General features: G+C 67.7%; 41 protein-coding genes and 4 tRNA genes. 14 read left to right on the top strand and 31 right to left on the bottom strand.

The genetic code is table 11. The features are described from left to right. Positions 1 to 177: 177 nt before the first annotated feature. Positions 178 to 819, top strand: coding sequence for a Yip1 family protein (locus tag AC1RVW_RS21205; RefSeq protein WP_493202303.1), 642 nt, complete (start codon positions 178 to 180; stop codon positions 817 to 819). A 31-nt stretch (positions 820 to 850) separates the two neighbouring features. Next, complete coding sequence (locus tag AC1RVW_RS21210; protein ID WP_081269997.1) at positions 851 to 1,549, top strand: histidine phosphatase family protein; 699 nt, start codon at positions 851 to 853, stop codon at positions 1,547 to 1,549. Positions 1,550 to 1,565: 16 nt separating this feature from the next. On the opposite strand, the gene AC1RVW_RS21215 is transcribed toward AC1RVW_RS21210, so the two are convergent. Both AC1RVW_RS21215 and AC1RVW_RS21220 read right to left on the bottom strand, forming a co-directional pair. Then, on the bottom strand, positions 1,566 to 2,921 hold the full coding sequence (locus tag AC1RVW_RS21215) for a tetratricopeptide repeat protein (protein WP_493202305.1): 1,356 nt from the start codon (positions 2,919 to 2,921) through the stop codon (positions 1,566 to 1,568). A gap of 39 nt (positions 2,922 to 2,960) precedes the next feature. Next, on the bottom strand, positions 2,961 to 3,359 hold the full coding sequence (locus AC1RVW_RS21220; RefSeq protein WP_493202307.1) for a tautomerase family protein: 399 nt from the start codon (positions 3,357 to 3,359) through the stop codon (positions 2,961 to 2,963). Between the two features lie 111 nt (positions 3,360 to 3,470). Between AC1RVW_RS21220 and AC1RVW_RS21225 the strand changes: the two genes are divergently transcribed. Both AC1RVW_RS21225 and AC1RVW_RS21230 read left to right on the top strand, forming a co-directional pair. Then, positions 3,471 to 4,331, top strand: a complete 861-nt coding sequence (locus AC1RVW_RS21225; RefSeq protein ID WP_493202309.1) for a LysR family transcriptional regulator — start codon at positions 3,471 to 3,473, stop codon at positions 4,329 to 4,331. A 35-nt stretch (positions 4,332 to 4,366) separates the two neighbouring features. Next, positions 4,367 to 4,777 carry an ester cyclase gene (locus AC1RVW_RS21230; protein ID WP_081269899.1) on the top strand — a complete coding sequence of 137 codons (411 nt, stop codon included), beginning with the start codon at positions 4,367 to 4,369 and terminating at the stop codon, positions 4,775 to 4,777. A gap of 41 nt (positions 4,778 to 4,818) precedes the next feature. On the opposite strand, the gene AC1RVW_RS21235 is transcribed toward AC1RVW_RS21230, so the two are convergent. From AC1RVW_RS21235 to AC1RVW_RS21285, 11 genes are all read right to left on the bottom strand, one after another. After that, entirely contained in the window at positions 4,819 to 6,006 is a 1,188-nt protein-coding gene (locus AC1RVW_RS21235) for a serine hydrolase domain-containing protein (protein WP_493202311.1), read from the bottom strand. An 11-nt stretch (positions 6,007 to 6,017) separates the two neighbouring features. Further along, positions 6,018 to 6,434 carry a VOC family protein gene (locus tag AC1RVW_RS21240; RefSeq protein ID WP_106936908.1) on the bottom strand — a complete coding sequence of 139 codons (417 nt, stop codon included), beginning with the start codon at positions 6,432 to 6,434 and terminating at the stop codon, positions 6,018 to 6,020. Further along, a complete protein-coding gene (locus AC1RVW_RS21245) occupies positions 6,431 to 6,961 on the bottom strand; it encodes a helix-turn-helix domain-containing protein (protein ID WP_493202314.1) in 531 nt (176 codons plus the stop codon). The genes AC1RVW_RS21240 and AC1RVW_RS21245 overlap by 4 nt, the downstream gene beginning before the upstream one ends. Positions 6,962 to 7,045: 84 nt before the next feature. Continuing rightward, complete coding sequence (locus AC1RVW_RS21250; RefSeq protein WP_493202316.1) at positions 7,046 to 8,641, bottom strand: hypothetical protein; 1,596 nt, start codon at positions 8,639 to 8,641, stop codon at positions 7,046 to 7,048. 80 nt (positions 8,642 to 8,721) lie between these two features. Next, positions 8,722 to 10,128: an amidase gene (locus AC1RVW_RS21255; RefSeq protein WP_493202318.1), complete on the bottom strand. Its 1,407-nt coding sequence runs from the start codon at positions 10,126 to 10,128 to the stop codon at positions 8,722 to 8,724. Next, the gene (locus AC1RVW_RS21260) at positions 10,119 to 11,606 is read right to left on the bottom strand and encodes an ABC transporter substrate-binding protein (RefSeq protein WP_081269893.1); all 1,488 of its coding nucleotides are present in this window, start codon (positions 11,604 to 11,606) and stop codon (positions 10,119 to 10,121) included. Before AC1RVW_RS21260 ends, AC1RVW_RS21255 begins: the two co-directional genes overlap by 10 nt. Positions 11,607 to 11,818: 212 nt before the next feature. Beyond that, complete coding sequence (locus AC1RVW_RS21265; protein WP_493202320.1) at positions 11,819 to 13,312, bottom strand: ABC transporter substrate-binding protein; 1,494 nt, start codon at positions 13,310 to 13,312, stop codon at positions 11,819 to 11,821. 120 nt (positions 13,313 to 13,432) lie between these two features. Then, positions 13,433 to 14,263: an ATP-binding cassette domain-containing protein gene (locus AC1RVW_RS21270; protein ID WP_493202322.1), complete on the bottom strand. Its 831-nt coding sequence runs from the start codon at positions 14,261 to 14,263 to the stop codon at positions 13,433 to 13,435. Beyond that, positions 14,260 to 15,249, bottom strand: a complete 990-nt coding sequence (locus AC1RVW_RS21275; protein WP_081269890.1) for an ABC transporter ATP-binding protein — start codon at positions 15,247 to 15,249, stop codon at positions 14,260 to 14,262. Before AC1RVW_RS21275 ends, AC1RVW_RS21270 begins: the two co-directional genes overlap by 4 nt. Before the next feature lie 5 nt (positions 15,250 to 15,254). Next, positions 15,255 to 16,133 carry an ABC transporter permease gene (locus AC1RVW_RS21280; protein ID WP_493202325.1) on the bottom strand — a complete coding sequence of 293 codons (879 nt, stop codon included), beginning with the start codon at positions 16,131 to 16,133 and terminating at the stop codon, positions 15,255 to 15,257. Next, positions 16,130 to 17,080 carry an ABC transporter permease gene (locus AC1RVW_RS21285; RefSeq protein ID WP_106936914.1) on the bottom strand — a complete coding sequence of 317 codons (951 nt, stop codon included), beginning with the start codon at positions 17,078 to 17,080 and terminating at the stop codon, positions 16,130 to 16,132. The genes AC1RVW_RS21280 and AC1RVW_RS21285 overlap by 4 nt, the downstream gene beginning before the upstream one ends. Before the next feature lie 103 nt (positions 17,081 to 17,183). Between AC1RVW_RS21285 and AC1RVW_RS21290 the strand changes: the two genes are divergently transcribed. Beyond that, positions 17,184 to 17,462, top strand: a complete 279-nt coding sequence (locus tag AC1RVW_RS21290; RefSeq protein WP_081269887.1) for a YfhL family 4Fe-4S dicluster ferredoxin — start codon at positions 17,184 to 17,186, stop codon at positions 17,460 to 17,462. Here the strand turns inward: AC1RVW_RS21290 and AC1RVW_RS21295 are convergent. From AC1RVW_RS21295 to AC1RVW_RS21330, 8 genes are all read right to left on the bottom strand, one after another. After that, positions 17,448 to 17,963, bottom strand: a complete 516-nt coding sequence (locus AC1RVW_RS21295) for a hypothetical protein (RefSeq protein WP_493202328.1) — start codon at positions 17,961 to 17,963, stop codon at positions 17,448 to 17,450. The genes AC1RVW_RS21290 and AC1RVW_RS21295 overlap by 15 nt on opposite strands. Before the next feature lie 36 nt (positions 17,964 to 17,999). After that, positions 18,000 to 18,632 carry an aminoacyl-tRNA hydrolase gene (gene pth / locus AC1RVW_RS21300; protein ID WP_106936916.1) on the bottom strand — a complete coding sequence of 211 codons (633 nt, stop codon included), beginning with the start codon at positions 18,630 to 18,632 and terminating at the stop codon, positions 18,000 to 18,002. A 78-nt stretch (positions 18,633 to 18,710) separates the two neighbouring features. After that, the gene (locus AC1RVW_RS21305) at positions 18,711 to 19,391 is read right to left on the bottom strand and encodes a 50S ribosomal protein L25/general stress protein Ctc (protein WP_081269884.1); all 681 of its coding nucleotides are present in this window, start codon (positions 19,389 to 19,391) and stop codon (positions 18,711 to 18,713) included. Positions 19,392 to 19,477: 86 nt separating this feature from the next. Further along, positions 19,478 to 20,452 carry a ribose-phosphate pyrophosphokinase gene (locus AC1RVW_RS21310; protein ID WP_081269883.1) on the bottom strand — a complete coding sequence of 325 codons (975 nt, stop codon included), beginning with the start codon at positions 20,450 to 20,452 and terminating at the stop codon, positions 19,478 to 19,480. Between the two features lie 140 nt (positions 20,453 to 20,592). After that, positions 20,593 to 20,669: transfer RNA gene (locus AC1RVW_RS21315), tRNA-Gln, on the bottom strand. A 72-nt stretch (positions 20,670 to 20,741) separates the two neighbouring features. Then, positions 20,742 to 21,638, bottom strand: a complete 897-nt coding sequence (gene ispE / locus AC1RVW_RS21320) for a 4-(cytidine 5'-diphospho)-2-C-methyl-D-erythritol kinase (RefSeq protein ID WP_493202331.1) — start codon at positions 21,636 to 21,638, stop codon at positions 20,742 to 20,744. After that, entirely contained in the window at positions 21,635 to 22,171 is a 537-nt protein-coding gene (locus tag AC1RVW_RS21325) for a lipoprotein insertase outer membrane protein LolB (RefSeq protein ID WP_493202333.1), read from the bottom strand. The genes ispE and AC1RVW_RS21325 overlap by 4 nt, the downstream gene beginning before the upstream one ends. Positions 22,172 to 22,173: 2 nt before the next feature. Beyond that, positions 22,174 to 24,030 (bottom strand): tetratricopeptide repeat protein, encoded by a 1,857-nt coding sequence (locus tag AC1RVW_RS21330; RefSeq protein ID WP_285412945.1) that lies wholly within the window; start codon positions 24,028 to 24,030, stop codon positions 22,174 to 22,176. 81 nt (positions 24,031 to 24,111) lie between these two features. Here AC1RVW_RS21330 and mutM point away from each other — a divergent pair, with 81 nt between their 5' ends. The 3 genes from mutM to mutY all read left to right on the top strand — a co-directional run bounded on the left by mutM (position 24,112) and on the right by mutY (position 28,011). After that, positions 24,112 to 24,924 carry a bifunctional DNA-formamidopyrimidine glycosylase/DNA-(apurinic or apyrimidinic site) lyase gene (mutM, locus tag AC1RVW_RS21335; protein WP_081269879.1) on the top strand — a complete coding sequence of 271 codons (813 nt, stop codon included), beginning with the start codon at positions 24,112 to 24,114 and terminating at the stop codon, positions 24,922 to 24,924. An 89-nt stretch (positions 24,925 to 25,013) separates the two neighbouring features. After that, entirely contained in the window at positions 25,014 to 26,975 is a 1,962-nt protein-coding gene (locus tag AC1RVW_RS21340) for a dynamin family protein (protein WP_493202336.1), read from the top strand. Beyond that, a complete protein-coding gene (mutY, locus tag AC1RVW_RS21345) occupies positions 26,965 to 28,011 on the top strand; it encodes an A/G-specific adenine glycosylase (protein WP_106936921.1) in 1,047 nt (348 codons plus the stop codon). The genes AC1RVW_RS21340 and mutY overlap by 11 nt, the downstream gene beginning before the upstream one ends. A gap of 10 nt (positions 28,012 to 28,021) precedes the next feature. Here the strand turns inward: mutY and rapZ are convergent, their stop codons facing one another. From rapZ to AC1RVW_RS21360, 3 genes are read right to left on the bottom strand one after another with little or no spacing between them, the layout of a single operon-like run. Then, positions 28,022 to 28,900, bottom strand: coding sequence for an RNase adapter RapZ (rapZ, locus tag AC1RVW_RS21350; protein WP_106936922.1), 879 nt, complete (start codon positions 28,898 to 28,900; stop codon positions 28,022 to 28,024). After that, positions 28,897 to 30,579 carry a DNA repair protein RecN gene (recN, locus tag AC1RVW_RS21355; protein ID WP_493202339.1) on the bottom strand — a complete coding sequence of 561 codons (1,683 nt, stop codon included), beginning with the start codon at positions 30,577 to 30,579 and terminating at the stop codon, positions 28,897 to 28,899. Before recN ends, rapZ begins: the two co-directional genes overlap by 4 nt. Then, complete coding sequence (locus AC1RVW_RS21360; RefSeq protein ID WP_106936924.1) at positions 30,580 to 31,491, bottom strand: NAD kinase; 912 nt, start codon at positions 31,489 to 31,491, stop codon at positions 30,580 to 30,582. A 31-nt stretch (positions 31,492 to 31,522) separates the two neighbouring features. On the opposite strand from AC1RVW_RS21360, the gene hrcA reads away from it, so the two are divergent. Then, positions 31,523 to 32,530 (top strand): heat-inducible transcriptional repressor HrcA, encoded by a 1,008-nt coding sequence (gene hrcA, locus AC1RVW_RS21365; RefSeq protein ID WP_081269874.1) that lies wholly within the window; start codon positions 31,523 to 31,525, stop codon positions 32,528 to 32,530. 31 nt (positions 32,531 to 32,561) lie between these two features. Beyond that, a tRNA-Ile gene (locus AC1RVW_RS21370) sits at positions 32,562 to 32,638 on the top strand. A 211-nt stretch (positions 32,639 to 32,849) separates the two neighbouring features. Here AC1RVW_RS21370 and AC1RVW_RS21375 read toward each other — a convergent pair. Next, complete coding sequence (locus AC1RVW_RS21375) at positions 32,850 to 33,089, bottom strand: hypothetical protein (protein ID WP_493202342.1); 240 nt, start codon at positions 33,087 to 33,089, stop codon at positions 32,850 to 32,852. Between the two features lie 156 nt (positions 33,090 to 33,245). Between AC1RVW_RS21375 and AC1RVW_RS21380 the strand changes: the two genes are divergently transcribed. Beyond that, positions 33,246 to 33,464 (top strand): hypothetical protein, encoded by a 219-nt coding sequence (locus tag AC1RVW_RS21380; RefSeq protein WP_493202344.1) that lies wholly within the window; start codon positions 33,246 to 33,248, stop codon positions 33,462 to 33,464. A 39-nt stretch (positions 33,465 to 33,503) separates the two neighbouring features. Here the strand turns inward: AC1RVW_RS21380 and AC1RVW_RS21385 are convergent, their stop codons facing one another. The 6 genes from AC1RVW_RS21385 to AC1RVW_RS21410 all read right to left on the bottom strand — a co-directional run bounded on the left by AC1RVW_RS21385 (position 33,504) and on the right by AC1RVW_RS21410 (position 40,509). Then, positions 33,504 to 35,351 carry a diguanylate cyclase domain-containing protein gene (locus AC1RVW_RS21385; RefSeq protein WP_493202346.1) on the bottom strand — a complete coding sequence of 616 codons (1,848 nt, stop codon included), beginning with the start codon at positions 35,349 to 35,351 and terminating at the stop codon, positions 33,504 to 33,506. A gap of 141 nt (positions 35,352 to 35,492) precedes the next feature. After that, a complete protein-coding gene (locus tag AC1RVW_RS21390; RefSeq protein WP_493202348.1) occupies positions 35,493 to 36,458 on the bottom strand; it encodes a Bug family tripartite tricarboxylate transporter substrate binding protein in 966 nt (321 codons plus the stop codon). A 23-nt stretch (positions 36,459 to 36,481) separates the two neighbouring features. Then, complete coding sequence (locus AC1RVW_RS21395) at positions 36,482 to 37,357, bottom strand: amidohydrolase family protein (RefSeq protein ID WP_493202350.1); 876 nt, start codon at positions 37,355 to 37,357, stop codon at positions 36,482 to 36,484. A gap of 3 nt (positions 37,358 to 37,360) precedes the next feature. After that, a complete protein-coding gene (locus tag AC1RVW_RS21400) occupies positions 37,361 to 38,563 on the bottom strand; it encodes a CaiB/BaiF CoA transferase family protein (RefSeq protein ID WP_493202352.1) in 1,203 nt (400 codons plus the stop codon). Positions 38,564 to 38,578: 15 nt separating this feature from the next. Then, positions 38,579 to 39,571 carry a tripartite tricarboxylate transporter substrate binding protein gene (locus AC1RVW_RS21405; protein ID WP_493202354.1) on the bottom strand — a complete coding sequence of 331 codons (993 nt, stop codon included), beginning with the start codon at positions 39,569 to 39,571 and terminating at the stop codon, positions 38,579 to 38,581. A 68-nt stretch (positions 39,572 to 39,639) separates the two neighbouring features. After that, positions 39,640 to 40,509: an HpcH/HpaI aldolase/citrate lyase family protein gene (locus AC1RVW_RS21410; RefSeq protein WP_493202356.1), complete on the bottom strand. Its 870-nt coding sequence runs from the start codon at positions 40,507 to 40,509 to the stop codon at positions 39,640 to 39,642. A gap of 75 nt (positions 40,510 to 40,584) precedes the next feature. Between AC1RVW_RS21410 and AC1RVW_RS21415 the strand changes: the two genes are divergently transcribed. From AC1RVW_RS21415 to AC1RVW_RS21425, 3 genes are all read left to right on the top strand, one after another. Further along, on the top strand, positions 40,585 to 41,511 hold the full coding sequence (locus AC1RVW_RS21415) for a LysR family transcriptional regulator (RefSeq protein WP_493202358.1): 927 nt from the start codon (positions 40,585 to 40,587) through the stop codon (positions 41,509 to 41,511). An 11-nt stretch (positions 41,512 to 41,522) separates the two neighbouring features. Beyond that, a tRNA-Arg gene (locus AC1RVW_RS21420) sits at positions 41,523 to 41,599 on the top strand. A 116-nt stretch (positions 41,600 to 41,715) separates the two neighbouring features. Beyond that, a tRNA-Arg gene (locus AC1RVW_RS21425) sits at positions 41,716 to 41,792 on the top strand. Position 41,793 lies beyond the last annotated feature (1 nt).

The following is a 41,793-nucleotide window of genomic DNA, read 5'->3' on the forward strand; positions in this document are numbered from 1 at the left end:
GATCTGGGCTTCCCAGATGCGCTCGTCGCAGGCGAGGCCGGGCAGCAGGACTAGATTTGGCATGCATGGATTCTGCGCGATCGCGGCCACCGGCGTAACGTCATAGGCTTCATGGCCAGCAGCCACGGCAGCCTCCGGTCGACATACTTTGCGGCACATGTCGAAGGACTCCGAAAAATGAATCTGGTCGAACGCGTGCAGTCCATCCTGCTCAAGCCCAAGGCGACCTGGCCGGTGATCGATGCCGAGCCGGCCGACCCCGCGTCGCTCTACAGGAACTACGTGATGATCCTCGCGCTGATACCGGCGGTGGCGAGCTTCATCGGCCTTTCGCTCATCGGCGTCGGCGCCTTCGGCATCAGCTTCCGCGTGCCGATCATCTCGGGGCTCGCGCACATGGTCGTGGGCTATGTGCTGTCGCTGGTGATGGTGTTCGTGCTCGCGCTCATCATCGACGCGATGGCGCCGACCTTCGAGGGCACGCGGAGCCAGATCGGCGCGCTCAAGCTGTCGGCCTATGCCAGCACCGCGGCCTTCGTGGGCGGGGTCTTCAGCCTGCTGCCTTCGCTGTCGATCATCGGCGCGCTCGCGGCGCTCTACGGCATCTACCTGCTCTACACCGGCCTGCCGGTGCTCATGCGCTGCCCGCCGGACAAGGCGGTGCCGTACACGGCCGTGGTGGTGGTTTGCGCCATCGTCGGCGGCTGCATCATCGGCTGGGTGCTGGCGCTGCTCACGCCGTCGCCCATGCGACTGGGCGCGGCCGCGCCCGCCGCTGCGGTGGCGGCCTTGCAACAGCTGGTTGCGGCAAACGCCTGAGCCGTCACGCCCAGCGTGGAAAATGGGCGCAATGCCCACGCCCAAACCCGACTCCACCACCGACCTGATCCTCATCCGCCACGGCGAGACCGCCTGGAACCGCGAACTGCGCTTCCAGGGCCATGCCGACGTTCCGCTCAACGACATCGGCCATGAGCAGGCCCGCCGCCTCGGCCTGCGGCTGGCCAGCGAAACCGCGGTGCAGCACATCCTGAGCAGCGACCTGATGCGCGCGCAGCAGACCGCGGCACCGGGCGCGCAGCAGCTGTCGCTGCCGGTGGTCACTTCGGCGGCCTTGCGCGAGCAGTTCTTCGGCGTGGCCGAGGGCATGCGTTCCGACGAGATCCAGAGCCAGCATCCGCGTGCCTGGGAGGAGTGGCTGGAGTTCCGCGAGGACCACGCCATGCCCGAGGGCGAGACGCCGCGCGAGTTCCACACGCGCATCATCGCGGCGCTGGGCAACATCGCCGCCGAGCACAAGGGCCAGTACCTGATCGTCGTCACCCACGGCGGCGTGCTCGACATGGTGTGGCGCACCGCGCGCGGCCTGAGCCTGAGCGGACCGCGCCGCAGCGAGATCCCCAACGCGGGCTTCAACCGCATCCGCATTGCCGACCCCGCAAGGCCCGAAGAGATCGAGATCGTCGACTGGGCCGACACGCGGCATCTGGCCGACCTGCCGCCGCAGCCGACCTACGACCAGACGCGGCACCTGAAGAACAAGGACTGAGCGTCCCCCCGCCCGCTCAGCCCCGCAAGAGCTGGCCCAGCCCCAGCCGCTCGTAGACAGCGGCCGTCTGCCGGCGCAGGCGCAGCGACTCGGGCTGGCCGTTGAGCTGCTGCTGCAGGATGCCCTGCGCCCCCGTCAGCGAAGCCTCCGTGCCGGTGCGCACCAGCGCGGCAAGGTAGAGCTGCTCGAACAGGTCGCGCTGCGCGTGGCTGCCGCCGATCTCGATCATGCGCGGCAACGCCGTGCCCAGCCCTTCGATGGCGCCCGCGAGATCGCCGCGCGCATGCGCCACCAGCCCGTGCGCGGCCGGCACGCACACGCGCTGCCAGGCGGCGCGCGTCGAGAGCGGCGCGCTGGGCGCGAAGGCCTCGATGTTGCGCAGCAGCGCATCGGCCTCGGGCCTGCCGTCACGCGCCAGGCCGTAGAGGTACTGCAGGTCGAGAAAAGGCAGCACATGGTCGGCCTGCCGCTGCAGCAGGTAGCCCGCCACGTCGTTCCATCGCGTGCCGACATCGATGCCCGCAAGCTCCAGCCGGGCCAGCAGCGAGACCGCACCGATCTGGTCCTGCGAGTAGTCCTTGACCACGCCCCAGGCGTGTTCGTCGTACACCGCGAGCGCCTCGGCGTCATGGCCCAGGTCGATCAGGAACAGCGCCACGTGCCACCAGTTGTGCGTGACCATGAACGAGTTGAGCCCGGTCCATGTGTCGCTCACGCTCTTCATGAAGGTCAGCCCCTCGGCGAGCCGGCCTTCGGTGAGCATCACGTGCGCCAGCGCGTGGTGCGCCCACGGCTCCTTGCGGCACATGCCGATGGCCTGGCGCGCACTGGCTTCGGCCTCGCGCATCAAATGGCACTGCTCGTAGCCGAAGGCGGCCATGCCGTGCACATAGGGCACGTCCGCCGCATGCGGCAGCACGGCCAGCGCCAGCCGCAGCATGCCGGGACAGTCGCCGGTGTTGAAGCAGTGGTACTGGCCGAGCTTGACCGACACCAGGTCGCGCGGATGCTCGCGCGCCTGCTCTGCATGAAGCGCGATGGCGCGGGCGATGTCGCCCTGCGCCCATGCCTCGATGGCCGCGATGTAGCGCCGCTCGCGCGGCGTGGCGCGCGCGGCGCTGGCCAGCGCCTTGTCGAGGAAGGGCCGCGCGTTGGCCACAGCCTCGCGCGATTCCGCGAACAGGTGCAGCGTGGCGCAGTAGGCCTGCACGATGGGGCTCGGGTCGGCGTCGGCTGCCGCCAGCAGGTTGACGGCGCGGGCCTCGGTCGAAATGAAGCCCATGACGAAGTCATCGACCAGCGGCAGGCTGGCCGCGTCGTCGAGGGTGAGCGGGTTGCCGAGGCTGTCGGCGAGGGATTTTCCGGAGGGCATGGCGGCATGGTGCCATGCCCCCGGGGATGCTTCAACGACTCAGACGCCGGCCTGCTGGTGCCGGTACTCCTGCGTCCGCCCGCCATAGCCGTAGGCCGCGGCGCGCGCGTCGATCACGTGGATGTACGACACCTCGTGCAGGTCGGGCCGGAGCTTCGCCATGGCCGCATGCACCTCGCGCAGGTAGCGCGCCTTCTCGGCCTTGGTGTTGGTCTCGTCGGTGACGCTGATGTCCAGGTGAAAGGCCGACTTGCCCAGCGAAGCCAGCGACTGGCCGCCGATGAACCAGGCCTCGGCGGCGATGTACTGCACCGTGATGGCGATGACCGGCAACTGCTTGCCGAGCACGCTCTGCGTCAGTTCGGCGACCGTGTCGACGGTCTTGCGGGTGAGGGCGGCGTCGGGTTCGCCGGAGAGGTGGACGACGATGTGGGGCATGGCTGGCTCCTTGGTGAATGGTGGCTCGATGGGTTGATTGTGGGTGCCCTCTAATCATCGGAAAAGCGGGAAGATATGATGTCTTCAATCGGATAAACGGATGGATTGACCATGCAAGGCTTCGACCTCGAGCAGCTCCGCACCTTCGCCGCAGTGATCGACGCGGGCAGTCTCACCGCGGCCGCGCCGCGCGTGTTTCTTTCCCAGTCGTCGGTCAGCGAGCAGGTGCGAAAGCTGGAAGAACGGGCGGGGCAATCGCTGCTCACGCGCAGCAAGGCCGGCGTGTCGCCCACGGAGGCAGGCACCCGGCTGCTGGCCCACGCGCGGCGCATCCTGGCGCTGAGCGACGAGGCGTTCCGCGACCTGCATGGCGAAGTGCTGCAGGGCGAACTTCGACTGGCCGTCACCGACTACTTCCGCCCCGCGGACCTCACGCGGCTGCTGGGGCGGCTCGGCGAAAGCTACCCGCGCGTGCGGCTGCACGTGAGCATCCTGAAGAGTGACGACCTGCGTGCGGCCTATGCACGAGGAGATTTCGACGTGGGCCTCGGGATGAACATCGCCGGCGTGTCCGCTGCGCAGACGCGCGCGCCGGTGCTGCGGCGCGAGTCGCTGGCGTGGCTCGGCGCATCGGGCATGCGGCTCGTGCGCGGCGAGCCGGTGCGGCTGCTGGTGCTGCCCGACACCTGCTCGCTGCACCAGTTCACCGTCGCGCTGCTGCGTCGGCGGCGCGTGGCTTACTCGCTCGCGCACGTGGCTTCGGGCGTGGCCGGGCTGCAGTCGGCGCTGGCCGCGGGGCTGGGCGTGGCCTGCCTCAACGAATCCGCGATCATCGAGGGCGTGGCGCGTCTGCCGACGCCGCACGGGCTGCCGGCACTGCCGAAGGTGGCGTTCCAGTTCCTGCCGGCGCGGCGGGGAGAGACCGCGTTCGTCAGCAAGGCCCGCGAGCTGCTGGCTTCCCACCTCGTGTGAGACGCTATTGTTCACGCCAAGGAGCAGCCGCAGCCATGACCACTACCGACCTTTCCAGTGTCTACCGCAGCTACATCGCCTGCCTCAATGCAAAGGACTGGCCGAGCCTGGGCCGCTTCGTTCACGACGAGGTGAAGCACAACGGCCGGCTGCTCGGACTGTCGGGCTACCGCGAAATGCTGGAGCAGGACTACGCAGCGATTCCGGATCTCTTCTTTCGCATCGAGCTGCTCGTTGCCGAGCCGCCCCGCGTGGCCAGCCGGCTGCAGTTCGACTGCGCGCCGAAGGGCAGTTTTCTCGGCTTGCCGGTGAACGGAAGAACCGTCTCGTTTGCCGAGAACGTGTTCTACGAATTCAAGGACGCGAAGATCGTGGAGGTGCGGTCGATCCTCGACAAGGGCGCCATCGAGAGGCAGCTCCAGAAGGGCGGCAGCGCGGCGGTCTGAGGCCGACCCCACACCGGGCTTGCACCGGGCTTGCACCGGGCTCAGCGGCAATCTTCTGCCACGGCGCGAAACACGTCGATCGTTTCCGCCTCGTCCTGCTGCGAGCCGTAGTCGCTGAGTTTCACCACGACGGTGTAGCGTGCGGGGTTGACGTAGACGTATTGGCCGTAGACGCCGATCGCGCTGTAGTCGCCATTCTTTTCGTGGCCGGGCGGGTGCCACCACAGCGCCGCGTACATCCAGCCGGGCTCCGCCTCGGCCACGGGTGTGGTGATGCGGGCCATCCATGCGGGAGAGACCAACGTGCGCCCGCCGACCTTGCCGCCCGCGAGCGCCAGCAGGCCGAGCTTGGCGAAATCGCGCGGCGTGGCGTTCAGGTTGCCGAAGCCGCGCTCGATGCCGCCTGCGTGATCGAGGTTCCAGCTCGCCTCGTCCTGCGCGCCGAGGGGGCCCCACAGCCGGCGCTCTAGCACCTTCGCCAGCGGCTCGCCTTCGATCCGCGCCACCATCATCGACAGGTACTGCGCGTCGATGCTGCGGTACGCCGATCGGCTTCCCGGCGCGAAGGCGAGCGTGCGGTGCTTCATCAAATAGGCGCGAAGGTCGGTGGTGATCTGCATGCCGGCGACACCGGTGAATGGCTTGTATTCGGCGTAGTCCTCGGTCACGTCGATGCCGCTCTTCATGTCGAGCAGGTCGCGCACGGTGATCTCATCGAACTTGCCGCCGGCGGCGAACTCGGGCAGCACCGCCACCAGCTTCGTGTCTTCGGACAGCTTGCCCTCGGCGATCAACTGCCCGACGAGAAGGCTCAAGACGGACTTGGCGATGGACCATGAAGACTCGCGCGCCGTCTTCTTGCCGGGCTCGCTGTACCACTCGTTCACCAGGGTTCCGCGGCACATGACCAGGAATGCATTGGTCCGGGTCTCCCGCAGCACGCTCAAGATGTCGGCCTTGTTGCCTTTCCAGGGGACTGTCGCGGCAAGGGGCCGCAGCTGCTCGGGAATCGGCCTTGGCTTTGTCGACGCGGCGATCATGCGGGTGTCGTACAGCGCCTCTATTTCCGATCTTGGCGTGAACAGAAACCGGACGAGGAACACCGGATTCTTCATGTCGATCACGGCCGTGAATACGAAGCCGGCGGCGATCACGAGCAGGACGGCTGCTGCGGCGACGAGCCCGGGCTTGCGGCGCCGAGGCCTGGATGCCGCAGTCGACATGCCCATGCGCGTGTCCCCTAAGCCGAGTTCACTCGCGCCTGGATCATCTTCCAGCCGTTGCCCGCGGGGTCGCGAAAGCCCGCGTCCACGCTGCCGTAGCGTTCCATGGGCTCCTGCGTGAACTCCACACCCAGCTTGCGCATCCGCTCGCAGGCCGCGCGGCAGTCGGCCACGTTCAGCACCAGCGGCGGCATCGCGCCCTTGGCCACCATGGCGCGCAACGTCTGGGCGGTCGCCTCGTCGTGTACCGGCGGCCCGGGAGTGAACAGGCCCAGCTCGAACGACGGCTGCTCCGGATGCTTCACCGTGAGCCAGCGATAGGCGCCGTTGCGCACGTCCGCGTGGACGCGGAATCCGAGCTTCTCCACATAGAACGCCAGCGCTTCGTCCTGATCGTCCACATACAAACCCACCACACCGATACCTTGGCTCATCGCGTCTCCTTGGTTGAAAGCCGTTTTGTACCGGCTGCCGTGCGGCGGCGCTTCTCCGAAACTGCTTCGGTCAGATCGGGCCGCTGCGCGGCCTTGAGCACACAGGCCGGCATATGCTCGAGCTGCCGCGCCGCGGCCTGCAGGCGTGGGCGAAGCGTGCCGGGGCTTTCGCCCGCGACGTCGCGGAAGGTGCGCCCGAAGGTGCCCAGGCTTTCCCAGCCGGTGGCGAAGGCGATCTCGGTGATCGACAGATCGGTGTCGCGCAGCATCGCCGTCGCCCGCTCGATGCGGCGCGTCAGCAGGTAGCGGTGCGGCGGCATGCCGAAGGCCAGCTTGAACGAACGCGCGAAATGGGCTTCGGAAACACCGCTCACCGCGGCCAGCCGCAGCACCGGCCAGGGTTCGTGCGAAGCGGCATCCATGCGGTCCTTCGCGCGCAGCAGGCGGCGCAGCAGCTGTGGGTCCTGCATGGGGGCGCCCTCAGGCGGTGCGGGGGCCGGGGCGCTGGAGTCTTTGCGGGAGGGCATGGCAAGAGCGCCAAGGATGGGTGGCATACGGCGAGCTTATCCGGCTTCGCCTCTCGCCGATCCGTACTGCCCCGCCGCCGGAGTTCAGCGCGCCGGCTGCGGGCGATACACGGTCTCGCCGTAGCCTCGCGGCAGCGCCCCCGGCCTGTCCGGCAGGACGGCCAGCGACGCAGCCACCGCGAGCGCCTGGTCGCGGCGGCGCGCATCCTCGGGCTCGTGCGACCTTTCCGCCTTCTCGACGCTCGACAGCAACAGGCGCACGTCCGAGACACGCTTGCGCTCGAGCGGGGTCGTGGTGTCGGACGCCAGCTTGCCCATGAGGTAGCGCTGGACGCGGATCGACTCGCTCGCGGACTGCTCGACCGTCGCGCCGATGCGCTTGCCATCCTCGTAGGTGATGTCTGCTGACGCCTTGGCCTGGTCGTCGATCCGCACGTATTCGTAGAACTGCGATTCCTTCGAAGCCGTGAGCAGGAGCGACACCTCCGGCGTCAACGGCCGGTGGAAGCTTGCGCTCAGTTGCGCCTGCTGGTCCTGGTGGATGTTGCGATTGCGCGGGTCCTTGCCCGTCACGCTGGTGCTTTGCGAGAGCTTGTACGAGAAGGTGTCGACTTCTTCCGGCCGCATCGGATTCGATGAAACCGGGGGCTGCACCATCGACGCATTGAAGTCGGCCAAGCCGCTGAGCAGGCTGTGGTCGCCCGCGTTCAGCGCGATCACGCCCGGCGCCTCGCGGCCCGCGACGGGTGCCGTCACGCCGTAGTCGCTGTTCATCTGCGAGAACGCGTCCTTGAACATCGACACGAGCGCCTTGTCGCCCCGGCCCCGGCTGCCGGCGGCATCGACCTGTTGCAGGTAGCGCGCCATGGCCTGCGCCTGCTGGGTGGCGTCTCCGAGGATGGCCGGATTCGAGAGGTCGACGTCGATCTTCACCGCGCCCGACGGACCGGAGGCGTTCACCGACCGCGACTTCGCGTCGGCATGGAACTCGAGGGTGTTGATGGCGCCCTTGCCATCGGCCTTGATGCCGGCCTTGAAGTCGATCGACGACAGAACCGCCGGGTCGAACTTCATGAGGCCGCCGAGCGCCATGCGCGGCGGAAAGGCGCTCAGGCCGTCGATGGCTTCCTGGAAGGCATCCGAGAGCTGCACCAGCGCCTTGCGCTCGGCCTCGGTGAGTTCGCCGCCGGAGACCTTGATCTGCACCGCCATGCCGTCGTCCTGGCTGCCCAGGCCCAGCTCGACGGTGGCACCGCTGGCCGTGCGGATCGACAGCTTGATCTGGTTGTCGGCGTCGGTATGCAGCGCCGAGGCGCTCGTGCCTTGCGCCGCCAGCGTCACCGACTGGGAGAAGTCGCCGGCGTCCGCGCCGAAGCGCTTGAGCATCGCGGCGCCCAATCCGTTGAACCGCGTGCCGCTCGGGCCATAAACGAGGTTGCCCGCCATCAGCGAGGAGATCGCGTCGTCGGGCTGCCGCTCCCAGGCGGGTGCGGCGACCGTTCGGCCCGATATTGCATAGGTCCGCGCATCGGCCGGCGTGGCCGACTGCCCGAGGCTCACCGAAACGGCGGGCGTGGCGGTTGCAGCGGTGTCGACGGGGACCGGCTGGCTGTTGGTGCGCCATGCGGTGTTGGCGCCTGACGTGACCAGGGGGCTGACAGCGGTCGGGGTGACGATCAATCCAGGCTCCTGTCGAAAAAGAAGACGCCCGGTATCCGGGCACTCTTCCTTATCGGCAGGTTCGCCAGTTTCTGAAGGCTTCAGCTGCCTGCCCGCGGCACCTCGGGCCAGGGCCGCTGCAATTCACGGATCTGCTCGAAGGCGCGCGAAACGCGAAGCACGCCGAGATCGTCGAAGCGCTGCCCCGCGATCTGCAGGCCGATCGGCAAGCCCGAGGCCGAGTAGCCGCAGTTCACCGACGAAGCCGGCTGCTCCGACATGTTGAACGGCACCGTGAAGCCGATGTGCTCCAGGGCACGCAGCGGATCGTTGGTGGGCGAGGGCGCTTCCGCGGCCGCCGGCATGTTCGGCGACACCGGGGAGATCACGTAGTCGAAGCGCGCGCATGCGCTGACGGCGGCCACGCGCGTTGCGTGGAACTGGCTGAAGCTGCGGAACACATGCTCACCGCTGAACTCCGCCGCGCTCTCGGCCCATTCGCGGATGTAGGGCAGCACCTTCGCGCGCTGGTCGGCGCGCAGCCCTTTCATGTCCACCAGCGAGCGCATGCGCCACAGGTGGTCCATGCCATCGAGCATCGCCTGCGACATGAAAGGCTGCATCGGTTCGATGATGGCGCCTGCCTTTTCCAGCAGGCGTGCGGCCTGCTCGACCGCTGCCTGGATCTCGGGCTCCACCGCCAGTCCGCAGCCCGCGTCGAGCAGCAGCCCGATGCGCAGTCCGCGCAGATGGTCGGGCGACACGTCGAAGGCGGCCCAGTCGATGTCCTGCGCCGGCAGGCTCATGCTGTCGCGCGCGTCGGGCCTGGCCAGCGCCTGCATCATCAGCGCGGCGTCGCCCACGGTGCGCGTCATCGGGCCCGCCGCGCGGCCCATGTAGGGTGGGTCGATCGGAATGCGGCCCAGGCTGGGCTTGAGCGTGAAGATGCCGCACCAGCTCGCGGGCAGGCGCAGCGAGCCGCCGATGTCGGTGCCCAGGTGCAGAGGGCCGTAGCCGGCAGCCGCCGCGGCACCCGCGCCCGCGCTGGAGCCGCCCGGCGTGAGCCGCAGGTCCCACGGATTGCGCGCCAGCGTGTGGAAGCTCGAGAGGCCCGAAGACAGCATGCCGTAGTCCGGCATGGTGGTCTTGCTCACGATCACCGCGCCCGCTTCCTTCAGGCGCGCGGCCGGAGGCGCGTCTGCTGTGGCGGGCCTGAGGTCGACGGCCGCGGTGCCGGCCGGCATCGGGTCGCCGCGCGTGGCGATGTTCTCCTTGATGGTCGCCGGCACGCCGTCGAGCGGGCCGCGTGCGTCGCCGCGCTGCCAGCGCGTCTCCGATGCGCGCGCCTGCTCGAGCGCGGCCTCGGGCCTGAAGAGCCAGGTGGCCTGCAGGTGCGGCTCCCAGCGCTCGATGTGCGCAATGACGGCCTGCGTGACCTCCACCGGCGAGAGCTTGCGGTCGCGGTAGGCCGCGGCAAGCTCCTGCGCGGTCAGGTCGCTCAGCCCCACGACAGCGCCGACAGGTCGTTCACGAAGATCGGGTTTTCCTTCCAGATGCCCTTGACGTTCTTCTTCGCCACGGTCGGGAACTGCGGCTGGTAGAGGAAGCCGTTGGCCGCGTCGGTGGCCAGCATCTTCTGCGCGTCGCCGAGCAGCTTGTTGCGCTCCGCGGTGTTGGCGGTGGTCTTGATCTTGTCGAACAGCGTGTCGAAGGCCTTCGACTGGTAGCCCCAGTAGTAGTCCGACTTGGCGTAGTTGCCGAGGTCGAAGGGCTCCACGTGCGACACGATCGACAGGTCGTAGTCCTTGTTGCCGTAGGTGCCGCTGAGCCACTGCGCCCACTCGACGTTCTGCACCTTCACCACGATGCCGATCTTGGCCAGCTGGGCCACGATCACCTCGCCGCCCTGGCGCGCGTAGGGCGGGGGTGGCAGCGTCATCTTGAGTTCGAGCGGCGTCTTCACGCCGGCTTCGGCCAGCAGCTTCTTGGCCTTCTCGATGTCGAAGGGGTTGATGGCGGTGGTGTCGACATAGCCCGCCGCGCCCGGCACGTAGTGGCTGCCGATGGGCACGCCGAAGCCGTCCGCGGCGCCTTCGATCACGGCCTTGCGGTCGATGGCCGCGAGGATGGCGCGGCGCACGCGCACGTCGTCCAGCGGCTTCTTGCGGTTGTTGATCGACAGGATGGTCTTGGCGCGCGAGCCGGCCAGGATCACCTGGAACTGCGGGTTCATCTTGAATTGCGGCACCACGCGCGTGCCGATGCGCGGGAACACGTCGATGTCGCCCGACAGCACCGCCGCGGCCTGCGCCGCGGTGTCGGAGATGAAGCGGAAGGTGACCTTGTTGATCTTGGCGGTGGCGGGGCTGCGGAAGCCCTCCCACTTGCTCAGCGTGATCGACGAGCCCTTGGCCCAGTTGTCGAGCTTGTAGGGGCCGGTGCCGACCGGCTTGGTGGCATTGCCCTCGGCGCTCTTGGGCTCCACGATCACGGCCGTGGCCTGGCCCAGCACGAAGGGCAGGTCGGGGTCGATTTCCTTGTTGATGACCACCACGGTGTAGTCGTCGACCACCTGGGTGCTCAGGTTGGCGAAGGTGCGCTTGTCCTTGTTGGTGCTTTTCTCGCTGCCGGCGCGGTCGAACGAGAACTTGACGGCGGCCGCGTTGAAGGGCTCGCCGTTCTGGTACTTGACGCCGCGCTTGAGCTTGAAGGTGTAGGTCTTCAGGTCGGGCGAGACTTCCCAGCTGTCGGCCAGCAGCGGCGTGACGCTGCCGTCGGCGTTGATCTTGGTGAGCGTTTCCAGGATGTTGTACTGCACAACTTCCGCGATGGCGGCGGCGGCGCCGCTGGTGGGGTCCAGGCCCGGCGGCTCGAGCGCCATGCCGATCACGATGGCGTCCTTCCTGCCCTGCGCCATGCCGGCGAGCGGGGTGGCCAGCGCAACGGTGGCGCCGGCGGTGGTGAGGAGGGTGCGGCGGTTCAACATACGTGTGATCTCCGGAAAAACAGGCCAGGTTCGAATGACTGCTTCGGCGTGCGCCGTGCCCCGAAGGGAGGCGCGACGCCGCAAAGACACGACACGCAGCACGAAAGATGCCACGTGCGCAACCGATCATTCTCTCGCAGCGGGAGCGCCGCCGAGCGGCCCGCGGGGCGGTTTTTCCTCGGGACGTTCCCGTAGGCCGCGGACCGCCTGGCTCAGGCCCAGGACATTGCCGCGATGTCGTTCACGAAGATCGGCGCGTCCTTCCACAGCCCGCGCAGGTTGCGCCCGGCGATGGTGATGAACTGAGGCTGGAACAGGAACACGTTGGCCGCGTCTTCCGCCAGCAGCCGCTGCGCGTCGCCGAGGTAGCGCAGGCGGTCGGCGGGGCGCGCCGCATTGCGGGCCTTGTCGAACACCTCGTTGAACTTTGCCGACTGGTAGCCCCAGTAGTACTCCGGCTTGGTGTAGTTCACCAGGTCGAAGGGCTCGACGTGCAGGATCAGGGAGAGGTCGTAGTTCTTGTTGCCGTAGGTGCCGCTGATCCACTGCGCCCACTCGACGTTCTGGATCTTCGCGACGATGCCGATCTTGGCCAGCTGCGCGGCGATCAGCTCGCCGCCCTGGCGCGCATAGGGCGGGGGCGGCAGCACCAGTTCGAGCTCCAGCGGCGTCTTCACGCCGGCCTCGGCCAGCAGCTTTTTTGCCTTCTCGATGTCGTACGGGTTCACGCCGGTGGTGTCCACATAGCCGGGCAGGCCCGGCACGTAGTGGCTGCCGATGGGAATGCCGCGGCCGTCCGCCGCCGCGTCGATCACGGCTTTGCGGTCGATGGCCGCCGAGATGGCGCGGCGCACGCGCACGTCGTCCAGCGGCTTGCGCTTGTTGTTGATGGCCAGGATGGTCTTGCCGAGCGAAGCGTTGAACACGATCTGGAAGCGCTTGTCGTTCTGGAACTGCGACAGGCTGCGCGACACCGAGGCGTGCGGGAACAGGTCGACGTCGTTCGACAGCAGCGCGGCTGTCTGCGCCGCCGGCTCGGAGATGAACCGGAAGGTCGCCTTGCGGATCTGCACCGTCTCGGCGCCGCGCCAGCCGTCCCACTTGGCCAGCACGATGCTCGAGCCCTTGGCCCAGTTGTCGAGCCTGTAGGGGCCGGTGCCGACGGGTTTGGTGGCGTTGGTCTCCACGCTCTTGGGTTCGACCAGGATGGCGGAAGCCTGGCCCAGCAGGAACAGCAGGTCGGGCTCGATCTCCTTGCTGATCAGCACCACCGTGTGCTCGTCGACCACCTGCGTCGCGATGTTGGTGAAGGTGCGCTTGTCCTTGTTGGTGCTGTTGGCCGCGGCCGCGCGGTCGAACGAGAACTTCACGCTCTGCGCGTTGAAGGGCTCGCCGTTCTGGTACTTCACGCCGCGCTTGAGCTTGAAGGTGTAGGTCTTCAGGTCGGGCGAGACTTCCCAGCTGTCGGCCAGCAGCGGCGTGACGCTGCCGTCGGAGTTGATCTTGGTGAGCGTTTCGAACACCGTGTAGAGCACCACTTCCGCGATTTCGGCGCCGGCCTTGGCCGTGGGGTCCAGCCCCGTGGGCTCGAGCGTGAGACCGATCACCAGCGCGTCTTTTTTTCTTTGCGCCAGCGCGATGGTCGGCAGGGCCAGCGGTGTCAGGGCTGCGGCGCCGGTGGCGAGCAGGGTGCGTCGTTTGAGCATGAAGCGGTGTCCTCGGAACAGGGGGCAAGCATCATCCGCGAGGTGGCGGCCTTCGCGCAACCAGATGCTTATGACCCACTCATCCTAAGAACGGCCGGCGACACGCCGGTGTCAGCTCCCTCAGGCCGGCAGCAGCGTGCCGCCGGTGGGCGTGCGCGGCACGGCTTCGAGCAGCGTGCGCGTGTAGGGGTGCTGCGCATGCCGGAACAGCTCGGCGGGCGGGCCTTGCTCCACGATCTTGCCTTTCCACACCACGCACACGTCATCGCACAGGTGGTTGACCACCGCGAGGTCGTGGCTGATGAGCAGGTAGCTGATGCCGAACTGCTGCTGCAGGTCCTGCATGAGGTTGAGCACTTGGGCCTGCACCGACACGTCGAGCGCGCTCACCGGCTCGTCGGCCACGATGAGCTTGGGGCGTGTGATGAGCGCGCGTGCAATGGCGATGCGCTGGCGCTGTCCGCCCGAGAACTCGTGCGGGTACTTGTCCATGTCGGTGGTGCGCAGGCCGACGGCGGCAAGCGCTTCCGATGCGCGCTCGCGCTGCTCGGCGCGGCTGGTCTCGGCCAGCGCCTCCAGCGGCTCGGCCACGATGCGCGCCACGGTCTGGCGCGGGTCGAGCGAGCCGTAGGGGTCCTGGAACACCATCTGGAAATCGCGCCGCGCCGTGCGCAGCTCGGCCCTGGGCAGCGTGTGCAGGTCGCGGCCTTCGAGGCGCACGCTGCCGGAGGTCGGCGTATCAAGCGCCATCACCAGGCGCGCGATGGTCGACTTGCCCGAGCCCGATTCACCGACGATGCCCACGCTCTTGCCGGCGTGCACGTCGAAGCTCACGCCGTTGAGCGCCTTCACTGTCGGCGGCGGGCCGAAGAGTTTTTCACGCGGCAGCGCGTAGTGGCGCACGAGGTCGGTGACCTGCAGCAGCGGTGGAACGGCGGTCTTCTGGCTCATGGTGCGGCGGCGACTTCGGTCGCGATCTCTTCGAGCCGGATGCAACGCACCGCATGGTCGTGCGGCAGCATCGTCGCGGGCGGCCGCGTGGTGTGGCAGGCGTCGACCGTGTAGCTGCAGCGGCCGGCGAACGGGCAGCCCTTCGGCAGGTCGACCAGCTCGGGCACGCTGCCCTTGATGGTGGCAAGGCGCAGCCCGCGCGGCGCGCCGATGGCGGGGCGCGCGGCGAACAGGCCCTGCGTGTAGGGGTGGGCGCGGCGGGCGAATACGGCCTCGGTCGGCCCGCTCTCGACCACGCTGCCGCCGTACATCACGAGCATCTTCGACACCGTCTGCGCGATCACGCCGAGGTCGTGCGAGATCAGTATCAGCGCCATGCCGCGCTCGGCCACGAGGCTCTGGATCAGCTCCAGGATCTGCTTCTGGATGGTCACGTCGAGCGCCGTGGTGGGCTCGTCGGCAATCAGCAGGTCGGGCCCGCAGGCCAATGCCATCGCGATGCCGATGCGCTGGCGTTGGCCGCCCGAGAACTGGTGCGGGTACGCATCGAGGCGCGAAGCCGCATCGGGAATGCCCACGCGTTCGAGCAGCGCGAGCACTTCCTTGCGCGCATCGGCCTTCGAGAGGCCGCGGTGCAGCCGCAGCGGCTCGCCGACCTGGCGTGCGATGGTGTGCACCGGGTTCAGTGCCGTCATCGGCTCCTGGAAGATCATGCCGATGCGGTTGCCGCGGATCTGGCACATGTCTTTCTCGGCGCGGCCCACCAGTTCGGTGCCGTCGAAGCGGATGCTGCCCGTGACCCTGGCGGTCGACGGCAGCAGGCCCATGAGCGACATCACCGTGATCGACTTGCCGCAGCCCGACTCGCCGACGATGCCCAGCGTCTCGCCGCGCTCCAGCGTGAAGTCGATGCCGCGCACGGCCTCGGCGGGGCCGCGCTGCGTCTGCAGTTCGATGTGCAGGTCCTTGACTTGAAGCAGTGGCATCTTGCTTACCTCGCCCGTGCCAGCCGTGGATCGAGCAGGTCGCGCAGGCCGTCGCCCAGCAGGTTCAGGCCGAGCACCGCGAATGCGATGGCCATGCCGGGGAACACCGCGAGCAGGGGCGACTGGAACATCATCGTCTGGGCCTCGCTGAGCATGCGGCCCCATGACGGCTGCGGCGGCTGCGTGCCGAGGCCGAGGTACGAGAGCGCGGCTTCCGCCAGGATGGCGATGGCGAAGCGGATGGTGATCTGCACGATCAGCACGGCCGAGATGTTCGGCAGCACGTGCTGCATGGTGATGGCAAAGGAGCCCTTGCCGCAGGCGCGCGCCGCGGCCACGTATTCGCGCGACCAGATGGCGTTGGCCGATGCGCGCGTGATGCGCGCGAAGGTCGGGATGTTGTAGATGCCGATGGCCACGATGGCATTCACGATGCCCGCGCCGAACACGGCGGTCAGCATGATGGCCGACAGGATCGCCGGGAAGGCGAGCGAGAAGTCGGTGAGCCGCATGATGGCTTCCTCGACCCATCCCCGCCTGGCGGCCGCGAGCAGGCCCAGCGCGGTACCCACCACCAGGCCGATGCCCACCGCGATCATGCCCACCAGGATGGATGCGCGCGCGCCCACCAGCAGCAGCGAGGCCACGTCGCGCCCGTAGGTGTCGGTGCCCAGCCAGTGCGAGGCCATCGGCGGCTTGAGCTTGTTGGCCATGTCCATGTCGTAGGGCGACCAGGGCGTCCACACCAGCGAGACGGCGGCGGCCAGCAGCAACAGCAGCGTCAGGACGCCGCCGAACACGAAGCTGCGGTGATGCAGCGCGCGGCGCCAGAAGCCCGGCACCTTGAGCGCGGCGGCACTGGGGGCGGTGATGCTGCTGCTCATATGTCGCTGGCCTTGATGCGCGGGTCGATGACGGCGTAGAGCACGTCGACCACGAAATTCACGATGACCACCATGGCCGCGAGCAGCATCACGCAGTTGCGCACCACGATCAGGTCGCGGTTGCTGATGGCCTGGAAGATCAGCCGGCCCAAGCCGGGAAGGTAGAACACGTTCTCCACCACGATGGTGCCGGCCAGCAGTTCGGAGAACTGCATGCCCATCACCGTGATGACCGGGATCATGGCGTTGCGCAGCACATGCGTCCAGAGCACCATGCGCTGCGAAACGCCCTTGGCCCGCGCGGTGCGCACGAAGTCTTCGCGCATCACTTCCAGCACCGCCGAGCGTGTGATGCGCGCGAGGATCGCGGCCTGCACCACCGCAAGCGACAGGGCAGGCAGCAGCAGCGACTTGATGCCCGAGAAGAAGCCGTCGCCCCAGCCCTCGAAGCCGCCTGCCGAGAACCACTGCAGCTTCACCGAGAACACGAGGATCAGAAGAATCGCGAACCAGAAATTGGGAATCGCAATGCCGACCTGGGCCATGCCCATCAGGCCGACGTCGCCGAGCTTGTTGTGGCGCGCCGCGGCCGTCACGCCCACCAGCAGCGCGATGACCGTGGTGAAGAACATCGCCAGCAGCGCCAGCGGCATGGTGAGCGCCAGCCGCTCGAGGATCAGGTCGAGCACCGGCGAGCTGTAGGCGTAGCTGTCGCCGAGGTTGCCGGTGAGCAGGCCGCCGATCCAGTGCCAGTAGCGCGTCCATGCGGGCTGGTCGAGGCCGAGCTTGGTGGCCAGCGCCGCCACCGCTTCGGGCGAGGCGTCGGGGCCCATGAGCATCTGCGCGGCATTGCCGGGCAGTATCTCGAGGACGAGGAAAACGATGACCGAGGCACCGATCAGCGTGCCGATCAGCGTGGCAAGGCGCTTGAATAGAAACAGACTCATGGGGCGGGGCGCAGCATAACTGACTCCTGCAACAAATGTGCCGTGAATGTGGCCTTTGTCATTCAGGGGCGGCCGGCCCGCGCGGCCCCGCGATAATCGGGGGATGGCCCTCATGATCACCGACGAATGCATCAACTGCGATGTCTGCGAGCCCGAGTGCCCGAACGACGCGATCTACATGGGCGAGGCGTTCTACGAAATCGACCCGCACAAGTGCACCGAGTGCGTCGGCCACTTCGACGAGCCGCAATGCGTGCAGATCTGCCCGGTGGCGTGCATTCCCGTCAATCCAGAGCATGTGGAAAGCCGCGAGACGCTGCTTCAGAAGTACGAGCGTCTCACGGCGATCAAGGTGACGACGGCCGCGTCAGGCGGCGTCTGAGCCGGCGGATTTCCGCTTCCTTTTCTTCTTTGGCGCGTCGCCAGCCGTATTCAGGTCGCTCGCCGCGCCCTTGAAGCTCGCGCTGGCCTTGCGCGGTTCGGCCGCCAGGGTGCGGGCACGGTCCCGCTCCTTTTGCTCTGCCAGGGCGAGCCGCCGTTCCGCGAGAGCCGCGCTGCGGGCCTCGCGCGCGGCCCGCTGGTCGCGGTCGTAGGCTGCCTTTTCGAGCGACAGCCTGCTGCGCTCCATCTGGTCGGCCTGCGTTCTGGCGCTGCGAGTGCCCGTGTCGGCGTCGCGGCGGTCCTGCGCATTGCGGCTGTCGTTCACCCGCACCGCCTTGCCGCCTTCGCAGGGCTGGTCCGAGTAAGCGTTGCCGCAGCGCCATGCGGTGGTTCCACCTTGCGCCGAAGCGCCGGTGGAATGGATGCAGGCTGCTATGGAAAACATAGCGATGCCGATCCTTGCGGCGCCTGCTGTCGTTTCTCTTCTGCTTTTCTCTCTCATTTTTTATTTCTCTCCCTCCTGCGCTCCGATGGCCGGCTAGGTGGCGGCAGGCGTGCCCCCGTCGCCGGGCTCCCTCCGCGGCGGTTTGGGCCGCGGTGGCTTGCTCGTGTGAATCAGCAGCGTCGCCTTTTCCATCTCGCCCGCCACCAGCGCGGGCGTGGCGTGCAGCGTGCGGACGATGGCGTCTTCGATCGCCTCGCGTTGTTCCTTCAGTGGCTTCTTGAGCACCCAGTTGACCACCTCCGACTTCACGCCGGGGTGGCCGATGCCCAGGCGCAGCCGCCAGTAATCGCCGGTGCCGAGCTGCGCGTGAATGTCGCGCAGGCCGTTGTGGCCGGCATGGCTGCCGCCGAACTTGAGCTTGGCCTGGCCGGGCACCACGTCGAGCTCGTCGTGCACCACCAGGATTTCCTCGGGCGCGATCTTGAAGAAGCGCGCCAGCGCCGCCACCGACTTGCCCGACAGGTTCATGAAGGTCTGCGGCTCCAGCAGCCAGATGCTCTGGCCGCCGATGTTGGCGCGCGCCGCGAGGCCGTGGTAGCCGCGTTCGGGCACGAGGTTGAGTTTCCAGTCGCGCGCCAGGGCGTCGATCCACCAGAAGCCCGCGTTGTGCCGCGTGGCTTCGTACTCAGGGCCCGGATTTCCGAGGCCGACGAACAACTTGATCATGGTCTTGATTATCCCGCCGCCAAAAAGCAGAAGGCCCGCACGAGGCGGGCCTTCTGCAGCAACGGATGCGAAAGAAGATTACTTCTTGGCAGTCTTAGCGGCGGGGGTCTTGGCGGCCGGAGCCTTGCCACCCTTGCCGGCCGGTGCGGCGGCGGCTGCTGCATCGGCAGCGCCTTCGGCGGGAGCGTCGACTTCTTCAGCCGCCGGCGACACGGCCGAAGCCAGCACCGGGTTGACCTTGCCGTGGCTGACCCACTTCACGCCCTTGGGCAGCTTGATGTCTTTCAGCGTGACGGTGCCGTTCTTCTTCAGGCCCGACAGGTCGACTTCGATGAACTCGGGCAGATCGCTCGGCAGGCAGTTCAGTTCGAGTTCGGTCGTCACGTGGTTGACCAGGTTCAGGTCGATCTTGACGGCTTCGGATTCTTCTTCACCCTTGAAGTGCACGGGCACCTTCATGGTCATGCGGGTCTTGGCGTCGACGCGCTGGAAGTCGATGTGCTGCACCAGCTGGCGGAAGGGGTGGTACTGCACGTCGCGCAGCAGGACCTTGCTGGTCGTGCCGCCGAGTTCCATCTCGAGCACGCTCGAGTGGAAAGCTTCCTTCTTCAGGGCGTGCCACAGCGCGTTGTGATCGATCTCGATCAGTTGCGGCTGGGTGTCGCCACCGTAGACGATGCCGGGGGTCTTGCCCGTGATGCGGAGACGGCGGCTCGCACCCGTGCCCTGCTTTGCGCGCTCAAAAGCGACGAATTTCATAACTAGCTCCTGTGAGAGTCCACCGCGACCAGTGCGACTCCGGTTCAAAAAGGCCTCCTGCGAAGGAGGCCAGCTTCATGCCCCGGTCAGAACAGGTTGTCCTGATCCGAGAACAAACTCATCACCGACTCGCCCTTGGCAATGCGCTGGATCGTTTCGGCGATCAGCGGTGCCACGGAGAGCTGGCGGATCTTTCCGCAGGCATTGGCGCCGTCGGAAAGCGGGATGGTGTTGGTCACGACCACTTCGTCGAGGGCCGAGCCCTGCGTGATGCGCTCGATGGCCGGGCCCGAGAAGATCGGGTGCGTGCAGTAGGCGTAGACGCTCTTGGCGCCGCGCTCTTTCAGCACTTCGGCTGCTTTGACCAGCGTGCCGGCGGTGTCGATCATGTCGTCCATGATCACGCAGTTGCGGCCGTCGATCTCGCCGATCACGTTCATGACTTCGCTGACGTTGGCCTTCGGGCGGCGCTTGTCGATGATGGCGAGGTCGCAGTTCAGTTGCTTGGCCAGCGCGCGGGCACGGACCACGCCGCCGACGTCGGGCGAAACCACGATCAGGTCTTCGTAGTTCTTGGCGCGCAGATCGCCCAGCAGCACCGGCGAGGCGTAGATGTTGTCGACCGGAATGTCGAAGAAGCCCTGGATCTGGTCGGCGTGCAGATCCATCGTGAGCACGCGCTCGACACCGACGGTTTCCAGCAGGTTGGCCACAACCTTGGCCGAGATGGGCACACGGCTCGAGCGCGGACGGCGGTCCTGGCGGGCGTAGCCGAAGTAGGGAATGACGGCGCTGATCCGCTCGGCCGAAGCGCGCTTGAGCGCGTCGACCATGATCAGCAGTTCCATCAGGTTTTCGTTGGTAGGAGCGCAGGTCGACTGGACCACGAACACGTCGCGGGCGCGGACGTTCTGGTTGATCTCGACGGTGACTTCACCGTCCGAGAAGCGGCCCACGCGGGCGGCGCCCAGCGAAGTACCGAGGTTGTGCGCGATTTCCGCAGCAAGGCCAGGATTGGCGTTACCGGTGAAAACCATGAAATCAGGGTGATTAGCCTGCATGAGCGCGTCCCGGCAGTGCAAATTGGCTTAGGAAGCCGCCAAAAGGTTTGTGATGCGTGGCGACCGGTAGGCCGCCGATTATTGCAGCGGGTGAGCTGCAAATGAAGACTGCGGCCATTTGGCCGCAGTCGTTGAAGATTTGGCAGGGGAGAAAGGATTCGAACCTTTGCATGCTGGAATCAAAATCCAGTGCCTTAACCAGCTTGGCGACTCCCCTACACGGGTCGATGGTTTTCACCACCAACCGATATATGTCGCATCGAACCGAATGAACGGTCCGATCATCTCTTCAGGTTGCCCATCCCCAGAGCGGATGGACTTCCAGGTTGCTGCATTGACGAACCTGCCAGCCCTTGGGGGCTTCCAGCAGTTCCGCTTCCTGCGGCACTTGCGGCATTTTCGCGAACACCGAACTTCCGGAGCCGGTCATCCGTGCCTTCAACCCTTGGGCTCCGAGCCATTCGATGGCGTCGGTGACCGCGGGGCAAAGTCGCTGGGCAACCGGCTGCAGGTCGTTGTGGCCGAAGTCGAAAACCGAAGGGCTCAGAACCGAGCTTTGCAGGTTTGTCGCTTCGAGCGATTCGCTCTCTGCAGCAAAGCCTGTGATTATAGCAACAGGAGTTGAACGTTCAAGATCTGTTGCTGAAAAAATTAATCGGGTATCGAGTCCCTCGGGAGGCTTGGCCACCGCGAAACGCGCGGCAGGGAGTGTAACCGGTGTCAGCTGCTCTCCGATGCCCTCGACCCACGCATTGCGGCCGCCGAGAAAGAAAGGCACGTCCGCGCCCAGCTTCAGCCCGATGTGGGCAAGGCGCGAGAGCGGCAGGTTCAGCCCCCACAGGCGGTTCAGCGCCAGCAGGCAGGTGGCCGCGTCCGAAGAGCCGCCGCCCATGCCCGCCTGCGCCGGCACATGCTTGGCCACGCCGATGTGGGCTCCCTGGCCCGGCGCGGCGAACGCCTGCAGTGCACGCGCAGCACGCAGGATCAGGTCGTCCGCGGGCAGCTCGGTCGTCAGGTCTTCGCGGCTCAGTTGGCCGTCACGGCGCAGTTCGACATGCAGCGTGTCGCACCAGTCGATCAGCATGAAGACCGATTGCAGCAGGTGGTAGCCGTCGTCGCGCCGGCCGGTGATGTGAAGGAAGAGGTTGAGCTTGGCCGGCGCGGAAAGGTCGTAGATCGCCTTCATGACCGCTCGAACACGATGCGCAGGTCGGCCCGGGGGCTGGGCGTTTCGCGGACTGCCGCCAGGCGGCCGTTGGCGAGCTGCCCCAGGTCCGGCTTCCAGCCGGGCACGGGATCGTTGCGGCCCGCGAGCCAGCCAAACAGCGCACCGACTGGAATGGCTGCCCCGGTGGCCGCCTCGATGAGTGCATCGACGGAGTCGAAGCGCCGCGTGTTGCTGCCGTCTTTCAGCAGTGCTTCGCCCGGCGACCAGTGCAGCTGTGCAAGCGTGCTGCCGATGGGGGTCGTGAGCGTGAGATCGCCCGAGTCGGCGGAGCCGCGCAGCTCGAACAGCGCGGCAAAGGTCTGTACAGGCTCGCTCTCGATGCGAAGCGACATCCGTCCGCTCCAGCTGTCCGAAGCCTTGGGTGCCGAAGCGCCGCCACCCGACAGCTGGGCGCAGCCTGCCACGACGAGCAATGCAGCGCCGCCAGCGGCCAGCAGCACGCGTCGCCCGTGATCGATCCGTTGCGGCGCAAGCGCCTTTGCCAGCGTCATCTTCAAGGCTTCACGCGCAGGCGCTTGAGTGTTTCCTGCAGGGTTTCGTTCTCGGAGTCGCTCAGCAAGGCTTCTTTCCAGATCGCGACCGCGCGGTCCTTCTGGCCGCTGCTCCACAGCACTTCACCGAAGTGCGCGCCGATCTCGGGGTCGGGCCGTGTCTTGTACGCGGCTTCGAGGATGCGGATCGCCTCCGTGGTGTTGCCGAGGCGGAATTCGACCCAGCCCAGGCTGTCAGCGATGAACGGATCGTCCGGCGCGAGCTGCACCGCCTTCTGGATCAGCGTGCGTGCCTCGTCGAGCCGGATCTTGCGATCGGCGAGCGAATAGCCCAGCGCGTTGTACGCATTCTGGTTGTCGGGCTTGAGCTGGATGAGCCGGCGCAGCAGGCGCTCCATGTCGTCGAGGCGGTTGAGGCGCTCGGCGACCATGGCCTGGTCGTAGACGAGGTCGGCGTCGTCCGGCGAGGCCGCGGATGCCTGGGCCAGCATGTCGTAGGCCGCCTGGTATTGCTTGGCGTCGCGCAGCAGCTGCACCTCCGCGAGGAACTTCTGCTTCTTGTCGTCGGCCGTGCGTTCGGGCAGCGAGCGGATGAGTTCGCGCGCCTGCGGCAGCTTGCCCTGTTGCGCGAGCAGCGCCGCGCGGCGGGTTTGGGCGGCGACGATGTCGTCCGTGCTGGTCACGCGCGACAGCCAACGTTCCGCGGCCGCGTAGTCCTTGCGGCGCTCGGCCAGTTGCGCCAGTGCAAAGTACGCCTGCGACACGCTGCGGCGGCGGTCTCCCGCTTCGCCCGCGTCCTTGCCCTGGTTGCCCGAGAGTTCGATGAAGCGCTTGAGCGAGGCCTCGGCGGCCGCGTCCTGCTTGGCCTGCATCTGCAGGCTGCCGAGCAGCAGCCAGGGCTCGGCCAGTTCGGGCCGGGCCGTGGTGAGGGCCTGGAGCTGCGCGGTGGCGTCGGGGAAGCGGCGGTTTTCGACCAGCACGCGCGCGTAGGCCACGCGCAGGTCTGGGGCGGCCTTGGGGTTGTTGTTCAGGTAGCGGGTGACGATGGGCTCGGCCAGCGGCTGACCGGGGTCGATCATCTCGAGTGCCAGAGCAGCCGGGGCGTCGGACGAGGGATCGAGTTCCTGGCCCCTGCGCGCGGCTTCCAGCGCGCCGGAAGCATCGCCGGCGTTCAGGCGCAGCCGGCCCACGGTGGCCCAGGCCAGCGCGCCGGTGGCCGGGTTCTTGAGTTCGTCGGACAAGGCCTGCTCGACCACCGAGGCGGCCAGCTTCTTGTCAGGCGCGCGCGAATAGTTGCGCACGATCACGGCCATGAGCAGCGGCCGTTCGACCTGCGAGGTGGCCGCCACTTCGGCGCGCAGCAGCTCGGTCGTTTCGCTGATGCGGTTGAGCGCGATCAGGATCTGCAGTTCGACGCGCCGGGCGTCGCGGGAAGTGGGCAGCGTTTCCTGCCAGGCACGGGCCGCCGCCAGTGCCGCATCGCCTGAACGCGACTGCAGGGCGATCTCGACCGCGCGCTGGAACAGCTTGCCGTCGCGCAGCCGGCGTGCGGCGTCGAGCACCAATGCGTAGCCGGAGCCGGGGTCGCCGGAGCGGGTCGTCAGCTCGCCCATCAAGATTTCGTAGAACAGGTCCGCGGTCAGTGCCGACGGCTGCGCCGCGGGCTCGGCGGCAGCGGCTGCCTTGGCGACGACGGTCTGCTGCGGCTTGGCCGCCGGCTTGCGTGGCGCGGACCGTTCGATGATGGGAGCGGGGCTGTCGGGGGCTGCTGGGTCGTTGGTTTGCGCGTGGACGGCACAGGCCAGCAAGACGAGAGACGCGGCCGCCGCAAGGCGGTGTCGGCGGGGCGGAAGGTTCATCCGACCATAATAATCCAGCCTTTTGAACGTGCGCCGCGTGGGGCTTCGTCGCCGTCGGCATTTGCCGGAGATTTACTTTTCATGCCTGAATTACCCGAAGTCGAAGTCACCCGGCGCGGCATTGCCGACCGCATCGCCGGGGCGCGCATCGACGCGGTACGCATCGGAAAACCACTGCGCTGGGCGCTGATGGTGCTGCCCGAGGCGCTGGTCGGGCGCCGCGTGCTCCAGGTGCGCCGGCGCGGCAAATACCTGCTGATCGATCTCGACCGCGGCATCCTGCTGCTGCACCTGGGCATGTCGGGCAGCCTGCGTTTCGACGCGGTGCTGCCGCCGCCTGGCACGCACGACCATTTCGATCTGGTCACCGACCTGGGCACCTTGCGGCTCAACGACCCGCGCCGCTTCGGCGCCGTCGTCTATGTGGAGAACGAAGACGCGCCCTGGGCCATCAAGTTGCTCGGCGGGCTCGGCATGGAGCCGCTGGGCGAAGACTTCGATCTCGACGTCTTCCATGCCGGGCTCAAGAAGCGCAAGACCGCCGTCAAGCAGGTGCTGCTGGCGGGCGACGTGGTGGTTGGCGTGGGCAATATCTATGCGTCGGAGGCGCTGTTCCAGGCCGGCATCCGGCCGACGCTGTCGGCCGCGCGCATCAGCCGGCCGCGTGCCGCCAAGCTGCATGCGGCGGTGCGCGAGATCCTTGCAAGGGCGGTAGAGAAGGGCGGCAGCACGCTGCGCGATTTCTCCAACATCGACGGCCAGAACGGTTATTTCCAGCTCGAGGCGACCGTCTACGGCCGGGCCGGCGAACCCTGTCGGGTCTGCGCAACGCCCATCCGGCTGTTGAGGCAGGGGCAGCGCTCCACCTATTACTGTCCCAACTGCCAGAAATAGCGGATGTAACCGTCGAGCTAAATGGGCCGAAAACGGTTGCTGCCTACCTCTCGATGCTATATTTGTAAGCTCTTTTTTACATCTGTCTCTTGAGCCGCTCCTTCAACCAACAACTCGATCAGCACGGCGCCTGGCGAAGCAATTTCGCCCGCCGGCTGCAGTGGCTGTCCCGCTGGCTGACCGAGAACGAGCTGCTCGACCAGGCGGTGGCCGAGCGCCTGCGCGGGCTCGAGACGCAGATCCGCACTAGCAAGGTCATGGTCGCGTTCGTCGCGGAGTTTTCGCGCGGCAAGTCGGAGCTGATCAACGCCATCTTCTTTGCCGGCTACGGGCGGCGCATCATGCCCGCGAGCGCCGGGCGCACCACGATGTGCCCGACCGAACTGGGCTACGACCCCGCGCTTGCGCCCAAGCTGCGGCTGCTGCCCATCGAGACCCGCCTGGAGCCGCACTCGCTCGCGCACTGGCGCGAAAAGCCCACGCGCTGGACCGAGATCGCCATCGACGTTGCCAATGCCGAGCAGCTGGCACAGGCCATGAGCAAGGTGGCCGAGGTGCGCTGGGTCGCCAAGGACGAAGCGCGCACGCTGGGTTTCTGGGACGACGAGACGCCCGACGACAACCCGGTGCAGGACGCCGAAGGCCGCGTCGAGATTCCGCGCTGGCGCCATGCGGTGCTCAACATGCCGCACCCGCTGCTGGAGCAGGGGCTGGTGATTCTCGACACCCCCGGCCTGAACGCGATCGGCGCCGAACCCGAACTCACCGTGAGCCTGATCCCGCAGGCGCACGCGGTCGTCTTCATCCTGGGCGCCGAGACCGGCGTGACGCGCTCCGACCTCTCCATCTGGCGCGAGCACCTGATCACCGAAGACGAAGGCAACAACACGCGCTTCGTGGTGCTCAACAAGATCGACACCATGTGGGACACGCTGAGCACGCCCGCGCAGATCGCGCAGCAGATCGAGCGCCAGCGCGAAAGCGCGGCCCGCCTGCTCGAGGTGCCGCTGGCGCAGGTGCTGCCGGTGTCCGCGCAGAAGGGCCTGCAGGCCAAGATCCAGCGCGACGTGCCCTTGCTCGACGCCAGCCGCCTGCCCGCGCTCGAAGCGCTGCTGGGCGAAGGCGTGCTCGGCAAGCGCGAGACCATGCTGCGGCTGGCCGTCGATGCCGGCATGAGCGCGTTGCGCGTCGAGGCCGAACGCATCCTGAAGGTGCGCCAGCGCGACCTGTCCGAGCAGGCGCTCGAGCTGCAGGGGCTGCGCGGCAAGAATGTCTCGGTCATCCGCCACATGCGCGCGCGCATCGACCAGGAGCATGCCGAGTTCGAGGGCAGCAACACGCGCATCCTGGCGCTGCGCTCGGTGCAGGGCAAGCTGCTGCGCGAGGTGTATGCCGTGCTCGGCCGTACCGCGCTCAAGGCCGACATGGTGCGGCTGTCGGCCGCGCTCAAGCGCCCCGGCGTGAAGCTCAGCGTGCGCAAGGTGTACGCGGAGACCTTCGACTCGCTGCGCAACAACCTGCGCGAAGTGCAGGCGACCACGGCGGAGATCCAGTCGATGCTGCACGCCACCTTCCGCCAGCTCAATGCCGAACAGGGCTTCACGCTGCAGGCACCGGCGGAGCCCGACCTCACCGGCTTCGAGCAGGAGCTCAGCCAGATCGAGCGCAGCCACATCCACTACCTCGGCGTGGGCAACCTGCTGAAGCTCGCGCAGGCCGATTTCTGCGACAAGCTCGTGCGCGCGCTGGCCAGCCGGCTGCGGCTGGTGAACGAAGCCGCCATGACCGAGGTCGAGCGCTGGAGCAAGGGCGCGAGCGCGCAGATCGATGCGCAGCTCAAGGAGCGGCGGCGCAACTTCAGCAAGCGCATCGAGGCCATCGAGCGCATCCAGAGCGCGGCGGGCAACCTCGACGAGCGGCTGATGGAGCTCGCCGCGCAGGAAAGCAACCTGGCCGAGCTGCATCTGCGGCTGCGCGAATTCACCACGCTCATCACCCAGCAGGCAAAGCCGCAGTCTGCGGCTGTCGCCGGCGAACTGCGTGTTGCCTGAATCCCCCGACTTCGCCGCGCAGATCGTGGCCTGGCAGCGCAGCCACGGCCGCAGCCAGCTGCCGTGGCAGAACACCCGCGACCCCTACCGCGTCTGGCTGTCGGAGGTGATGCTTCAGCAGACGCAGGTGTCGACGGTGCTCGGCTACTTCGCGCGATTCCTCGAGCGCTTTCCGGACGTGAAGGCGCTGGCCGCCGGAACCGAAGACGAGGTGTTCGGCCTCTGGAGCGGCCTGGGCTACTACAGCCGCGCGCGCAACATGCACCGCTGCGCGCAGGACGTCGTCGCGCGCTTCGGCGGCGAATTCCCGCGCACGGCGCAGGAACTCGTGACCCTGCCCGGCATCGGCCGCTCCACTGCTGCGGCCATTGCCGCCTTCTGCTTCGGCGAGCGCGTGGCGATCCTCGACGGCAACGTGAAGCGCGTTCTGACGCGGGTGCTCGGCTTCGGCGGCGACATGTCGTCGTCTGCGCAGGAGCGCGCCCTGTGGGATCTCGCGACGCAGCTGCTGCCCCCCGCCGAACAGCGCGAGGCCATCGCCCACTACACGCAGGGGCTCATGGACCTGGGCGCCACGGTCTGCCTGCCGCGCAAGCCCAGCTGCATGATCTGCCCGGTCGACCAGCGCTGCGTGGGCCTGCGCGAGGGCGCGCCCGAGCGCTACCCCGTCAAGACCCGCAAGCTCAAGCGCAGTGCCCAGTCGCTCTGGCTGCTGCTGGCGCGCGATGCGCAGGGCCGCGTGTGGCTGGAGAAACGGCCGGCGAAGGGCATATGGGCGGGGCTGCACTGCCTGCCCGTGTTCGACAGCCGAGACGATCTGCTCGCAGCGCTGCCGCCCGCCGCGCAACGCGGCACGCAAGACATGCCGGCCTTCGTGCACGTGCTGACCCACAAGGACCTGCACCTGCACCCGGTGCTGATCGAGGGCGCCCAGCCGCTCGGCGAGGGCGCGCGCTGGGTCGATGCGCAAGAGTGGAGCCGGCTGGGCCTGCCGGCCCCGGTGCGCAAGCTGCTGGAAAGCAGCGAGGCCCGATAGAAGCCGGCGGTCAGTTCGCGTCGAGTTCGCGGTGCCGCTTGAGCGCACCCCAGCGGGCACCGAACGAACGCGCGAGCTGCTCCACCAGGAACACCGAACGGTGCTGCCCGCCGGTGCAGCCGATGGCCACCGTCACGTAGCTGCGGTGGTCGCGCGCCAGCGCATCCAGCCAGTGCGACAGGAACTGCTCGATGTCGTCGTACATGCGCGCCACGTCGTCGTGCTCGCGCAGCCATTCGATCACCGGTTCGTCGCGTCCCGTGAGCGGGCGCAGCGCGGGCACATAGTGCGGGTTCGGCAGCATGCGCACGTCGAATACATAGTCGGCATCCAGCGGCACGCCGCGCTTGAAGGCGAACGACTCGAACACCAGCGTCAGCGCGCTCTGCGGCGCCGAGATCAGCGACTTGATGTAGCTCTGCAGCTGCGCCGGCCGGATCAGGCTGGTGTCGATCACGTCGGCACCATCGCGCAGGTCGGCCAGCAGTTCGCGTTCCAGCTCGATGGCCTGCATCAGCACGCGATGCTGCTCGGGCACGTCGGTGCGGCCTTCCTGGCGCGAGAGCGGATGGCGGCGGCGGGTTTCGGAATAGCGGCGCAACAGCGCGTCGGTGGTGGCGTCGAGGAACAGCGAACGCAGCGAGATCCCGCCGTCGCGCCGCAGCGCATCGAGCTGCTGCGGAACGATGGGCAGCGAGACGCCGCTGCGCACGTCCATGGCAATGGCCACGCGCGGGGTCTGCTGCTCGTGCTGCAGGGCGATGAACGCCGTCAGCAGTTCAGGCGGCAGGTTGTCGACGCAGTAGTAGCCCGCGTCTTCCAGCGCATGCAGGGCCACCGATTTGCCGGAGCCCGACATGCCCGTGATGAGGACCAGGTCGAGGTTCATGGCGTGGCCGCGGAAGTCTTGTGGCCCAGCATCTCGCGGGCGTGCGCGAGCGAAGTCTGCGAAACCTTCTCGCCGCCCAGCATGCGGGCGATTTCCCTGGCGCGGTTGTCTTCGTCCAGGCGCGACACGCCGCTCTCGGTGCGCGGGCCTTCCTTGCCGGCCGCCGCGGTCTGGCGCTTGGCCACCACCAGGTGGTGGTCCGCGCAGGCCGCCACTTGCGGCAGATGGGTGACGGCGAGCACCTGGCGGTCGCGGCCGAGCTGCTTCATGAGGCGCCCGACCGTCTCGGCGACGGCACCGCCGACGCCGGCATCCACTTCGTCGAAGATCAGCGTCTGCGCGGTGCCGAGCTGGCTGGTCGTCACGGCAATGGCCAGCGCGATGCGCGACAGCTCGCCGCCCGATGCCACCTTGCCGATGGCGCGCGGTGTGCTGCCGGTGTGGCCGGCCACGAGGAACGCCACTTCTTCCAGGCCGGCGCGGCCGGGCTGCGCCAGCGGCTGCAGATCGACTTCGAAGCGCCCGCCCTGCATGCCCAGGCCCTGCATTGCCTCGGTGACGGCCTGCGCGAGCCGCGGCGCCGCCTGCTTGCGCGACTTGCCGAGCGCCCTGGCTTCCTTCATGTAGGCCTGCTGTGCGCTCTGCTCGGCACGTTCCAGGCCGTCCAGATCGCTTTGCGCATCGAGCGCCTGCAGCTCGGCCTGCCAGCCGGCCAGCAAGGCCGGCAGGTCGGCCGGCGTGCGCTTGTAGCGGCGCGCGAGCGACATCCACAGGCCCATGCGCTCGTCCAGTTCGGCCAGGCTTTGCGGATCGGCTTCGGCGTCGCGAAGGTAGCCGTGCAGCGAGTGGGCCGCGTCGGAGGCCTGCGCCACGCAGGAGGCCAGCACTTCGCCGAGGTTGCGGAACTCCGGCTCGATGTGCTCGCAGTTCTTCAGCAGCGTGGCCGCGCGCGAGAGCGCGGAGAGCGCGCCGTTGTCTTCGTCTTCCAGCGCCTGGCTGGCGCCCTGCGCCGCGTCGATCAGCGCCTGCGCGTTGGAAATGCGCGAGTGGTTGGTCGACAGTTCTTCCCATTCGTCGACGCCGGGCGCGAGCTTGGCGACCTCGGAAATCTGCCACTGCAGCCGCTCGCGCTCACGCTGCAGCGAGTCTTGCGCCGAGCGCGCATGTTCGAGCGCGGAGAGCGCCTGCCGCCAGCCATTCCAGGCGGCGTCGAGCGCGTCGCTGCGCACGCCCGCATAGGCGTCGAGCAGGCCGCGCACCGCATCGGGCCGGGTCAGGCTCTGCCAGGCGTGCTGGCCGTGGATGTCGAGCAGGCGGTCGCCGAGTTCGCGCAACTGCGTGGCCGTGGCCGGGCTGCCGTTGATCCAGCCGCGGCTGCGGCCCTGAAGGTCGACGGTGCGGCGCAGCAGCAGCGCGTCGCCGGCTTCGAAGCCGCCTTCGTCGAGCCAGGAGGCCAGGGCCGGATCTGCATCGAATTCGGCGCTCACGTCGAGCCGTTCGGCGCCTTCGCGCACCGCGCCAGCGTCGGCGCGGTTGCCCAGCGCCAGCTGCAGCGCGTCGATCAGGATGGATTTGCCCGCGCCGGTTTCACCGGTCAGTACCGTGAAGCCGCCGGACAGGTCGAGTTCGAGTGATCGCACGATCACGAAGTCGCGCAGTGCGATGCGTCGCAGCGCCATTCAGGAGCCTCCCTCGTTCCAATGAAGTTTCTTGCGCAGCGTGTCGAAATAGCTCCAGCCGCGCGGATGCAGGAAGCGCACGCGGAAGTCGGAGCGGCGCACCACCACGCGATCGCCGATCGCCAGCGAGGCGAGCGACTGCATGTCGAAATTGGCGCTGGCGTCGCGCCCGCCCACCAGCTCGATGACGATCTCGTCGGCATCGGGCAGCAGCACCGGGCGGTTCGACAGCGTGTGCGGCGCGATCGGCACCAGCACCCAGCCCGGCACCGCCGGGTGCAGCAGCGGCCCGCCGGCCGACAGCGCGTAGGCGGTCGAGCCCGTGGGCGTCGCGATGATCAGGCCGTCGGCGCGCTGGTTGGCCACGAAATGCCGGCCGACCGACACGCGCAGCTCCACCATGCCGGAGGTGGCGCCGCGGTTGACGACCACGTCGTTCATGGCCAGCGCGTCGAACACCGAGGCGCCGTCGCGCATGACCCGCGCGTGCATCAGGCTGCGGTGGTCTTCCTCGTATTCGCCGGCCAGCATCGGGATCAGCGTGGCCTGGTAGTTGTCGAGCGGGATGTCGGTGATGAAGCCGAGCCGGCCGCGGTTGATGCCGATCAGCGGAATGCCGTAGCTGGCGAGCTGCCGGCCGATGCCGAGCATGGTGCCGTCGCCGCCGACCACCAGGCCGAGGTCGCAGCGCTGGCCGATTTCCTCGACCGACAGGGCCTCGTAGCGCGGATGGGCGGGCGCGTCGTCGGCGTCGTCCTCGCAGGTCGAGCGCTCGACGAACACCTTGCACCCCTGGGATTCGAGGAAGGCGCCGATGCCTTCCATCACGCCGTCGCGCGCGTCCGCCTGCGCGCGGGCGCCGGAAGCCTGGTATTTGCCTATGAGGGCGACGTGACGGAAGCGAGAGGTCATATCTCACAAATTACAACACTAAAATCTTGCAATGCTGGACGACCGTGCCAAGTTGCTGCTCAAGACGCTCGTCGAGCGCTACATCGCCGACGGGCAACCCGTCGGCTCCCGCACGCTCTCGCGTTCGTCCGGGCTCGACCTGTCGCCCGCGACCATCCGCAACGTCATGGCGGACCTCGAGGAACTGGGGCTGATCGCCAGCCCGCACACCTCGGCAGGCCGCATCCCGACGCATCGCGGCTACCGCCTGTTCGTCGACACCATGCTCACCGCCCAGCGCGAGCAGATGAGTCCGCCGGCGCTGGCGCCCGACCAGCCGCAGAAGGTGATCGCCAACGCGGCGCACCTGCTGTCGAACCTGTCGCAGTTCGTGGGCGTGGTGATGGCGCCGCGCCGCGCTTCGGTGTTCAAGCAGATCGAGTTCCTGCGGCTGTCCGACCGGCGCCTGCTGGTGATCATCGTGTCGCCCGACGGCGACGTGCAGAACCGGGTGATCTTTCCGGAGGCCGACTATTCGCAGTCGCAGCTGGTCGAGGCGTCCAACTACATCAACGCGAACTACGCGGGCCTGACGATCGAGCAGGTGCGCGATCGCCTGCAATCCGAAGTCGAGAAGCTGCGCGGCGAGATCGCGGCGCTGATGCAGGCCGCCGTGAAGGTCAGCTCCGAGGTGCTCACCGAGGCGCAGGAAGACGACGTGGTGATCTCCGGCGAGCGCAACCTGCTCTCGGTGACCGACTTTTCCAGCGACATGGGACAGCTGCGCCGCGCCTTCGAGCTCTTCGAGCAGAAGGCGCAGCTGATGCGGCTGCTCGACGTGTCGAGCAAGGCCGAGGGCGTGCGCATCTTCATCGGCGGCGAAAGCAAGGTGGTGCCGTTCGAGGAACTGTCCATCGTCAGCGCCAACTACGAGGTCGACGGGCAGGTCGTGGGCACGCTGGGCGTGATCGGGCCGACCCGCATGCCCTATGAACGCATGATCCAGATCGTCGATATCACGTCGCGTCTGGTGAGCAATGCGCTGAGCCATCGCAAATAGGCGCCGCGGCGCGAATAGAATCGTGGCGCGTGGGCCGTTAGCTCAGTTGGTTAGAGCAGCGGACTCATAATCCGTTGGTCGAGTGTTCAAGCCACTCACGGCCTACCACCATCCCCCGTATCTTCTGGATTCCGTGCTTCGCTATTTCCATGGCGTTGCACCGCAATCCATGAACGCTCTCCGCAAATCAGCGGGGCGGCTTCACCTTCTTCCCGACTTCAGTCATGTGGCCAGGCAGGCCCTGCGGCCGCCTCGGCTCGCGGCTTGCCCCGGTGCGGTCTCCAGCACAAAGGCTCGGGTGCTTGTCCGACTTTGAAACTCAGGAAAAGTAGTACTTTGGGTTAACAAAACTCAAAAGGCAGCCTCCCCGCAGGCTGAAGACCAAATAGTGCGTATCAAGAAGCCCGACAACCTTGCCGCCATCCGGGCGAAATTCGGGGTGCCAGCGCGCCGTGGTGGCGCAGTCGAAATCAATGGCCGGCGCGGTGTCATCACCGGAATGAGCGGGGATCTCGTGAAAGTGAAACTCCAGGGGACGGATGCCGGACTGCCGTTTCATCCTCTCGAGATCACGTACCCGCAGCAGTGCTGATCGGGGGTGGCCGCAACGGTGGGCGCAAGCCTACAAGCGGGCCGGACGAAGCGTGGAAAGATTCAAGGCGGGGAGCACTGAACACCGATACCCGCAAGCGAAACCTTGTGTGGAGGATTTGCAATGCCGATGGATTTCCTGCGTCGCATCGAGGAGGCGCAATTTCCCCTCGCCGTTCTCGAAGAGGCTGACATCAATTGCGCGGCCGTGCTCGCCGCGGCGAACTTCATTGATGCGAATCTTCCGGTGCCCGGCGGCGGTTCGAAGCCCCCCGCCGTCATCCTGCGCATCACTCCGCAGGGTCGAGCAGAACTGAACCGGTTGCGAAAGCAATGCACATGAAGAAGCCGACTCGAGGGCGGCCCGGGGCCATTCCAGCCTTCAACCCGTACGTTCGAGCGGGATCACATCGGCGCTCAGCGAACCCGGCTGGGCGGCAAGGTCCGATGCGAAGGTGAACGCCGGGCCCGCCCGGTGCTGCTTGACGTGATACATCGCCCTGTCCGCCGCGCGCAGCAGTCGGGCCAGGGTGTCGCCGTCGCCTGGACGGCAGGCAATCCCCAGGCTCATGCCGACCGTGACGCTGCGGCCCTCGTACTCGACCGGTTGCGAGCCCGCCTCGATCATGCGGCGGGCCATGAGGCTCATGGCGTCGCGTGAGGGCGTGCCGAGCACCAGCACCGCGAACTCGTCGCCGCCCAGCCTGGCAACCACGTCGTCCTTGCGCAATTGCGCGCGAAGCCGTTGGGCGATGGCGATCAGCACCTGGTCGCCGGCCGCGTGTCCATGCGCGTCGTTCACGCCCTTGAACCCGTCCAGGTCGAGCAGCATCAGGGCGAAAGGCTGGCCCTTGTCCAGCAGTTCCTCGCCGCGGCTCTCGAAGCCGGCGCGGCTGGCGGCGCCGGTCAGCGCGTCGGTGCCCAGGGCCTCCACCAACTGTTGCGTGCGTGCGGTGAGCGCCTGCTCGGAGCGCAGCACGAGCTGCAGCCGCGAACCCATGGCCACGGCGAACACGATCAGCTCGGCCACCAGCGCGCCCTGCGACACGTTCATCTGGTTCGGCGCCCATTCGATCCAGCCCCAGCTCGCGACCACGATCGCGCCGATGCCGCCTAGCAGCAGCGCCACGCCGAAGAAGTAGAGCACCGCCGGCCAGTAGCGCCGCCGCATCGCGATCAGCGCGCCGATCACCATCACCACGGTCGATGCAATCACCGAGATCTGCACCAGCCGGAAGGTCATCAGCGGATGGGCACCCCAGTTGGCGTACGGAATGGCCAGCGCGAGCGCGACGGTGAAGGCCTGCACCAGCCAGTCCAGCGGCGGCGCGAAATGGCGCAGCCGCAGCAGCCGCCTGCCGAACTGCAGCTTGCAGATGGCCCACAGCGCCGGCCCCGCGGTGTAGGCGAAGCCTGCCGCCGCGGGCCATTGGGCGAAGGGGTAGCGCAAGGCGTGGCCGTTGATGCTGCCGAGGGCCAGCACGCCGCAGGCGCAAGACAGCATGTAGAAGCCGTACAGCCCCTCGCCGAACACCTTGAACAGGACCAGCCCATACACCATCAGGCCGATCAGCACGCCGTAGGTCACGCCGTCGAACATGCGCTTGTCCTGCGTGGACTGCAGGTAGTCGGCCGGGTCCCAGACCGAAACGTCGTAGATGCGCGCGAACGTCGATTCGACCCGGAAGTACACGTCGTAGGTGCCCGGGCCGGGCAACCGGAAGCGCCAGGCCATCTGTTCGGACGCGGCCGGGCGGCTCGCCCACGGGTAGCGCATGCCAGTGGTGACCGGGGCGGCCAGCGCGTGGCCGTCTGCGTCGTAGGGGCCGTAGAAGCGCAGGTCGTGCGTCGAGACCGTCGGCACCAGCATGAGCCACTCGCGCGAGGCTTCGGCGGGGTCGGCCAGCCGCATCTGCAGCTTGAACCAGAGCACGCGGTCGGATTCCTTGCCCCGCAGCGGGTCGTCCGGGAAGGCGAACCTGGCCTCCTGCGGCGGCGTGCGCACCTGCTCGATGCTCAGCGACCGCGTCTTGTCCTCGAACACCTGCAGATGCCGCACGGCCGGCAGCCCGTTCGGCTGGTGCCGTATCAGCAGCGGCCCGCGCTGCGCGTCACCGGCCGGCTGGGCGGCGGCGACGGCTGACAGGAACAGCGCGAGCGCGGCGGCCACCAGCAGGCGCCAGGCAAGGCGCGCATCGGCGGCGCCGCGTAGGAAGAGGCGGGACATCATGGGATGTGCTGCAGCGGAGCGGGCAAAACGGCGGATTCTCGGGGAAAAGCATGGCGCTTGTTCGCACCGGCCGGCTGCGCAGCATCACTATCTGCGTCTCTTGCGCGAGATAGTGCCGTTGATCAAGGGTAAACCCTTGGTTCAATCGACCCTGATGTTGCGCGCCCGGACCAGGGCACTCACCCGCCCCGTCTCGTCCTGCACGAACCTGGCGAATGCCTCCGGCGTGGTGCCCGCGGGTTCGAGGCCGAGCTGCAGCAGCTTCTGGCGCACCGTGGGATCGTTCACCGCCGCCTGCACCGCCTTGCCGAGCTTCTGCACGATGTCGGGCGGCGTGCCCTTCGGAAGGAACACGCCGTTCCACTCGACCACGTTGTAGCCCGGCAGGCCCGACTCGCCGAGCGTCGGCGTGTCGGGCAGGGCCGGCACGCGTCGGGTGGAGCTCACGGCCAGCGCGCGCAGCTTGCCCGATTTCACGTAGCCGAGGGTGGAAGCCACGTTGCCGAAGTACGCCGACACCTGCCCGCCCATCAGGTCGGTGAGCGCGGGTGCGCCGCCCTTGTAGGGCACGTGCATCAGGTTGACCTTGGCCTGCTCGTTCAGCGCCTCGCCCGCAAGATGCGAGCCGGTGCCTCCGCCCGCCGACGCAAAGCTCAGCTTGCCGGGGTTCTTGCGCGCGAAGTCCAGGAATTCGGCCACGGTCCTGTAGGGTGCGTTCTCCGGCACCACCAGGATCTGCGGCGCGGTGGCCACCAGCGACACCGGAATGAAGTCTTTCGCGGCGTCGAAGGGCAGCTTGCGCAGCGCAGGGTTCACCGAGAACGCCGATGCGTCGTAGAGCACCGTGTAGCCGTCGCCCGCCGCCTTGGCCACGTTGTCTTCGCCGATCACGCCGCCCGCGCCGGGCCTGTTGTCGATGACGATCTGCTGGCCCAGCGCCGCGCTCATCTGCTGCGCGACGATGCGCGCTGTGTTGTCGGCGCCGCCGCCGGCCGCGTAGGGCACGACCATGCGGATCGGCTTGTCGGGCCATGCCGCCCAGCCCAGCAGGGGCGCGCAGGCGGCGATGGCCGCGATCGTCTTCAGGACGCGTGTTGTCTTCTTCATGCCGATGTCTCGATGTTCTTGGTTCAGGAAAAGTCGTAGAGCCGCGCCGGGTTGTCGACCAGCACGCGGCGGCGCACGGCTTCGTCGGGCACCCATTGGTGAAGCAGGTCGAACAACTGCGCGTCGTCGGGCTTGGCGCCGCGCTCGGTGGGGTGGGGCCAGTCGCTGCCCCAAACCACGCGCTCGGGCGCATGCCGCACCCAGGCCCGGGCAACGGCGGTGGTGTCGGCGTAGCCGCCTTCGGCGCCCAGCTTCGAATCGAGGTAGGCGCCGGACAGCTTGATCCAGGTGCGGCCGTTGTCCAGCAGCCGGCGCACGACCGCGAAGGCGGGGTGCGCCTGCGCATCCGGCAGCGCAAGCCGCGCGAGGTGGTCGAGGACGATGGTGCAAGGCAGTCGCTCGAGCAGGGCCGCGTGTTCGGCGATCTGGTCGGCGCTCCAGTGCAACTGCACATGCCAGCCGAGCGCGTGCATGCGGTGCGCGAGCGGCTCGACCATGGAGAAATCGGTGGTCGCGTGGGTCGGTGTGTAGAGCGTGAACCGGATGCCGCGAATGCCGCCTGCGTGCAGCCGCGCGAGTTCGTCGTCGCTCACCTCGGGACGCACGACCGCCACGCCCCGCGTGCTCGAAGCGCCGAGCGCGCGAATGGCCGCGAGCGTCACGCTGTTGTCGGTGCCGTGGATGCGCGGCTGCACGACGACGGTGCGCTGCGTGCCGATGCGCCGCTGCAGCAGGCGGTAGTCGTCTGCGGTGGCGTCGTCGACCATCGCATCGGGCGGGGCATGCAGCGCGAAGCGGCGGTCGTAGACATGCATGTGCGCATCGCAGGCGCCCTCCGGCGTGTTGCTCGTGGGCCGCTGCGTGCCGCTGCTGTTGGGGCAGGCGATCTCGAGGCGCATGGCTCAGCCCTGGCCGGTTCCCTTGCCGCGAGAGGCCAGCACGGCGCCAGTGTGCTGGCCCAGCGTAGGCGCCGCGAATGGCTCAGGTCCCGGCGTGCGGCCGAACTGCACGGGCCGCGTGAAGCCGCGGTAGCTGCCGAGCGTGGGGTGCGCGAACTCCGTCACCATGTCTTCGGCCAGCACCTGCGGGTTGTCGAACATGTCCTCGACGGTGCGTGCGGCTGCGCAGGGCACGTCTTCGCCGAAGCGCTCTTCCCACTCCAGCGCGCTGCGTTCGGCCAGCGCCGCGCGCAGCCGGGGAACGATCTCGGCGGAATGCTGCGCGCGCTTGCGCACCGAGTCGTAGCGCTCGTCGACCGCCAGCTCGGGCAGCCCGACCTTGGCGCACAGCGCCTGCCAGAAATGCGGCGTGTTGGCGGAGATGTACAGGTAGCCCTCGCGCGTGGGATGCAGGCCGGTGATGCCGCCGGAGCGCATGTCGCGCCCCACCTCCTTGGGCTCGCCTTCTGCCCACACCATGCGGGCCGACTGCATGGTGAGCGCGGAGCGCAGCAGTGACACGCCGACATACTGGCCGACGCCGCTCTTCTCGCGCTCGTACAGCGCCGAGGCCACGCCGGCGGCCACCAGCGCGGCCGCGTAGTAGTCGACCACCGAGCCGTAGAGGATCTCGGGCGGACCGCCGCGCTGGCCCTGCAGCGCGCACATGCCGGTCATGGTCTGCAGCACCTGGTCGTAGCCTGCCTTCTCGCGCAGCGGCCCGGTCTCGCCGTAGCCGGTGACGGCGCAGTAGATCAGGCGCGGATTGAGCGCCTTCAGCTGCTCGTAGCCGATGCCCAGCCGCGGCGGCACGCTGGGCCGGAAGTTGTGCACCAGCACGTCGGCCGTGCCCACCAGCGTCTTCAGCGCGGCGAGGTCGTCCGCGTTCTTCAGGTCGAGCACCACGCCGAGCTTGCTGCGGTTCACGCCGATGAAGGCGCGGCTCTCCGCTTCCAGCGTCGATGGGTACTTGCGCAGGTTGTCGCCCGTGGGCGGCTCGATCTTGATGACCTCCGCGCCCTGGTCGGCCAGCAGCGAACAGCCGTACGGACCCGCGATGTAGGCGCTCAGGTCGAGCACGCGCAGGCCGCTCAGCGGGCCCGCGGGGCCGCTGCGCGGGGGCAGGCGCGCGTCGTTGCCGGCATCGTGGGGTGGGGCGAGGCTCATGGGTCTTCTCTCTTCTCAGTCTGCAGTGATGTTCTGTTGCCTGGCCAGCTTCTTCCAGCGCTCCACGTCGTCGGCGATCACGGTGCCGAACTGCGCCGGCGTGAGCGGCGTGGCGATCGCGCCTTCGCGCAGGAAGTTGGCCGCGATCGTGGGGCGCGCCAGGATCTGGTTGACGGCCTGGTTGAGCTTCGCGACCACGTCGCCAGGCGTGCCAGCGGGTGCCAGCAGGCCCCACCAGAGCTCGAACTCGTAGCCGGGCACCGCGGCGGACATCGGCGTGAGGTCGGGCGCGACGGGGCTCGGCTTGAGGCTGGTAATGCCGACGGCGCGCAGCTTGCCCGCGCGCACCATCGGCAGCAGCGACGGCCCGCTGGAAATCAGCAACTGGGTCTGGTTGCCGATCAGGTCGGTCACGGCCGGGCCCATGCCCTTGTAGGGGATGTGCGCGATCTGCAAGTCGCCTACCTTGGCCTTGAGCAGTTCGGTGCCGAACTGGTTGACGCTGCCCGAACCCGAGGAGGCGTAGTTGTACTGGCCCGGCTTCGCCTTGATGGCTGCGATCAGCTCGGCGGGTGTCTTCGCGGGAAACTCGTTGTTGACCGCGACGATGAAGGGACCCTTGGCAAACATCGCCACGGGCGCGAGGCCCTTCACCGGATCGAACGGCAGCTTCGACTGCACGGCCGCATTGGTCGTCATGCTGGAGGACACCGCCACCAGCGTGTAGCCGTCGGGCGTGGCGCGCGCCACCTGCGCGGTGCCGGTGTTGCCGCTGGCGCCGGGCCGGTTGTCGATGATCACGGGCTGCTTGAGCTCGTCGCCGAGTTCCTTGGCGATCTGCCGCGCAAAGGTGTCGTTCGAGCCGCCCGCGGGGTAGGGCACGACGATGGTGATGGCCTTGGACGGATAGGCCGCCTGCTGTGCGAACGCCGTGCCGACGTGCACGCATGCAGCGGCGAATGCCATGGCTGCGAGGGCGCCCGGGCGAAGGATGGTGGGAATGCGCATGGTGTGTCTTGTCTCCTGGTTCTTGTGTGTATGCGTGCCTCGCCGAGGGGAGGGCAAGGCCTGTGCGTTCAGCCGGGCAGCAGCCCGAGCCCGCGCGCGCTCTCGACAATGGCGCGTGCGCGAAGCACGAAGGGGATATCGATCATCTTTCCGTCCACCACATAGGCTCCGATGCCCTTGGCGTCCGCCTCGCGGGCCGCTTCGACCACCTTGCACGCGTGCGCGATTTCCTCGTCAGTGGGGCGGAACACTTCGTTCGCGATGGCGACCTGGCTCGGATGGATGCAGGTCTTGCCGAGGAAGCCGAGGTTGCGCGCGAGCTTCGCTTCGGCGCGAAAGCCTTCGGCATCGCGGATGTCGGCGAATGCGCTGTCGTAGGCGTAGACACCGGCTTCGCCGGCGCCGATGCGCACCGCGAACATCGCCTGCTGGATCGCTTCCGGCGCGCGCCGCGCAATGCCCAGCGGTTCGAACAGGTCGCCGAGGCCCAGCTGCAGCCCCTTCACGCGGGGATGCGCAAGCGCGAGCTGCGGGGCCATGCGCAGGGCAGAGGGCGTTTCGATGTTCAGCAGCAAGCCGATGGGTGTTGTCACGCCATGCGTTCGCTCGGCACGCTCGATGGCTTGTGCCGCAGCCTGCACGTGCGCCGGGCTCTCGGGCTTGGGCAGGTTGACCAGGTGCACGCCGGGCATCGCCACCGCGGCCACGTCGCGCTCGAAGTGCGGCGTGTCCATCGCGTTGACGCGCACGATCAGGGTCTTGCCGGCTGCTGCCGCATCGACGCCCGCCAGCAGCTGGCGCACACGGTCGCGCGCCTCGTCCTTGCGCGCTTCGGAGACCGCATCTTCCAGGTCTAGACAAATGCCGTCGGCGGCGCTGTCCAGCGCCTTGGCGAACAGCTCGGGGCGTGTGCCGGGTACAAAGAGCTTGCTTCTCATGCCCGCAGTGTCCGCAGTCCATGAGATTAGAAAAACACATGCTTTCTATGATCAGATCATAGAAAATCTATCTTCATGGAAACCGCCTATCTGCACAGCTTTCTATTGGTGGTGGAGTCCGGCTCGATGTCTGAGGCCGCGCGCCGGCTCGACCTCACGCCCGCCGCCGTGGCACAGCAGGTCCGCGCGCTGGAGCGCGAGCTCGGCGCGCCGCTGCTCGCACGCGCCGGCCGTACGGTGCAGCCCACGGAGGCGGGGCACCAGCTGGTGCAGCGCGGGCGCAACCTGCTCAGGGAGGTGAGCGACATCAAGGCGCTGCTCGGCAGCGATGCGGCCGGCGGCGAGCTGCTGGTAGGCACCATCAACACCGCCATTCACAGCCTGCTGCCGGACATCCTGGCGCACTTCGTGAAGGCGCACCCGGGCGCCAAGGTGTTCCTGCAGTCGGGCACCACCGCCACGCTGCACAAGGCGCTGGCGCAGGGCGAGCTCGACGCGGCCGTGTGCCTCCATCCGACCTTCGCGCTGCCCAAGACCTTCGACTGGTCGTTGCTGCGTGAAGAGCCGCTGGTGCTGCTCGCGCCCAGCCGCCTGGCGCGGCGCGATCCGCACGAACTGCTGAGGACATCGCCGCTGATCCGCTACGACCGCAACCTTGGCGGCGGCAAGCAGGCCGACCGTTACCTGCGCGCCGCGGGCATCGTGCCGCAGGAGCGTTTCGAGCTCAGCTCGCTGCTGGCGATTGCAATGATGGTCGACCGCGGGCTCGGCGTATCGATCGTGCCGGACATCGCATCGCCGCTGCTGAAAGGCCAGCGCATCGCCAAGATCGCGTTGCCGCTGCCTTCGGAGCCTCGGCGCTTCGGTGTGCTGTGGCTGCGCGCATCACCGCGGCTGAGGCTGATCCAGGGCTTCGTGGACAGCGCGGGGCAGGTCAGCGGAGGCAAGAGAACTTCACGCAGAAGTGCCGCATCCGGGGAGGCCCAAAAAAGCAGGCTATAATCGAGAGCTTAGCGGCTGTAGCTCAGTTGGATAGAGTACTTGGCTACGAACCAAGGGGTCGTGGGTTCAATTCCTGCCAGCCGCACCACCTGTTGAAAAGCCCGGAAGATTCGTCTTCCGGGCTTTTTTCTTTGTGGGCTCCGCATCGTTCGCTCCGGAAAACCAAGAATCGGGTGAAAAAGGCAGGCTATAATTGCAAGCTGTGCGGCTGTAGCTCAGTTGGATAGAGTACTTGGCTACGAACCAAGGGGTCGTGGGTTCAATTCCTGCCAGCCGCACCAC

Source organism: Variovorax sp. MPBD4-3, from assembly GCF_058809745.1.

Coding starts and splice junctions, on each gene's coding strand:
- AC1RVW_RS21390 (WP_493202348.1), bottom strand. CDS start 36,458: ATGAAGAAGACAACACGCGTCCTGAAGACGATCGCGGCCATCGCCGCC.
- AC1RVW_RS21275 (WP_081269890.1), bottom strand. CDS start 15,249: ATGCCACTGCTTCAAGTCAAGGACCTGCACATCGAACTGCAGACGCAG.
- AC1RVW_RS21310 (WP_081269883.1), bottom strand. CDS start 20,452: ATGCAGGCTAATCACCCTGATTTCATGGTTTTCACCGGTAACGCCAAT.
- AC1RVW_RS21225 (WP_493202309.1), top strand. CDS start 3,471: ATGCAAGGCTTCGACCTCGAGCAGCTCCGCACCTTCGCCGCAGTGATC.
- rapZ (WP_106936922.1), bottom strand. CDS start 28,900: ATGAACCTCGACCTGGTCCTCATCACGGGCATGTCGGGCTCCGGCAAA.
- AC1RVW_RS21280 (WP_493202325.1), bottom strand. CDS start 16,133: ATGAGCAGCAGCATCACCGCCCCCAGTGCCGCCGCGCTCAAGGTGCCG.
- AC1RVW_RS21405 (WP_493202354.1), bottom strand. CDS start 39,571: ATGCGCATTCCCACCATCCTTCGCCCGGGCGCCCTCGCAGCCATGGCA.
- AC1RVW_RS21240 (WP_106936908.1), bottom strand. CDS start 6,434: ATGAGCCAAGGTATCGGTGTGGTGGGTTTGTATGTGGACGATCAGGAC.
- AC1RVW_RS21295 (WP_493202328.1), bottom strand. CDS start 17,963: ATGAGAGAGAAAAGCAGAAGAGAAACGACAGCAGGCGCCGCAAGGATC.
- AC1RVW_RS21290 (WP_081269887.1), top strand. CDS start 17,184: ATGGCCCTCATGATCACCGACGAATGCATCAACTGCGATGTCTGCGAG.
- AC1RVW_RS21235 (WP_493202311.1), bottom strand. CDS start 6,006: ATGGGCATGTCGACTGCGGCATCCAGGCCTCGGCGCCGCAAGCCCGGG.
- mutM (WP_081269879.1), top strand. CDS start 24,112: ATGCCTGAATTACCCGAAGTCGAAGTCACCCGGCGCGGCATTGCCGAC.
- AC1RVW_RS21325 (WP_493202333.1), bottom strand. CDS start 22,171: ATGACGCTGGCAAAGGCGCTTGCGCCGCAACGGATCGATCACGGGCGA.
- AC1RVW_RS21220 (WP_493202307.1), bottom strand. CDS start 3,359: ATGCCCCACATCGTCGTCCACCTCTCCGGCGAACCCGACGCCGCCCTC.
- AC1RVW_RS21270 (WP_493202322.1), bottom strand. CDS start 14,263: ATGAGCCAGAAGACCGCCGTTCCACCGCTGCTGCAGGTCACCGACCTC.
- AC1RVW_RS21260 (WP_081269893.1), bottom strand. CDS start 11,606: ATGTTGAACCGCCGCACCCTCCTCACCACCGCCGGCGCCACCGTTGCG.
- AC1RVW_RS21285 (WP_106936914.1), bottom strand. CDS start 17,080: ATGAGTCTGTTTCTATTCAAGCGCCTTGCCACGCTGATCGGCACGCTG.
- AC1RVW_RS21415 (WP_493202358.1), top strand. CDS start 40,585: ATGGAAACCGCCTATCTGCACAGCTTTCTATTGGTGGTGGAGTCCGGC.
- AC1RVW_RS21395 (WP_493202350.1), bottom strand. CDS start 37,357: ATGCGCCTCGAGATCGCCTGCCCCAACAGCAGCGGCACGCAGCGGCCC.
- AC1RVW_RS21410 (WP_493202356.1), bottom strand. CDS start 40,509: ATGAGAAGCAAGCTCTTTGTACCCGGCACACGCCCCGAGCTGTTCGCC.
- pth (WP_106936916.1), bottom strand. CDS start 18,632: ATGATCAAGTTGTTCGTCGGCCTCGGAAATCCGGGCCCTGAGTACGAA.
- AC1RVW_RS21375 (WP_493202342.1), bottom strand. CDS start 33,089: ATGAAACGGCAGTCCGGCATCCGTCCCCTGGAGTTTCACTTTCACGAG.
- AC1RVW_RS21215 (WP_493202305.1), bottom strand. CDS start 2,921: ATGCCCTCCGGAAAATCCCTCGCCGACAGCCTCGGCAACCCGCTCACC.
- AC1RVW_RS21305 (WP_081269884.1), bottom strand. CDS start 19,391: ATGAAATTCGTCGCTTTTGAGCGCGCAAAGCAGGGCACGGGTGCGAGC.
- AC1RVW_RS21400 (WP_493202352.1), bottom strand. CDS start 38,563: ATGAGCCTCGCCCCACCCCACGATGCCGGCAACGACGCGCGCCTGCCC.
- AC1RVW_RS21245 (WP_493202314.1), bottom strand. CDS start 6,961: ATGCCCTCCCGCAAAGACTCCAGCGCCCCGGCCCCCGCACCGCCTGAG.
- AC1RVW_RS21210 (WP_081269997.1), top strand. CDS start 851: ATGCCCACGCCCAAACCCGACTCCACCACCGACCTGATCCTCATCCGC.
- hrcA (WP_081269874.1), top strand. CDS start 31,523: ATGCTGGACGACCGTGCCAAGTTGCTGCTCAAGACGCTCGTCGAGCGC.
- AC1RVW_RS21230 (WP_081269899.1), top strand. CDS start 4,367: ATGACCACTACCGACCTTTCCAGTGTCTACCGCAGCTACATCGCCTGC.
- AC1RVW_RS21330 (WP_285412945.1), bottom strand. CDS start 24,030: ATGAACCTTCCGCCCCGCCGACACCGCCTTGCGGCGGCCGCGTCTCTC.
- AC1RVW_RS21385 (WP_493202346.1), bottom strand. CDS start 35,351: ATGATGTCCCGCCTCTTCCTACGCGGCGCCGCCGATGCGCGCCTTGCC.
- recN (WP_493202339.1), bottom strand. CDS start 30,579: ATGGCGCTGCGACGCATCGCACTGCGCGACTTCGTGATCGTGCGATCA.
- AC1RVW_RS21265 (WP_493202320.1), bottom strand. CDS start 13,312: ATGCTCAAACGACGCACCCTGCTCGCCACCGGCGCCGCAGCCCTGACA.
- AC1RVW_RS21360 (WP_106936924.1), bottom strand. CDS start 31,491: ATGACCTCTCGCTTCCGTCACGTCGCCCTCATAGGCAAATACCAGGCT.
- AC1RVW_RS21205 (WP_493202303.1), top strand. CDS start 178: ATGAATCTGGTCGAACGCGTGCAGTCCATCCTGCTCAAGCCCAAGGCG.
- ispE (WP_493202331.1), bottom strand. CDS start 21,638: ATGAAGGCGATCTACGACCTTTCCGCGCCGGCCAAGCTCAACCTCTTC.
- AC1RVW_RS21380 (WP_493202344.1), top strand. CDS start 33,246: ATGCCGATGGATTTCCTGCGTCGCATCGAGGAGGCGCAATTTCCCCTC.